This window comes from Burkholderia sp. 567 (genome assembly GCF_040545115.1).
Lineage (GTDB): Bacteria > Pseudomonadota > Gammaproteobacteria > Burkholderiales > Burkholderiaceae > Burkholderia > Burkholderia ambifaria.
On sequence record NZ_JBEPLG010000010.1, the window covers coordinates 1 to 57,173 of the forward strand.

Sequence of the window (57,173 nt, forward strand, 5' to 3'; positions counted from 1 at the left end):
TTCTGCATCCCGCCGGGCCGTCCCAAGGGAGGCTGCAGCCCCCTCGGGGGGCAGCGAACGCAGTGAGCGTGGGGGCTGTTCTGCATCCCGCCGGGCCGTCCCAAGGGAGGCTGCAGCCCCCTCGGGGGGCAGCGAACGCAGTGAGCGTGGGGGCTGTTCTGCATCCCGCCGGGTCTGCCCCTCGCTGGCTTCGATCAAGGCCGCTTCGAGCCGTGCGAGATCGTCGAACGAATGCGCTGCCGACAGCGATACGCGCAGCCGCGACGTGCCGACGGGCACCGTCGGCGGCCGGATCGCGGGCACCCACAGGCCGTGCGCGTCGAGCGCGCGCATCGCCGCGAGCGTCGCGTCGTTGCTGCCGATCACGAGCGGCTGCACGGCCGTGTGCGAATCGACCGGCTGCCAGCGCGTCATGCGCAGCAGCGCGCGCGTGCGCTCGATCAGCGCGGCGAGGTGCGCGCGTCGCGCGTCGCCTTCGTCGCCGGCGATCACCTTCAGGCTCGCCGATACCGCATGCGCGACGGCCGGCGGCGCGGCCGTCGTGAAGATGTAGCTGCGCGCGCGCTGGATCATCCATTCGATCACGGTCTCGTGCGCGATCACGAACGCGCCCGCGACGCCGGCGGCCTTGCCGAGCGTGCCGACGTAGATCAGGTTCGGCGAGCGCAGCGCGGCGGCCGCGAGCGCGCCGCGGCCCTGGGGCCCCAGCACGCCGAAGCCGTGCGCGTCGTCGACGACGAGCCACGCGCCGTGGCGTTCGGCCAGCGCGACGAGTTCGGCGAGCGGCGCGATGTCGCCATCCATGCTGAACACGGTGTCGCTGACGATCAGTTTCGTGTCGGCGTCGGACGCGTCGAGCAGCGCGGCGAGCGCGGCCGTGTCCGCATGCGGATAGACCTGCACGTTCGCGCGCGACAGCCGGATCCCGTCGATCAGCGACGCGTGGTTCAGCGCATCGGAGAAGATCGTCGCGTGCTTGCCGGTGAGCGCCGTCATCGCGGCGAGATTCGCCATGTAGCCGGTGCTGAAGTACAGCGCGCGCGGCGCGTCGGAGAAGCCGCCCGCGAAGCCGGCGAGGTCGTCCTCGAGCGTGGCGTGCGCACGCGAATGGCCGCCGAGCAGATGCGAGCCGCCGCTGCCGGAGCCGTAGCGCTGCGCGCCTTCGGCGAACGCGGCGACGAGCGCCGGATGCGCGGCGAGGCCGAGATAGTCGTTACTCGCGAAGCCGACGATGTCGCGGCCGTCGACGCGCATGTGCGCATCGCACGCGGTGTCGGCGGTGCGGCGCACGCGGCGCAACCCTTGCGCGTCGAGCTCGGCGAGGCCGCGTTGCAGCGTATCGAGCAGGTTCGTTGCTGCCGCCCCCTCGGGGGGCAGCGAGAGAAGTGAGCGGGTGGCCGTGTGTGTCATTGCATGATCTCCGCGAGCGTCGCACCCAGCGTGTCGCGCGTGCGTTGCGCGAGCCACGCGATATCGTCGTCGCTCATCACGTACGGCGGCATCAGGTACACGGTCGTGCCGATCGGACGCAGCAGCAGTTCGCGTTCGAGCGCGCGCTCGAAGAAGCGCCGCGAGAAGCCGCGTGCCGCGTCGCCGTCGAGCGCGACGTCGAATGCGAACAGCGTGCCGCGCTCGCGCAGGTGACGCACCTGCGGGTGCGCGTCGAGCGGCGCGAGCGCGGCGCGCATCGCGGCCGACTTGCGCGTGTTGGCGGCGAGCACGTCGTCGCGCGCGAACAGGTCGAGCGTCGCGACCGCCGCGCGGCACGCGAGCGGGTTGCCGGTGTACGAATGCGAATGCAGGAAGCCGCGCGTCGTGTCGTCGTCGTAGAAGGCCGCGAACACGTCGTCGCGCGTGAGCACGAGCGACAGCGGCAGGTAGCCGCCGCTGATGCCCTTCGACAGGCACAGGAAATCGGGCCAGACACCGGCCTGCTCGCACGCGAAGAAGGTGCCGGTGCGGCCGCAGCCGACCGCGATCTCGTCGGCGATCAGGTGCACGCCGAACTCGTCGCACAGCGCGCGCAGCCCGCGCACGTACGACGGATCGTGCATCGCCATGCCGGCCGCGCATTGCACGAGCGGCTCGACGATCAGCGCGGCGATCCGGTCCGCGCGTTCGGCGAACAGGCGCCGCACGTCGTCGAGCGCGCGGCCCGCGACGTCGGCGGCCGTTTCGCCCGGCTGCGCGCCGCGTGCGTCGGGCGACGCGACCACGTGCGCGTTGCGGATCAGCGGATCGTACGCATCCTTGAACAGCGCCACGTCGGTCACGCCGAGCGCGCCGATGGTCTCGCCGTGATAGCTGTTCGCGACGCACACAAATTCGCGCTTGTCCGCGCGGCCGCGGTTGCGCCACGCGTGGAAGCTCATCTTCAGCGCGATCTCGACCGCCGACGCGCCGTCCGACGCGAAGAACGCATGGCCGAGCGTGCGCGCGGTGAGCGCATGCAGCCGTTCGGCGAGCTCGATCGCCGGCTCGTGCGTGCAGCCGGCGAGCATCGCATGCTCGAGCGTGTCGAGCTGGTCCTTCAGCGCCGCGTTGATGTCCGGGTTCGCATGGCCGAACAGGTTCACCCACCACGAGCTGATCGCATCGAAGTAGCGGCGGCCGTCGCGGTCGTACAGCCACACGCCCGCGCCGCGCGCGACGGGAATGAGCGGCAGGCGCTCGTGGTGCTTCATCTGGGTGCAGGGATGCCAGACCGCGCGCAGGCTGCGCGCGACCCAGTCGTCGGTGGCTGGCGTACTCAAGGCAACTCCGGGGGTAAAACGGCGGCGGGCATCGAACGGATGCCGCGCGGCGACAGACGGAAAACGCGCTGAGATTAGCGTGTTCCGCCGCGCGTTGCACTACCGGTTACAAACGCCGCAAAGCCTTGTCGGGCGGGAGTTTGGCGCAGATCCGGGGTGCTCGGAACGGTACGCGCCAGATATCCCGAAATGAGCGCAGATGACGACGTTCGAGTGAGACCCCCCTGACAGAAAAAATCGTGGGGCGGAGGGGCGGGTGAAGCCGAAAAATCGGGGCGGGAAGGGGAAAGGGGCGCGAGGGGCGACGCAAGATATGCGGCGGCCGAAGGGGGCCGGGGATGGGAAAAGGCGCTGCGAAACGGCTTCACGGAGATCGTGGGGCGGCGCGCTTCGGCGGCTCGCATGATCTGGCGACCGGGGTGCGAACGCCGCGGCGCGCCGCGCGAGCGTTCAGTACAGGGAGGAGCGCGAAGGGGACGATGCCGAAAGCCCCGGATGCCGGGCGTCGCGATATGCAAACGCCGCTGCGCGCCGCGCGAGCGCTCAGTTACCGGGAGCAGGGACAGAAGCGAAGAAGACGATGCCGAAACCGCCCGATCCCGGGCATCGCCATCCGCGATCAGCGATCAGCGCGAAGCCAGCGCGTGCGTATCGGCGTCGCCGTTGTCGGCCGTCTGCGTCGCGCCGTTCCACACGACGCGGTCGTTGACCGCATACAGCCGGCATGCGCCCGCACCCTGCTTCGTGCAGTTGTCGAGCGCGAGTGCCATCGGGTCGTCGCCGCCCTCTGCCCACGACCACGCGCCTTCGGCGGACACCGCGAACGCGCGGCTCGGATGCTGGCTCAGGAAGCGGCGATAGCCTTCGCGGCCAGCCGCGTCGAGGAACGGCACCGCATCGACCGCATCGATCGACGCGTAGCCGGTCGCATTCGGTTCGTGCGGGTTCGCGACCGCATAGCGCACCGAGGTCGGCAGGCTCAGGTCCGCGAGGAACGCATGCACGGCCGGCCACCACACGGGCACGCCGTCGCGGTCGACGATCAGCCGGTGCGCGTCGTCCTTGTAGCGGCCGAAATCGATGAATTGCGCCTGCGTGCCGTGCGACACGTACGCGTCGTGCATCTGCGCGACGAGCGCGGGCGTCCACACCGAATCGTTGTCGCCGTACAGCCACAGCGAGCGCACGGCCGTATGCGCGCCGTACTGGTCGAACGCTTCGACGAGATTGCGCTGCCAGCCGTCGCAGAGATCCTGGCGCAGCCCGCCGGAGAAGTTGATGATGCCGCGCACGCCCGGCGCCGCTTCCGTGCCGTACGCGACCGAAGCGAGGCCGCCATGCGACGTGCCGGCGACGACGATGCGCGACGCATCGACGTACGACTGACGCGACATGTAGCGGACCGTCGCGGCGACGTCGGCGGCCTGCGCGAGGCCGTTCTTGCGGACGTTGCAGCCTTCCTGCTGGTACGTGCCGCCCGACCCGGCGAAGCCTTGGCGGTTCGGCGCGACCACCGCATAGCCGCGGCGCACGAATTCACGGGCGAACGCGAGCGGCCGGCTGCGCGGCTGCAGATGGAGATCGCCGGTGTTCTTGCCGTGGTTGAAGACGACGAGCGGGAAGGGGCCGGGGCCGTCCGGCTTGAACAGCGTGGCCTCGAGCATCACGGTGCCCGACGCATCGGCCGGAATGCTGATGACTTGTTCGTTGAGGTTCGCGGCGACTTGCGGGAGGCGCGAATCGCCGTAATCGAAGCGCTCGGCATGGGCGAGCGAGCCGGCGGCCGCGGCCGCGCCGGTATTTGCGTTCGGCAGCGCACCGGCCTGAGCGGCCGACAGCGCACAGGCCGCCATCCATCCCACCAATACTTTGCTGAACGCCATTCGTAAGCCCTGCCATGCAACATGACCGATCCGAGGGGCCATCGTAGCCCGACAAATTCAGGTTGTGCAATGCGGGAATTACCCGGCGTCTGACACGGCAACTATTTTTCAGCGTTCACTTACTTCGCCGTCGACATAGCGCCAGAAACCGTGCTCGTCGCGGGTGAAGCGACTGGTCTCGTGGATCCGGTACGCGCGCCCGCCGACCTTGTAGCGGGCCACGAACTCGACCTCCGCGTGCCGTTCGTCCAGCAGCGCGTGGCGTTTGACCGCCAAGCCGAGCCAGCGCGGCGCGTCGGGCGCATTCGGGTCGGCATCGAGATCGGCCGGGCAGGTGCGCGCGTCCCAGGTCGCGCGCAGATAGTCGGTCGCGCCGAGCACGTACGCGCTGTACCGCGAGCGCATCAACTCGAGCGCGGTGGGCGCGGCTTCGCCGCCGTCGATGAAGCGCCCGCAGCACGCCGCATAGCGCGGCGCCGGGGCTTTGGCGGCGGGAGTGGGGGACGCGCCGCCGCACGGGCACGCGTCAGGTCGGTTCAAAATCATGCGAATCGTGAATTAACGACGCCGGGTTGTCATGCCGGCTCACCAGCTGAGCTCGACGCCGTCGTACTGGAAGAAACGGCCGTTGGCCCGGGACACGTCCGCGCCGGCTTCGGCGATCACGCGGCGCATGCCGGTCACGCTGGTTTCCGGATCGATCGCGGCCTGCGCGCCGCCCATGTCGGTGCGCACCCAGCCGGGATGGAGCGAGATGCACGCGGCGTGGCGCGTCTGCAGCGACGCGATGCGCAGCACGTCGTTCAGCGCGGCCTTGCTCGCGCGGTACAGCCAGCCGGTCGTGCCGGTCGCTTCCGCGATGCTGCCCATCCGGCTCGACACGACGGCCAGCACGCCGCGCGCGTCCTCGACGAGCGGCAGCAGGATCGGCAGGAGTTGCATCGGCCCGCGCACGTTCGTATGCATCACCGCGTCGAAATCCTCGGCGCCGATCGTCTCGACGCCTTCGGTGCGCGGCCCGTACACGCCCGACACGAGCACGGCCGCATCCAGCCGTTCGCCGTCGAGCTTCCAGCCGAGCGCCGCGATCTGTTCGGGTTGCGCGATGTCGAGCGCATAGGCTTGCGCGCCGAGTTCGCGCAGCGCGGCGAGCGATGCGTCGTCGCGGGCGGTCGCGATCACGTTCCAGCCGTCGCGGCGATATTGCCGGACGAATTCGCGCCCCAAGCCGCGCGATGCGCCGACGATCAGTACGGTTTTCATGTTCGCCGCTCCTTTGCATTGCACCGCCGTCGCGGCAGTGTCGGTGTCAGATCAGTTCGCTACCCGTCGCGGCCAGGCTCGTGCGCATCTTCAGCCGGAGGACGCGCGGCGCGTGCACGCCGCGCCGGCGCCGGTTACTTCGCGTCGCCGCACGACGGCTTGAGCGTATCGGCGACCGCCTGCGCGACGTCGTCGAGCTGCGCGGCGTCCGCCGCGACCATGTCGTTGTCCGGCGCGTGCTGGCCGCGCGCGGTGAGCGCCGCGACGCAGCGCTTGTAGGTTGCGTCGAGCGCGTCGAAGTTCGACACGGCCATCCCGAGGTTGCGCATTCGCCCGTCGTGCACGCCGTACACGAGCCCGTGCACGGTGAGCGACTGGCCGCGCGCCCACGCGTCGTTGACGATCGTCGTGCGGCACACGTTGACGACCTGCTCGATCGAGTTCAGCTCGATCAGGCGGCGATAGCGCGCCTCGCCGACCGGCCATTCGTCGAGCAGCGCCGCGTGGCGTTCGCGCACGTCCTGCACGTGGTGCAGCCAGTTGTCGGCGAGGCCGACGCGGCGGTTGTGCAGGGCCGCGTTCACGCCCGAGCAGCCGTAGTGGCCGACGACCATGATGTGCTTCACGCGCAGGATGTCGACCGCGAACTGGATCACCGACAAGCAGTTCAGGTCGCTGTGCACCACGACGTTCGCGATGTTGCGGTGCACGAACACTTCGCCCGGCGGCAGGCCGATGATCTGGTTCGCGGGCACGCGCGAATCCGAGCAGCCGATCCACAGATATTCCGGCGCCTGCTGGTCGGCGAGACGCGCGAAGAAATCGGGATCGTCGGCGAGCTGGCGCTTGACCCAGGCGTCGTTGTTGTCGAACAGGTGTGAAAGCGGATTGTCTTGAGTATTCATCGGGTGTGGATTCCGTTGGCGGAAAGCGGGTCGATAACGGTTCGATTCGATTGGATCCGGGCGTGCGATTCGGCCTGCGTCACGCAGCGCGCTGCGCATCGCCCGCGCTGTCGCCGTCGCCGACGTCAGGCGTCGCGTCGAAGCGATCGGGGTAGCGCACGCTGAAACGCAGCGACACGTCGTACGGGTAAAAATCGGGCAGCTCGCCCTGCAGCAGCTTGTCCTTGCTGGCCTGCCACAGCGAGGCTTCGAAAAAGTCCGCGTGATGCTTCATGAAGACGGCCCGCACGCGCGGGTCGCCGAGCAGGAACGGTCCGTAGGTTTCCGGAAAGATGTCGTGCGGGCCCACGGTATACCACGGTTCGCCGGACAGTTCGTCTTCCTCGTTGCGCGGCGGCGGCACGCGCCGCACGTTGCAGTCGGTCAGGTATTCGATCTCGTCGTAGTCGTAGAACACGACGCGGCCGTGGCGCGTGACGCCGAAATTCTTGTACAGCATGTCGCCGGGGAAGATATTGGCCTTCATCAACTCCTTCACCGCGTTGCCGTACTCCTTCACGCCGTGCTCGATCTCGGCGTCGGTGCCGTTCTGCAGGTACAGGTTGAGCGGGATCATCCGGCGCTCGATGTACAGGTGCTTGATCACGAGATTGCCGTCCTCGTATTCGAGCAGCGACGGCACCTCCTTCTCCAGCTCGCGCACGAGCGCATGGTCGAGCCGCGAGATCGGCAGCGCGACGCTCGAATACTCGAGCGTGTCGGCCATCCGTCCGAGACGGTCGTGACGCTTCACGAGCTGGTACTTCTCCATGATCTGCTCGCGCGTCGTTTCCTTCGGCGGCGGGAAGTGATCCTTGATGATCTTGAATACGTACGGGAACGACGGCAGCGTGAACACGAGCATCACGAGGCCCTTGATCCCGGGCGCGATGATGAAGCGGTCGCTCGAATGCGACAGATGGTGCAGCAGGTCGCGGTAGAACAGGTTCTTGCCCTGCTTCTGCAGGCCGACCGACGTGTAGATCTCGGCCTTCGGCTTGCCCGGCATGATCGTGCAGAGAAAATCCACGTACGCGGACGGCACGCCCATGTCGACGAGGAAATACGAGTGCGAGAAGCTGAAGATGATCTGCAGCAGGTCGCGGCGCAGCAGCACGGTGTCGAGCGCGAGCAGGCCCGGGCGCACGTGGCGGATCGGCACCGCGAACGGCAGCACGCGATCGGCGTTGATGATGCGGCCGACGATGTACGCGCTCTTGTTGCGGAAGAACAGCGACGACAGCACGTGGATCTGGAAATTCGGCGCGGCGTCGAACTCGCCGAATTCGTCGGTGATCGCCTGCATCACGCAGCCGATGTCGCGCGTGAGATCCTCGAACGGCGGCTCGAGCTGGAAGTTCGTGACGATGCGCTCGAGCGTGGCCGCGAGCCCGTCGGTGCCCGGGTAGTACGCGCGATAGGTCGGCTTCGCGGCCGGCTCGTCGTTCTCGAGGTATTCGGTCGAGATCGCGGGCCGCACGAAGATGAAATCGTTGTTGAAATACGAGCGGTGCAGGATCTTGCAGCACACCGAATTGAAGAACGTTTCCGCGCACTCGGGCTGGCGGTGCGACGTGAGCAGGCCGATGTAGTGCAGCTTGATCTGCTGCCACACCTCGTCGTCGATGTTCTCCGCGTCGTATTCGTCCTGCAGCACCTCGACGCATTCCTGCACGCGATCGTCGTACGACGTGATCCGCTCGCGCGCCAGCCGCTGCAGCCCGTGCCAGTCGGCGCGCTCGTATAGCGTCTTCGCGTCGACCGCGGCTTCCCGGAAGATCCGGTAGTGACGGTCGAAGTTTTCGAGCATCGTCTGCGCGACGTCGAAACCGATCTGCGACGACAGCAGCTTGGGGAAGTGATTCATTGCGTGCAGGCTCGTTCGAGAGGGACTGTAAGCACCCGCCATTTTAGCGCCCAAGTCGGCATTTCAACGGGTTTCGGGGTCCGGCGCCAAGTGCCGTCAATGCGCGGGTTGGGCGCGGTTGCGTGCCGTTCGGTGCATCTTCGCGCAAAGATACGGGTACGGAACGGATTCTGACACGAACTTTTTTGCGCGGCCGACGCCCACCGGGCACGCGTTTCACGCGACGGCGATAGAATCGACGCGATGCCCGCCCCGGCCTGCCGCCCGCGCGCTCATGCAATCGCATTGCCCCCGCATACGTACCCGCATTTGCAGCTGCATCTGCAACGACAACGACGAGACACCCGACCGATGAACGCACTGGAACACCAACTCGACTATCCCTTCGCCGACACGCTGCCCGCCGCGGGCGACACGTTCGAGGTCGCACCCGGCGTGCGCTGGCTGCGCATGCCGCTGCCGTTTTCGCTCGATCACATCAATCTCTGGCTGCTGCGCGACGAGATCGACGGGCAGGCCGGCTGGACGATCGTCGACTGCGGGATCTCGTCGGATGCGATCCGTACGCACTGGGAACAGATCTTCGATCGGCATCTCGACGGGCTGCCGGTGCTGCGCGTGCTCGTTACGCACTGCCATCCCGATCACTTCGGCCTCGCGAACTGGCTGTGCGAAGGCGGTGACCAAGGCCGCTGGAACGTGCGGCTGTGGATGACGCTCGGCGAGTACATGTTCGGCTGCCTGATGGCGGCCGGCAACGGCTCGAACGCCGGCGGCGCGGCCGCGGCCGATCACTTCGCGCGCCACGGGCTGACCGATCCGGCCGCGCTCGACAAGCTGCGCAACCGCCGCAGCTACTACTCGGATCTCGTGCCGGCCGTGCCGCCGCGCTACCGGCGCCTGCGCGAAGGCGACGCGGTGAAGATCGGCGCGCGCACGTGGCGCGTCGTCACCGGCTACGGCCATTCGCCTGAACATTGCGCGCTGCACAGTGAAGCGGACGGCGTGCTGATCTCCGGCGACATGGTGCTGCCGCGCATCTCGACCAACGTGTCCGTGTTCGATCTCGAACCGGAAGCGAACCCGCTCGCGCTGTATCTGGAATCGCTCGGCCGCTACGAAACGATGGCGCCCGACACGCTCGTGCTGCCGTCGCACGGCAAGCCGTTCCGCGGCGTGCGCACGCGCATCGCGCAACTGCGCGCGCACCACGACGCGCGGCTCGACGAAGTGCGCACGGCTTGCGCGGAGCAGCCGATGAGCGCCGCCGACATCGTGCCGATCATGTTCCGCCGCCGCGAGCTCGACATCCACCAGATGACGTTCGCGCTCGGCGAGGCGCTCGCCCACCTGAACCTGCTGTGGCTTGCGGGCGAGCTCGTGCGCGAGCAGGGCGACGACGGCGTGATTCGCTACGCGCGGGCCTGACCGCCCCGGCCGCTGGATGGGCGACGCTACGTCGCCGTCCGTTGCGTTTCAAGCGCCATGCGCCCCGGCTGGCGTTCGCGAATCGAAGCGGCTTGTCAGGGAGCGGCGCGCCGATTCCGGCCGCTTAATGCGCGACGCAACGTCGCCGTCGTTTTCGCTTCATGCGCCATGCGCCCCGCCTGGCGTGCGCGAATCGAAGCGGCTTTTCACGCAGCGGCGCGTCGCTTCCAATCCGGACGTCACGCGCAAAGGCGAGCGATCGTGATCGCTAATCACGCGACGGGTTCGTAACGCCACCCGTCGCGCTGCCATTGCATCGTGTGCGTCGGTTCGAGCGCCGCAAGAAACGCGGCGTCGTGCGACGCGACCACGATCGCGCCGGGGAAGCCGGCCAGCGCGGCTTCGATCGCGCGCACCGATTCGAGATCGAGGTGATTGGTCGGCTCGTCGAGCAGCAGCAACTGCGCCGGCGTGCCGCGCCACAACGCGCACGCGAGCGCGGCCTTCAGCCGTTCGCCGCCGCTCAGGCGGTGCACCGGCTGCGTCGCGCGTGCGGCATCGAGCTGCAGCAGCGCGAGCCGGCTGCGCAGGTCGCCTTCGGCGAGCGGCGTATCGAGCAGTCCCAACTGCTCGACGATCGAGCGCTCGGGGTCGAGCAGCGCGAGCCGCTGGTCGAGATACGCGGCGCTCACGTGCGTCGTGCACGCACCGGAGCGCGGCGCGAGTTCGCCGGCGAGCATGCGCAGCAGCGTCGATTTTCCGCAGCCGTTCGGGCCCGTCAGCGCGATGCGCACCGGCCCGTTGGCCGACCACGTGATCGCGTCCGTGCGCCCGGCGGCATCCCACGGCAATTGCGCACGCTCGAGCGTGAACAGCTGGCGGCGCGCGCTGACCTCGGTGCCCGGCAACGACACGAGCACCGGCGCGTCGGCTTCGACGCGTGCGGCCGCCTCCTGCACGCGCTCGTCGAGCGTCGCCTTGAAATCGTTCTGATGACGCCGGACCTGCCCCATGATGTTGCGCGCCGCGCCCTTGCGACGCTGGCGCGCCATCGACGACAGGTTGGCCGCCTTCGCGTCGCGCAGCGCGCCGGCCGCGTGGCGCTGGATCGTGTCGTGTTCCTGTTCGAGCCGGCGTCTCACGCGCCCGCGCTCCGCGTGCGCATGCTCGAGCGCGGCCTGCGCGGCATCCTGTTCCGCGTCGCGCTGGGCGCGGTACAGCGCGTAGTTGCCGCCATACGCGCGCACGCCGTGCGGCGTCAGTTCGACGATGCGCTGCACGTGCGCGAGCAATGCGCGGTCATGGCTGACGATGACGACGCCGCCGCGCCAGCCGTCGAGCGCCGCGCGCAGCCACGCGCGGCCCGCCGCATCGAGATGGTTGGTCGGTTCGTCGAGCACCAGCAGCCCGGCCTCCGAAAGCAATGCGCCGATCAGCGCGACGCGCGCCAGCTGGCCGCCGCTCAGCGCGTGCGCCGGCGTGTCGGCGCGCACGTCGTGCAGGCCGGCCGCGTCGAGCGCCGCGCGCAGCCGCTCGGCCAGATCCCAGCGATCGCCGATCAGGTCGAAATCGTGCGCGTGCGCGCGGCCGTCCGCGAGGCGCGCAAGGGCCGCGAGCGGCGCATCGAGCGCGGCGATTTCGGCGACGGTGCGCGTGCCGGCCGGCGCGTCGTCGTGCTGCTGCGCGACGTACACGACGGGCGTGTGCCGGTCGATCGTGCCCGCGCTGGGCGTGCGCCGGCCCGCGATCAGTTGCGCGAGCAGGCTCTTGCCGACGCCGTTGCGGCCGACGATGCCCGTCGGCGTGCGATCGATGGAAAGGTCGAGCGAATCGAACAGCGTGACGCCGTCGTCGAAGCGGAAGGAAACGTGATGAAGCGCGACGAGCGCGCCGATGGGCGTGGCAGCAGCCATAAGCACCTCCGAAAATGCGTGAAACCCTTCGCGCGGCGTGCGTGGCACGGCGGCGAAAACATTTTTGGGAAGGCTTAGTTGTTCACTTTGGCTGGCGTCCGGTATGAGGAATGAGCGCGCAGTGTAGCAAGCGTGCCGCGCGGGCCGCAAGCGACGGGCCGGGATGCCGTCGCTTGCGCGCCACGCGCGGTTACTGCACGGAGACGGTCGTGAAGTTCTGGCGGCCGAACGGACTGACGTGATAGCCGCTCACGTTCGGGCGCGTGAGCGCGGCCGCGGTCGGGTAGCCGAGCGGAATCCACAGTGCCTGATCGTGGATCACCTTCTGCGCCGATTCGTACAGCTTCGCGCGCTTGGACTGGTCGGCGGTCGCCTTGCCGTCGGCGATCAGCTTGTCGAGCTGCGCGTCGCAGAAGCGCGCGAAGTTGATGCCCGACTTCACCGCGTTGCAACTGAACAGCGGCGACAGGTAATTGTCCGGATCGCCGTTGTCGCCGGCCCAGCCCATGAACAGCATGTCATGCTGGCCGAGCTTCGCCTGCTTGATCAGCTCGCCCCATTCGATCACCTTCACCTCGGCCTTCACGCCGATCTTCGCGAGGTCGGCCTGCAGCAGTTCCGCGCCGGCCTTCGGGTTCGGGTTCAGCACGCTGCCGGTCGGGCGGGTCCAGATCGTCGTCGAGAAGCCGTTCGGGAAACCGGCCGACGCGAGCAGCTGCTTCGCCTTCGCGGGATCGTACGCATACGGCGCGATGTCCTTCGCGTAGCTCCACGTGTTCGGCGGATACGGGTTGTTCGCGGCCGTCGCCGTGTTGTCGAACACGACCTTCAGGTAGGTCGCGCGGTCGAACGCGAGGTTCAGCGCCTCGCGCACCTTCTCGTTGTCGAGCGGCTTCTTCTGCGTGTTCAGCGCGACGAACGCGGTCATGAACGCGGGCGTCTGCACGACCTTCAGCGCGTTTTCGCCCTTCGCGGCGAGCACGTCCTGCGGCTTCGGCGACAGCGCGATCTGGCATTCGCCGGCCTTCACCTTCTGCATGCGCACGGACGCGTCGGGCGTGATCGCGTAGATCAGCCGATCGACCTTCGGCTTCACGCCCCAGTAGGTCGGGTTCACGTCGTAGCGGATCAGCGCGTCCTTCGTGTAGCTCTTGAGCACGAACGGGCCGGTGCCGACCGGCTTCGCGTTCAGGTCGGCCTGCTTGCCGGCCTTCAGCAGCTGGTCCGCGTATTCGGCCGAGTAGATCGACGCGAAGCCCATCGTCAGGATCGACACGAACGTCGCGTTCGGCTCGTTCAGCACGAACTTCACCGTGTTGTCGTCGACCTTCGTGACCGACTTCACGAGCTTCACGAGGCCCATCGACTGCGCGTGCGGAAAGCCGCTCGCGCCGGCCACCTTGTGCCACGGGTTCGCATCGTCGAGCATCCGCGAGAACGTGAACACGACGTCGTCCGCGTTCAGCGGGCGGCCCGGCTTGAAGTAGTCGGTGGTCTGGAACGCGACGTTCGGGCGCAGGTGGAACGTGTACGTGAGGCCATCGGCGCTGGCTTCCCATTTGTCGGCGAGCGCCGGCACGACCTTCTTCGCGGCTTCGTCGTACGACACGAGCGTGTTGAAGATCACGTCGGCCGATGCGTTGGTGGTGACGAGCGAGTTGTACTGCACGACGTCGAAGCCGTCCGGGCTCGATTCCGTGCAGACGGTGAGCGGCTTGGCGACGGCGAGGCCGGGAGCGGCGAGGGCGGCGGCGAGCGCAGCCGCGGTGAACAGCTTGGCGTGCATAGGTTCTCCCACGTGACTTGTGATTTTTGCCGGATGTCGGAATGCATGCGGAATGCAGGCGCGGCCCGGTGGTGGACGGGGCGGCGCGGCTGGCGAATAGCATACCGGCAAAGCGCGCGGCGCGTGAAAAAAGGCGTCGGAACGCGGCGAATTGAGCGAACAACGGCTGCGTTCGCGACGGAATGCGCGTTGGGGCGGCGGTGAGGGAGGGGAAGGCGCAGCACCGGTCCGGCACGCACGGCGTGCCGGAGGCGCGATGCACTCAGTGCGCGCCGGCCTTCGGCTTGCGCGGCGCCTTCTCGAACAGGCGGTCGTAGAGCCAGCGCGGCAACACGTGCAGCACCTTCGCGACGACGCCCATCTGCCACGGAATCACGCGGAACGCGTGCTGCCGCGCGATCGCCTGCGCGGCGCGGGCCGCGAAGCGATCGGCGTCCATCAGGAACGGCATCCGGTACGGGTTGTGCGCGGTCATCGGCGTGCGGATATAGCCGGGCGCGATCGTCACGACGCCGACGCCGGCCGGGCGCAGCTCGACGCGCAGCGCCTCGAGATACTTGATCGCGGCCGACTTCGACGCGCTATACGCGCCGGAGCCCGGCAGGCCGCGCACGCCGGCGACGCTCGCGACGCCGACCAGCGTGCCGTGGCGCGCGGCCGTCATCGGGCCGACGAACGGCTCGAACGTCGCGACCATCCCGTAGTAGTTGATGTCCATCACGTCGCGGAACGTGGCGAGGTCGCCCTGGCCCGTGACGGCGCCCTGGCTGATGCCCGCGTTCGCGATCACGACGTCGGGGCAGCCGTGCGCGGCGATGAACGACGAGGCGGCCGTCGCGAGCGCATCGGCGTCGCGCACGTCGGCGCTATAGACGGAGACGGACAGCTTGGGGAAGCGCCGCGCGAACGCATCGAGGGCATCGGTGCGGCGCGCGACGAGGGCGAGCGTGGCGCCCTGGCGGGCGTATTCCTCGGCCATCGCGAGGCCGAGGCCGCTCGACGCGCCGGTAATGAAGACCTTCAGCGGAGTAGTCATGCCGGCGCGCGGGCGGGGATCAGAGCTTCTTGTCCTGAACCTGCTTCACGAGGTAGTCGAGCGTTTGAGCGGTGCCCGGGATGCTGTTCGTGTAAGCCGGGCCCGTCTTGTACTTGCCCTGGACGACGACCGTCGGCACGCCGTCGATCGCGTAGCTCTTCAGCAGCTCGGCCGACTGCTTCACCTGGCCCTGCACGCTGAACGAGTTGTACGCGTCCATGAACTGCTTCTTGTCGACGCCCTGCGTCGCCAGGAAGTCGGCCTGCGCCTGCGGCGTCAGCAGGTAGTTCTTCTGCTTGTGGATCGCGTTGAAGATCGCCGGCGTGACCTTCTCCGAGATGCCGAGCGCGGACACCGCGTAGAACAGCTTCGAGTGCGGGATGAAATCGTCGCGGAACGCGACCGGCACGCGCTTGAAGTCGATGTTGTTGCCCTGCTTCTTCACCCAGGCCTCGATCGTCGGCTCGAATTCGTAGCAGTGCGGGCAGCCGTACCAGAAGAATTCGATGACCTCGACCTTGCCGGCCGGCGCGGACACCGGCTGCGGCGACTTCATCACCTCGAAGTCCTTGCCGGACACAGGCGCGGCGGGCGACGCGTGGGCGAAGCCGGCGACGGCCAGGCCCAGGGACAGAAGGAGCGTGCTAAGTAGTTTTTTCATGTTGTAAGCGTCGAATCAGTTGCTCGGATGACGAAACGTAACGGGTTCTGCGTGGGCGCGGCTGGTTGCTTATTGCTTCGTGAAGCGGATCACCGCCGTGTCGACACCTGCATCGGACAGCCGCTGACGGGCCGAGTTCATATCCTCGAATTTCGAGAACGGGCCGACGCGCACGCGGAAATAGGTCACGCCGCTGACATCGCGCTTCGACACCTTCGACTCGAAGCCCTGGAAGCCGAGGCGCGCGCGCTGCTGCTCGGCGTCGCCTTCCGTCTTGTACGCGCCGACCTGCAGGAAGTAGCCGGTGTTCGCGTCGTTCGCGGTCGGCGGCTTCGCCGCCGCGGCGGACGTAGCCGACGTTGCGGACGGCGCCGGCTTCGGCGCGTTCGCGGCCAGCTGCTGTTGCTGCTGTTTCTGCGCGGCCGCCTGCTGCGCCTGCTTCTGCGCGGCGAAGCGCGCGAGATCGTCCTCGCCGCCTTGCTGCTGTTGCTGCGCTTGTTGCGTCTTTTTCGGCGGCGGCGTGTTGTCGGCCGGCTTCGGCGCGACGGCGACGCCGTTGCCCGACGTCGCATTGTTCGAGGCCGTGGTGTTGGAGCCGTTCGCGTTACCCGAGGGCGGCACCTCGACGATCTGCGGTTCGGGCAGCAGGCCGCCCTGGGTCTGGTTCGCGGCCTGGCCGGGCGCGGTGTTGGGCGGCGCGGGCTGCGCGGCCTGCGGCACCGGCTGGCCGGGCGTCTTGCCCTGCAGCGCGCGGTTCGGGTCGAACTGCTGCGGCTGGCTCGCGCCGGTGTCGGTCGGCGGCGGTGCGACCTTCGACACGAACGGCGACGGCGAACGCGTGATGTAGAGCGCCACCACCACCGCGATCGCGAGGCCGACGATCAGGCCCAGCACGATTCCAAGAAATGTCCCTCCGGCTTGTTTCGATTGCTTCGAAGTTCGGCGTGGTTGTGCCATTGCTTGAGTCACCTGCAAAAAGAATCGTGAAAAGGCCGGGGCAGGCGCTCCTGCCGCGGCCATTCGCTGCCCCGTTCGGGCCGCTTACATCTTGGCGGGCGCGGACACGCCGAGCACCGCCAGACCATTCTCGAGCACCTGCCGGGTCGCGGCGAGGAGCGCGGCGCGCGCGTTGCGCGGCGCTTCGTCGTCGACCAGCACGCGCTCCGCATTGTAGAACGAGTGGAATTCACCAGCGAGATCGCGCAGGTAGAACGCGACCGCGTGCGGCGCCAGTTCCTTCGCCGCGTGCGTGAGCATGTCCGGATACTCGGCGAGCTTCTGCATCAGCGACACGGCCTGCGCGCTCGTGAGCTGCGCCAGGTCGGCGCCCGGCAGCTGCGCCACGTCGACGTTGTAGCGCGACTTCAGTTCGTTGAGCACCGAGCAGATGCGCGCATGCGCGTACTGCACGTAATAGACCGGATTCTCGTCGTTCTGTTTCAGCGCGAGGTCGATGTCGAACACGAATTCGGTGTCGGCCTTGCGGGAGATCAGGAAGAAACGGACCGCGTCGCGGCCGCGCGTGATGGTCGCCTCGTCGATCAGGTCGGGTGCCGCTTCCTGGCCCGGCGCCGCGCCGCCCGACCATTCGATCAGGTCGCGCACCGTCACGTAGCTGCCCGCGCGCTTCGACAGCTTCACTTCCTGGCCATCGCGCATCACGGTGACCATCTTGTGCAGCACATAGTCGGGATAGCCCTTCGGGATGCCGATGTGCAGACCCTGCAGGCCCGCGCGCACGCGCGCGATCGTGCCGTGGTGGTCCGAGCCCTGGATGTTGATCACCTGCGTGAAGCCGCGCTCCCATTTCGTCACGTGGTACGCGACGTCCGGCACGAAGTACGTGTACGTGCCGTCCGACTTGCGCATCACGCGATCCTTGTCGTCGCCTTCGTCGGTCGTGCGCAGCCACAGCGCGCCGTCCTGCTCGTAGGTCATGCCGGCCTTGACCAGCGCGTCGACCGTCTTCTCGACCCGGCCTTCGCTGTACAGCGACGACTCGAGGTAGTACTGGTCGAACTTCACGCCGAACGCCTGCAGATCCATGTCCTGCTCGTGCCGCAGATACGCGACCGCGAACTTGCGGATCGCGTCGAGATCGTCGATGTCGCCCGCGCCCGTGACCGGCTCGCCATCCTTCGCGGCGACCGTCTCGCGGTTCAGGTAGTCGCGTGCGATGTCGGCGATGTATTCGCCGTTGTACGCGGCTTCCGGCCAGCCCGCGTCGCCCGGCTTCAGGCCGCGCGCGCGCGCCTGCGTCGAGATCGCCAGGTTGCCGATCTGCACGCCCGCATCGTTGTAGTAGAACTCGCGGTGCACCGCGTAGCCCTGGCTCGCGATCACGTTCGCGAGCACGTCGCCGAGTGCCGCCTGGCGGCCGTGGCCGACGTGCAGCGGGCCGGTCGGGTTGGCCGACACGAATTCGAGCAGCACCTGCTTGCCCTTTTCGCGGTCCGACGTGCCGAACGCGTGCCCCTGCTCGAACACGGCGGCGATCACCGCCTGTTTCGCGGCGGCCGTCAGGCGCAGGTTGATGAAGCCGGGGCCGGCGATTTCGGCCGCATCGACGAGCCCTTGCGCGGCCGGCTGGGCCGTGAGGGCGGCGACGATCTTCTCGGCGAGCTGGCGCGGGTTCGTGCCGAGCGGCTTGGCGAGCTGCATCGCGACGTTGCACGCGACGTCGCCGTGCGCGGCGACCTTCGGGCGCTCCAGCGTGATGGCCGGGGTGACGAACGCTGCGTCGGCGCCTTTCAGCGCGTGTGCGACCTGCGTGACGCTATCCGCGAGCAGGGCTTCGAGGGTCTGTTTGTGTGCTGGCAGCATGCTGGTAGAAGGCTTCGTTGGTGGCTGCCGGAAACACCGGCCGGCCGGCGCGCTTTTTAAGCGCGCGTTTCAGGGATCGCAGAATTTTAACAGGTGCTAATATGCCGCTCAGGCGCCCCGGCTTCGTGAGGCCGCACGCCGGTCTGCCGGCGTCCCCCCAACCGCGCCGGGCAGGCACAACAAGATGAAAAGGGAATTGTCATGATTACGTTCAAGAGCAAGGCGGCACAGGATCTCGACGTGCTGAAGGATTTCGCCGTGTATGTGCTGGGTCTCGTCGGCAAGCAGCTGGGCGAGCGCGGTGTGATTACGCACGACGAACTGGACCACGCAATCGCCAAGCTGGAAGGCGCGGTCGCGCAGGCGAAGCAGGAGCGCGCCGAGCACGCGGGCCACTTCCACGAGGACGACGACGACCACGCGCACCACGAAGTGCCGCCGAGCCTCGCGCAGCGCGTCGCACCCTTCCTCACGATGCTGCGCGAAGCGAAGGCCGGCCAGGCCGACGTGCACTGGGGCTTCTGAGCTTCCTTGCCCGCCCGATCGAAAGATCGTCGGCAAGCAAAAAAAGCCCGCTTTCGAGCGGGCTTTTCATTTCCTCTGATGAAATGGCGGGCTGGCCGCCCGCCGGCATCGGTCAGAGCTGCGGCGCGAGCGCGCGCCGGGCGTCGGCGAGCGACAGCGACATCCGCCGCGCGTAGTCGTCGAGCTGATCCTGCCCGATTTTCCCGACCGAGAAGTAGCGGCTGTCCGGGTGCGCGAGATAGAAGCCCGACACGCTCGCGGCCGGCAGCATCGCCAGCGATTCGGTCACGCTCATCCCGATTTCCTCCGCCTGCAGCGCGGCGAACATGTCGCGCTTCACGAGGTGGTCGGGGCAGGCCGGGTAGCCGGGCGCCGGGCGGATGCCCGCGTACTTTTCGGCGATCAGCGCATCGTTGTCGAGCGTCTCGCCGCTCGCATAGCCCCACAGCTCGCGGCGCACGCGCGCGTGCATCGCCTCGGCGAATGCTTCCGCGAAGCGGTCGGCGAGTGCCTTCAGCATGATCGCGCTGTAGTCGTCGTGGTCGGCCTCGAACTGCTTTTCCTTCACGTCGACGCCGAGGCCGGCCGTGACCGCGAACATCCCGATGTAGTCGGCGACGCCCGATTCCTTCGGCGCGATGAAGTCGGCGAGCGAGCGGTTCGGGCGCATCACGCCGTCGACCACCGGACGCACGCTCTGCTGGCGCAGGTTGCGCCACGTGAGCAGCACTTCGGAGCGCGAATCGTCGGTGTAGATCTCGATGTCGTCGTCGTTGACCGTGTTCGCCGGCAGCAGCGAGATCACGCCGTTCGCGGTGAGCCAGCGGCCCTGGATGAGGCGCGCGAGCATCGACTTCGCATCGGAGAACACGCGCCGCGCCGATTCGCCGACGATCTCGTCGTTCAGGATCGCCGGGTACGGGCCCGCGAGATCCCAGGTCTGGAAGAACGGGCCCCAGTCGATGTAGTTCGCGAGCTCGTTCAGGTCGTAGTTCTTGAACACGCGGCGGCCGATGAACTTCGGCTTCACGGGCCGGTAGCCCGCCCAGTCGAGCTTCGCCTTGTTCGCGCGCGCCTCGGCGAGCGTGACCATCGGCTGGGCCTTGCGGTTCGCGTGCTGTTCGCGGATCCGTTCGTAATCCGACTTCAATTCGTCGAGGTACTTCGTCGCGCCTTCGTCCGACAGCAGGCTCGATGCGACCGACACCGAGCGCGATGCGTCGGGCACGTAGACGACCGGGCCTTCGTAATGCGGCGCGATCTTCACGGCCGTGTGCACGCGCGAGGTCGTCGCGCCGCCGATCAGGAGCGGGATCTTCTTCACGCGGAAGTAATCGTCGCGCTGCATTTCGGACGCGACGTACGCCATTTCCTCGAGGCTCGGCGTGATGAGGCCCGACAGCCCGATGATGTCCGCGCCCTCGACCTTCGCCTTCGCGAGAATCTCGTTGCACGGGACCATCACGCCCATGTTGACCACTTCGAAGTTGTTGCACTGGAGCACGACCGACACGATGTTCTTGCCGATGTCGTGCACGTCGCCCTTCACGGTCGCGATGACGATCTTGCCTTTCGCGCGCACGTCGCCGCCCGCTTCCGCGAGCAGCCGTTTTTCTTCCTCGATGAACGGGATCAGGTGCGCGACGGCCTGCTTCATCACGCGCGCCGACTTCACGACCTGCGGCAGGAACATCTTGCCCTGGCCGAACAGGTCGCCGACGATGTTCATCCCGTCCATCAGCGGGCCTTCGATCACGTTGATCGGGCGGCCGCCGGCCGCGGCGATCTTCGCGCGCACCTCTTCCGTATCCTCGACGATGAAGTTCGTGATCCCGTGCACGAGCGCATGCGAAAGCCGCTTCTCGACCGGCTGATTGCGCCACTCGAGGTTCTCTTCCTTCTTCGCGCCGCCCGCCTTGAACTTGTCGGCGATCTCGAGCAGGCGGTCGGTGGAATCGTCGCGGCGGTTCAGGATCACGTCCTCGACCCGCTCGCGCAGTTCCGCGTCGAGATCGGCATACACGCCGAGCTGGCCCGCGTTCACGATGCCCATGTCCATCCCCGCCTGGATCGCGTGGTACAGGAACACGGTGTGGATCGCCTCGCGCACCGGGTCGTTGCCGCGGAACGAGAACGACACGTTCGACACGCCGCCGCTCACCTTCGCGTACGGCAGGTTCTGCTTGATCCAGCGGGTCGCCTCGATGAAGTCGACCGCGTAGTTGTTGTGCTCCTCGATGCCGGTCGCGACCGCGAAGATGTTCGGGTCGAAGATGATGTCTTCCGGCGGGAAGCCGACTTCGTTCACGAGGAAGTCGTACGAGCGCTTGCAGATTTCGGTCTTGCGCGCGTAGGTATCGGCCTGGCCCGTCTCGTCGAACGCCATCACGACCGCGGCCGCGCCGTAGCGGCGGATCAGGTTCGCGTGATGGCGGAACGCTTCCTCGCCTTCCTTCAGCGAGATCGAGTTCACGATCGCCTTGCCCTGCACGCACTTGAGGCCGGCCTCGATCACTTCCCACTTCGACGAGTCGATCATGATCGGCACGCGCGCGATGTCCGGCTCGGATGCGATCAGGTTCAGGAAGCGCACCATCGCCGCCTTCGAATCGAGCATCGCCTCGTCCATGTTGATGTCGATCACCTGCGCGCCGTTCTCGACCTGCTGGCGCGCGACGGCGAGCGCCTCGTCGAACTGGCCGTTCAGGATCATCCGCGCGAACGCCTTCGAGCCGGTGACGTTGGTGCGTTCGCCGACGTTGATGAAGAGCGTCCCGGACGTGACGTTGAACGGCTCGAGGCCGGCAAGGCGCATCATGTGATCGGTCATGGCGGTGCGAATTCGTGTGAGGTAGGGCGGGCGTTGGGGCGGTCGGTCAGGCGGCGTCGCTGTAGTGGCTCGGCCAGCGGCGCGGTTTCACGTCGGCGAGCGCCTTCGCGATCTCGGCGATGTGCTCGGGCGTCGTGCCGCAGCAGCCGCCCGCGAGGTTCACGAGCCCGGCTTGCGCGAATTCCTTCAGCAGGCCCGACGTGACGTCCGGCGTCTCGTCGAAACCGGTGTCGCTCATCGGGTTCGGCAGGCCCGCGTTCGGGTAGCACGACACGTAGGTGTCGCACAGCTTCGCGAGCTCGGCGATGTACGGGCGCATCAGCGCCGCGCCGAGCGCGCAGTTCAGGCCGAACGTGAGCGGCTTCGCGTGGCGCAGCGAATTCCAGAACGCCTCGACTGTCTGGCCCGACAGGATGCGGCCCGACGCGTCGGTCACGGTGCCCGAGATCATGATCGGCAGGCGCTCGCCGGTGTCCTCGAACAATTCGTCGAGCGCGAACAGCGCGGCCTTCGCGTTCAGCGTGTCGAAGATCGTCTCGACGAGGAACAGGTCGACGCCGCCGTCGAGCAGCGCCTTCGCCTGCTGGTAATACGCGCTGCGCAGTTCGTCGAACGTGACGTTGCGCGCGCCCGGGTCGTTGACGTCCGGCGAGATGCTCGCCGTCTTCGGCGTCGGCCCGATCGCGCCCGCGACGAAGCGCGGTTTGTCGGGCGTCGCGTAGCGCACGGCCGATTCGCGCGCGAGCCGCGCCGATTCGACGTTCATCTCGACGACGAGGTCTTCCATCCCGTAGTCGGCCTGCGCGACCGTCGTCGCACCGAACGTGTTGGTTTCGACGATGTCCGCGCCGGCCGCGAAGTACTGGTCGTGGATCTCGCGGATGATCTGCGGCTGCGTGAGCGACAGCAGCTCGTTGTTGCCCTTGATGTCGCGCGGGAAATCCTTGAAGCGCTCGCCGCGATAGGCGGCCTCGTCGAGCTTGTAGCGCTGGATCATCGTGCCCATCGCGCCGTCGAGGATCAGGATGCGCGATTTCAGCAGCGCGGGCAGTTCGGCGCCGCGCGTGTAGCGCGCGTCGAGCGGGACGGAAGCAGCGAGAGGGGTCGCAGACATGGCGGAAGACCGGCGAAGACGGGAAAACCGTCATTGTAGCCGGTGCGCCGGGGCGCCGCCCGGGCTCGCGCGGCGCGGGCAGCGGGGCCGGCGCGAAGCATGCGGGCGAGCGTTGTTCGCGCAACGAAGGCGCGCCCGGCCGCGCACGGGCCCCATCAAACGAAAACCCCCGCCGGCGAACCGGACGGGGGCGTGGATCAGAGTGCTCGCGGCGCCGCGCAGTGCGCGGCGATGGGCCCGGCGATGCGCCGGACCGGGTGTCGTCAGTGCAGGACGACGGGCATCATCATCAGGCTGTCGAACTGTCCGAGGAATTCGTCCACTTCGTCGAGCGACGGCTCGTCCTCGATCAGCTGCTTCACGTGTGCGCGGAAACGCTCGGCAAGTTCGCCGTCGATGAAAATCTCGCGCTGCGCGTTCTTGTCGACGATTTCGTATCCGCCGGCATTCATCAGATGGTGACCGGCCTGCGGCGCAAATTCGACGACGCAGTAATTGGGGCTGTTGTAGATCATTTGCATGGCGGCACTCCTCTTCGCAGTGGCATCTGGCCTTGTTGCTCCGTAGGTGGGGCAGGCCGTGCCGGTTTCAAGGGGCTTGCGCTGCACACCCCGTTCTCCCGTTTGCGTGGGGTGTATTGGTTAGAAGCCGATGTCTATCAAACGTTTCTTATTGTGATCCGGTGCACTGAAATAGTTGTTAAAGAGTGTCATCGGCCATTTCGGCCAACAACTTTAATCGGTCGAAATTGCCGATCTGTCGGTCATCACGGCGCGGGCGGCGTCGACGCGGGTGGTGAACCCGTGGGCGCCGATGGTTGCACGTCAGCCGGCGGCGCGGGTTGTGGCGGTTGTGCCGGCTCCGCGGCGGGTGCCACGGTGGCCGGGGTACTGGCGGGCGCGTTGTCGGGCGCATTTGTTGCGCGTGGCGTCACCCCGTCGGCCGGTGCGTCTGGCGGCGCGAGCCGGCCATGCCAAAGCAATTCGATCTGCGCGCCGTTCGGTTCCGATTGTACGAGCCTTGCGGGCAACCAGTCGAGCGACGGCGCGAGCCACATGTCGATGCGGCGCGTGTCGCCGGCGCGGCGCGGCAACCGCATGAAGTGCCGCGCGCGCACGATGCCTGTTTGCGTCTGCACGTCCTCGTCGCCGATCACCGTGATCGGCCAGGTCTCGCCGCTGTTGTTGTCGATCACGAAGAACTGCTGCGTGACGCCCGGCTTGTACGCGGACGGATTGCCGCGCACGAGCCCCGACAACTGCATCAGCATGCTGAAACGATCCTGCACGCCGTCGGGCAGCGGCGCGTTGTTTGGCGTGCGCGTGAACACGACCTGACGGATCTCGCGGTTGAAGATCGCGATGTCCTCGGGGCGCTTGCCGCGTTTCTCGACATATCGATCGGGGGCCACACCGAACGCGTCGATGCGGCCTTCGCTGCGGTACGTGAACGGACCGACGAACGGCACAGGCATCGACACCGACAGGTCGTAGGTGTGTCCGTCGGTGCGCCAGTGGATCGTGCCGATCATGTTCTGCATCCCGTTGTAGAACGTATCGTATTGCAGATCGCCGGATGATGGCGCCACGAACTTCACGCCGCTCGTCGCGGGGCCCGGCGTCGCGGCACTGCTGGCGCTGCTGGCGGCGCCGGCCGGTGCCGCATTCGCATCCGATGCGCCTGCCGTGCCGCTCGCGGCGGAGGCGGCGGCCGGCGGCGGCTCGCCGTGCTCGGCTGTCTGCGTCGACGTCAGCACGGGCTCGGGCGATGGCGCAGGCTTCGGTGCGGCGGGAGCCGGTTTCGCCGGCGCAGGCTCGGCATGATGTTCGGCTGGAGGTTCGACCGGCTTCGGCGCGGGCTGGCGCTCGATCGGCCGCGGCTTCAGCAATTCGATCTGCACCGGGATCTCGGCGGGCGCGGGCGGCGTGAACGATTCGCGATTGCGCGTCAGCCACAACGCGGCGAGCGCATGCAGCACCAGCACGACGACGATCGCGATGCCCGCGCGCAGCCAGTGGCGGGGCAGGACGTGACGAGGACGGGGGGCGGCAGGCGGCATCGGCGAAAACGGAGCAAGGTTGGGACAGTCGTGGCGGATCGTGCATGACGTACATCGCTGCGGCACGTCACGACCGCACGTCACAACGGCACGTCACACCCATCGGACCGCCGGCCGCGCCGCGCGTTCGCGCAGCATCGCGCGCATTCGCCCGGGTGTCGCACGCGTCGCGTGTCAGGCGTCGCGCGCGTCCGGACTATAGCCGAGTTCGTAAGACAGTTTCTGCGCGCACGCGCGCAGCGCGGTGTCGATCTCGCCGCCCCACGCGATGTCGAACGTGCCTTCCTGACCGAGCGCGACGATCGCGAGCGCCAGTTCGCCGACCGCATCGAACACCGGCATGCAGAACGCGTGGATCGTCGGCAGCAGCATCCCTTCGACGCGTGCGGCCTGATGCGCGCGCACGTCGGCGAGCACCGCGTCGACTTCCTCGAGCGTGCGTGGGCCGCCGTGATGCGGCGAGCGGCGCGTGTCGGCGAGCTCGCGCTCGAGCATCGCCGCGGTCTTGCTGCGCGGCAGGTACGCGGCGAACAGCAGGCCCGTCGCGGAGCCGAGCAACGGCATCACGTCGCCGAGCTTCAGCGACGCCTTCGCGGGGTGGCTCGATTCCATCCAGTGCACGATCGTCGGGCCCTGATTGCCCCACACCGCGATGCCGACCGTCTGATCGACGCGGTCGCGCAACTCGGTCAGCGCGATGCGCGCGAGCTTCACGCCGTCCACGCGCGCGAGCCGCGCGAGGCCCATCTGCAGCGCGAAGCCGCCGAGTTCGTAGCGGCCCGACACGGGATCCTGCGACACGACGCCGAGCCGCGAGAAGCTCACCAGGTAGCGGTGCGCCTTCGCAGGGCTCATGCCCGCGCGCTGCGCGAGGTCGCGCAGCATCATCGCGCGCGGCTCGCTCGTCAGCACCTCGAGCAGGCGAAAGCCGACCTCGATCGACTGGATGCCGGAGCGGACCTTCTCGCCGCCTTCGCCATGCTCGCCGGAGCCGGTGTCATCGGTGTCGGAATCAGCGAGTTCGTCGTCGGGAAGCGGGTTGGCGGGCATGGGCAACGGGGGCGCGGAAAGGCGGCAAGGGTCGGGACGAAAGCGGCACGCACGATCGTGGCGCGCCGCGTGGATTCACCATCGTAAAATAGATTCCCTCCATCGTCACTACAACGGCAGACACCCCATGAAACTTGCATCGCTGAAGGACGGCACGCGCGACGGCCAGCTGATCGTCGTGTCGCGCGACCTGCACACCGCGGCGATCGCCGATGCGATCGCGCCGACGCTGCAGCGCGTCCTCGACGACTGGGCGTTCTACGCGCCGCAACTGCGCGACCTGTCCGACGCGCTGAACCACGGCCGCGCACGCAACGCGTTCGCGCTCGATCCGGCGAACTGCATGGCGCCGCTGCCGCGCGCGTTCCAGTGGGCGGACGGCTCCGCGTACGTGAATCACGTCGAGCTCGTGCGCCGCGCGCGCGGCGCCGAGATGCCGCCGGAGTTCTGGACCGATCCGCTGATGTACCAGGGCGGCAGCGACGACTTCCTCGGCGCGCGCGACGACATCGTGTGCGCGTCCGAGGAGTGGGGCATCGATTTCGAGGCCGAAGTCGCGGTGATCACCGGCGACGTGCCGATGAGCGCATCGCCCGACGACGCGCTGAAGGCCGTGCGGCTCGTCACGCTCGTGAACGACGTGTCGTTGCGCAACCTGATTCCGGCCGAACTCGCGAAGGGCTTCGGCTTCTTCCAGAGCAAGCCGGCCACCGCGTTCGCACCGGTCGCGGTGACGCTCGACGAGCTCGGCGACGAATGGCGCGAAGGCCGCGTACACCGGCCGATGATCGTCCACTGGAACGGCAAGAAGGTCGGCCAGCCCGACGCGGGCACCGACATGGTGTTCCACTTCGGCCAGTTGATCGCGCATGCGGCGAAGACGCGCAACCTGCGTGCCGGCTCGATCGTCGGCTCGGGCACCGTGTCGAACAAGGACGCGAAGCGCGGCTATTGCTGCATCGCCGAGAAGCGCTGCCTCGAGACGATCGAGCACGGCGCGCCGCAGACCGAATTCATGCGCTATGGCGACACCGTGCGCATCGAGATGTTCGACGCGGCCGGCAAGTCGATCTTCGGCGCGATCGAGCAGTCGGTCGCACCGCCCGACGGCGCGGCCTGACGCACGCGCGAAGCCCGGCTCCCGGCCCGCGCGCCGGGTTTCGCCCGATGTTTGCCCGCGCGGGCTTGGCTACACTCGATTCAGGCGTTTCAAACGCCTCAAGCACCGGGAGCTGCGCATGGCCGATCTTGCCGCATACGGCGGTTACGAAGCATTGAAGGTGACGCGCCGCGAGCATGGCGTGCTCGATATCGTGATGAGCGGCGAGGGCGCGAACCGCAGCGGCCTCGCGACCGCGAACGAACGCATGCATCGCGAACTCGCCGACATCTGGCGCGACGTCGACCGCGATCCCGATACGCGCGTCGCGGTGATCCGCGGCGAGGGCAAGGGCTTTTCGGCGGGCGGCGATCTCGCGCTCGTCGAGGCGATGGCGAACGACTTCGACGTGCGCGCCCGCGTGTGGCGCGAGGCGCGCGACCTCGTCTACAACGTGATCAACTGCAGCAAGCCGATCGTCTCCGCGATGCACGGCCCGGCCGTCGGCGCGGGGCTCGTCGCCGGCCTGCTCGCCGACATCTCGATCGCCGCGAAGGATGCGCGCATCATCGACGGTCATACGCGGCTCGGCGTCGCGGCCGGCGATCATGCGGCGATCGTGTGGCCGCTGCTGTGCGGGATGGCGAAGGCGAAGTACTACCTGCTGCTGTGCGAGCCGGTGAGCGGCGAGGAGGCCGAGCGGATCGGCCTCGTGTCGCTCGCGGTCGAGCCGGCCGACCTGCTGCCGAAGGCGTACGAAGTCGCGGAGCGGCTCGCGCACGGGTCGCAGTCGGCGATCCGCTGGACCAAGTACGCGCTGAACAACTGGCTGCGCAGCGCCGGGCCGACGTTCGATACGTCGCTCGCGCTCGAATTCATGGGCTTCTCCGGGCCCGACGTGCAGGAAGGCATCCGCTCGCTGCGCGAGCGGCGCCCGCCGGATTTCCCCGGCGACGCACCGTTCTGACGCGCGCTATCATCGAACCAGGGCGGCCGCGCGACCCGTGCCGGCCGCTTCGCTCACCCAGTCAACCAGGATGCCCGTAATGACGAACGAAGCCTCCGGCTCCAATCCTTTCGCCGGCTTTGCCGGTTTCAAGCCTGCCGACATGCTCGACCGGATGTGGGACATGATGCGGATGTCGCCGTTCGGCGGGATGGCGTCGTTTCCGGGCGCCGCCTCGGGGTTGCCGCCGTCGCTGTCGAGCATGTCCGACATGATGGCGCCGCTCACGAGCGTCGAGGAGCTCGACAAGCGGATCACCGATCTGCGCGCGGTCGAGCAATGGCTCAAGCTCAATCTCGGGATGCTGCAGTCCGCGATCCAGGCGCTCGAGGTACAGCGCGCGACGCTCGCGACGCTGCGCGCGTTCGGCGCATTCGCGCAGAGCTCGATGTCGGCGGCCGAGGAAGCCGCGGTCGCGGCCGCGCAAGCGGCGTCCGCGCCGCGCGCCGATGCGCAGCAAGCGCCGGGTGCTGGCGCTGCCGAAGCGCCGCCGGCCGGCGACGCCGCGCAGCAGGCGTTCGACCCGGCCGGCTGGTGGAACCTGCTGCAGGCGCAGTTCAACCAGCTCGCGAGTCTCGCGATGACGCAGCCGGGCGTGCAGCCCGATCAGCCGGACGATGCACCGCCCGCGCAGGCCGCGCCGACAGCGCAGGCGGAACCGCCCGCACCGGCCGCGGCTGCTGCCGCTGCCGCCGCGCCGCGCAAGCCGGCCGCGAAGCGCGCGAAGCCGTCCGGTTCGGCCGCGGCGCGCGCGGCAGCCGCTTCGTCGCCCGAAACGCGTCCGCCGAAGCGCTCGACCTGACGCGAACCGGATGGCAGGTCGATCATGCGGCTCGCGCTCGTTCTGATGGGGGGCGGCGCCCGCGCCGCCTACCAGGTCGGCGTGCTGAAGGCGCTGGCCGAGATCGCGCGCGAGGCCGATCCGCAGCGGCATACGGTGCCGTTTTCGGTCGTATGCGGCTCGTCGGCCGGCGCGATCAATGCAACGTCGATCGCGAGCCACGCGGACGATTTTTCGCACGGCGTGCGGCGCCTGCTCGAATTCTGGGAGCCGCTGCGCGCGGACTACGTGTATCGCACCGACTGGCTCGGCATCGCGGCGGCGGGTGCACGCTGGCTCGCGGCGATGAGCTTCGGCTGGGCGGCACGCCGTTCGCCACGCGGGCTGCTCGACAACGCGCCGCTCGCGCACCTGCTGCAGCGCGAGCTGAGTTTCCACCGGATCGAGCAGATGCTCGAGAGCCGGCTGCTGCATGCGCTGTCGATCACGGCGCTCAGCTATTCGAGCGGGCGGCACCTGACCTTCTACCAGGCCGCCGAGCCGATCCAGGCATGGCGGCGCGCGCAGCGCACCGCGCGGCTCGTCGACCTGTCGGCGTCGCACCTGCTCGCGTCGTCGGCCATTCCGTTCGTGTTCCCGGCCGTGCCGCTCGTGCTCGACGGACAGGTCGAATACTTCGGCGACGGGTCGATCCGGCAGGTCGCGCCGCTGTCGCCGGCGATCCACTTCGGCGCGAACCGGATCGTCGTGATCGGCGCGGCCGATCCGCGGCCCGAGATTCCCGCCGCGAACGGTTCGGGGCGGGTGCGCGGCTATCCGACGCTCGCGCAGATCGGCCAGCAAGTGCTTGCGAGCGTGTTTCTCGACTCGATCGGCGCGGACATCGAGCGCATCGAGCACATCAACCGGATGATCGAGCACCTGCCGCAGCAGGTCGAAGTGGACAGCGGCTGGCGGCACGTCGACGTGCTCGCGATCGCGCCGTCCGAGCGCATCGAGCTGATCGCCGCGAAACACCTGAAGCAGATGCCGGCCACGATGCGCGGGCTGCTCGGCGCGATCGGCGGCAGCCAGCCGGCCGGCGCGTCGTTCGCGAGCTACCTGCTGTTCGAGGAGGCGTTCACGCGCGAGCTGATCGAGCTCGGCTACCGCGACGGGCGCGCGCAGCGCGACACGCTGGCGAGCTGGATCGCGGGCGCCGACGGCTGCAGCGCACCGCCCACCGGCATGCCGCCGGATGGCGGTATCGCGACGGGTGAAATACGGGTCTGATGCGAATCTGGCTGCCGGAAACGGCGCGGAAGCAAATGCGCCTTACAGATCGGTTGCGTTTTCGCGACGCCCGCCCGCGACCGATCGCCGCACCGCCGTGGGCGGCGCGCGACCGGGCGGGCGTCTCGGAACCGTCATGGGTGCGTGCTATCATGGCCGCCGCCGTATACACCATATCGAGCAGCCTGCCGTCCGGCAGCCGTACGGGAATCCGTCCGGAAGCCGTGTGACGCCGGGGCCGGCTCGTCAACGAGCCGGCTTGCGCCGGCCCCCACATGAGGCACGCGCGGCCGGTTCCGTTCGAGCGGAGCGGAGCGGGGCTGCGGCGTGCGTCGAGGCGGCGGCGCGGCCGCCTGGCAGCCGGATGCGGAATCTGCGTCCGGCGGCTGGATTCCCGCGTAAAATTAGAGTCTTGGCTGCGAAAAGCGCGCTCGCGCGCGTACGCGGCAACAGTCACGTTTAGAGAAGTCGCATTGCGCAGAACAGGGGTGGGACCATCATGAACACCATGCTTTATCCGGAACTTTACAGGTCGCTCGAAGCTGTCCGCTGGGACATGGAGAAGGACATTCCGTGGGACAAGTTCGACGCTTCGCTGCTCACCGACGAGCAGGCGAAGACGATCAAGATGAACGCGATCACCGAATGGTCGGCGCTGCCCGCAACGGAAATGTTCCTGCGCGACAACCAGCACGACAGCGACTTTTCCGCGTTCATGAGCGTGTGGTTCTTCGAGGAGCAGAAGCATTCGCTCGTGCTGATGGAATACCTGCGCCGGTTCCGGCCGGAAATGGTGCCGACCGAGGAAGAGCTGCACGCGGTGCGCTTCCAGTTCGATCCGGCGCCGCCGCTCGAGACGCTGATGCTGCACTTCTGCGGCGAGATCCGCCTGAACCACTGGTATCGCTGCGCGGCCGACTGGCACACCGAGCCGGTCATCAAGCACATCTACGAAACGATCTCGCGCGATGAAGCGCGCCATGGCGGCGCTTACCTGCGCTACATGAAGAAGGCGCTGAACAACTGCGGCGACGTCGCGCGCGCGGCGTTCGCGAAGATCGGCGTGCTGATGGCATCGGCGCGCCGCACCGAGAAGCCGCTGCACCCGACCAACCTGCACGTGAACCAGGCGCTGTTCCCGCGCGACACCGTGCAGTCGCGCCTGCCCGATCCGGAATGGCTCGAGCGCTGGCTCGACGAGCAGATCCGCTTCGACGGCGAGTGGGAAAAGAAGGTCGTCGACCGGATCCTGCACAACCTGTCGATCCTGTTCGAGCGCACGTTCGCGACCGCGCAGGAGCTGAATCGCTATCGCAAGGAAGTCACCGGCCGCCTGCAGTCGGAAAGCGGCCCGTCGTCGGCCGCACAACCGGCCTGAGGCCGCGCGGCGGCGCAGCCGCCGTGACGCTCCGCCGGTTGCGATCGTCGCAGTGAATTCCTGCATGAAGCCCGCCCGGCCCGCCGGCGGGCTTTTCATTATCTGGCGCCGCCGCGTCCTGTCGCGACGCGCATTGCGCGCCGCTCACGCCATCCGAACTCCATCATGTCCGCTACCTTCGAACGCAAGCTGATCACCCGCGACGCCCTGGTTGCCCTGCGCGCTTCGCTGCCTTCGCCCGTCGTGTTCACGAACGGCGTGTTCGACATCCTGCACCGTGGCCACGTCACGTATCTCGCGGACGCCAAGGCGCTCGGCGCGTGCCTGATCGTCGGCGTGAACAGCGATGCGTCGGTGCGCATGCTCGGCAAGGGCGACGACCGTCCGATCAACCGCGAGGATGACCGGATGGCGCTGCTCGCGGCGCTGGAGAGCGTCGACTGGGTCGTGAAGTTCGAGGAAAAGACGCCGGTGTCGCTGATCGAGGCCGTCCGTCCGGACATTCTCGTGAAGGGCGGCGACTACGACATGGACGCGCTGCCGGAATCGGCCATCGTGCGCGGCTGGGGCGGCCGTGCGCTCGCGATTCCGTTCGCGCATGACCGCTCGACCACCGCGCTGCTGAAGAAGGTGCGCGCGCAGCAGTCCTGATGCGTACGCCGCGCCGTCAGGGCGCGGATGCCGCGAGCGGCGCCTCCGTGAGGGCCGGCGCGGCGATCGGAGCGCCGATCACGGGCTGATCGGTCGCCTGCGCGAGCGGCATCGCATGCACTGCATCGGGCCGCACCTGCCGGGACAGCACGCCCGGTTCGCGCGCGCCGGCCGCCGGCGGCGGCCCGAACACGCCGCGCACGGCCACGAACGCGAGCAGGTTCGCGAGAAAGACAACAGCGATCAGCCAGCGCAGCATCGTCGACACTCCTCGTCGTGGTTCAGTCGTTCAACCGTTCAGTCGGGCCCGCTGCATGGCAAAGGTTGCCGTTGCAGCCGGCGATCGTTCGCGACGGCCGGGCCGCGTTGGCGGCCGGCGGCCTGCATGGGCGCACACACCGCGCCCGTTCTTCCATCCTTCCCGTGACGAAGCAACGCAGCCGGGCATCCGTCGATGCGGTCGACGCGACGCCGGCCGGTTTTCGTCAATCCTGCGCCGCGGCTTCCGCGGCGATCAACGCGAGCCCCGACAGGATCAGCGCGTCGTGCCGCGTATGCGGCAGCGTCAGCGCGCGCGCGACGTCGTCCGCCGCACCGCCTGCCAGCACCAGCCGCACGGGCGCCTGCCACGCATCGGCGAGATCGCGCCATGCGCGCTCGATCAGCCCGGCCTGCGCGTACAGACAGCCCGCCGACAGCGAGCGCGGCGTATCGACCTGGAACGGCTCGGCCTGCGCGCCGGCGAGCAGCCCGCTCGCGATGTCGGTGGTCAGCGTCGGCAACTGCGCGGTGTGCGTGCCGAGCGCGCGCATCATCAGCGCCCAGCCCGGCGCGATCAGCCCGCCGGTGAAGCGCCCGTCCGCGCGCAGCGCTTCGAGCGTCGTCGCCGTGCCGAACGTCGCGATCAGCAGATGCTCGCCCGGAAACGCCGCACGTGCGCCGATCAAGCCGGCCCAGCGATCGCTGCCGAGCTGGTCGGGCGTCGTGTAGCCGTTCGTCACGCCGCATTGCGCGGGCCGCGAGCGGATCGTCGTGCGCGGCAGGCCCGGCCAGCAGGCGTCGAGCAGCGCGTCGAGCCGTGCGGCCACGTCGGCGCCCGCGACGTTCGAGATCCATGCGCCATGGGGACGCGGCAGGGCCGACCAGTCGGGATCGGCGCCGCCGTCGCGCGTATGGCCGAACGCGCCCGTGTCGACGAGCGTGCGCCGCGCATCGGCGAGCGCCCACTTGATCCGGCTGTTGCCGGCGTCGATCAGCAGATGCGGCTCGTTCATTGCGCTTCGCGCAGCGATACGTCGCCGGCCGCGATCGCCTGCACGCCGTCGGGCGTGTCGAGCAGCAGCTGGCCGGTCGCGTCGATGCCCGTCGCGATGCCGCGCGCGCGTTCGACGCCCTGTTCGAGCAGCACGACTTCGCGCCCGGCGTATGCGTGCAGCGCGTGCCAGCGCGGCAGGAACGGCGCGAGCCCGCCGGTGCCGAACTGCGCGAGTGCGGGCGTGAGCGCATTCAGTGCGGCGGCGAGCGTATCGGTGAGGTTGGCCGATGCGCACGCGGCCGACAGCGCGGCCGGCGGCAGCCCGCTCGCGAGCGTCGCTTCGCGCGCGCGCAGCGCTTCGACCTGCGCGGCGACGGCTTCCGCGCCGCGCACGTTGATGCCGAAGCCGATCACGACGGCGGTCGCGTCGGCGGTGCTCCACACAGTTTCGATCAGGATGCCGGCGAGCTTGCCGACGATGTGCGACGTACCGTCGTCGGTGGCCGTCAGCAGCAGGTCGTTCGGCCATTTGAGGGCGACACGCGAGCGGGCGTCGAGCGGCAGCGCGGCGAGCCCTTCCGCGAGCGCGACGCCGATCGCGATGCTGAGGCCGGCGAGCGCGTCGACGGGGCGCGGCACGATGCAGCCGACCGAGCACAGCAGCGCGTTGCCGGGTTGCGCGAACCACGGGCGGCCTTGCCGGCCGCGGCCGGCCGTCTGCTCGAACGCGACGCGTACGAGCGGCGCGGGCAGCGCGCTCGCGGTGCGCGGCAGCGCCTTCAGGCGCGTCGCGACGTCGGCGTTGGTCGAGCCGGTGGCGGCGACGATGTCGAGCGGCCACGCGCGCGGCGCGGCATCCAGGTGCGCCTCGAGCCGGTTGCGCGCGATGCGCGCGTCACCGGTATCGGGCGTGTCGGAGGAGGTGGGGGCGTTCATGGCGCATATTGTAGCGACAGGGTGTAGAGATCGCGCTCCGAAAAGGCGGGGCGCGTGCCTGAGCATCAAAATTGAGAAATCGTTGAGAAACGTGGGGCGGGATGGCCCACGTTTCTAGAATACGAGGGCCTGATCATCCTGTGGCCCGGGTTCCTGCTGGCTCGTGAAAGCGTGCCGCCGGTGCTGTTTTCCGTCGCTCACTCGGTGCGGGCGATGATTCGGCAAGCTCGTCGCAGCCGCTTCGAGCAGGCGTCGTCCCGGCGGCCGGCGTTCACGATTCGTCGTCGACGTGGACAGCACGTTGCGATCGACGCGGCCGCTTCATTCAAAGAAAACACCAGGTTGAAATGCCAAGAAAAAAAATTGTGGCGGCGCTCGTTTGCACGACGCTGTTTACTGCCGCTTACGCAAAATCGCCGTGCGACGGCGACCGAAAAGCCGGTCTCGAGGATACGGTCGCATGCTACCGACAGATGGTCGAGAGCCAGCCGCTGCAATACACGCTGACGAGCGTCGAGAACCTGCCCGGCATCGAGCGGCGCACGTACCGGTTCACGTCGCAGTCGTGGTCGCCGGAACAGCTGGTGCAGCCAAGCACGTGGGAGCACGAGGCGACGCTGTACATCCCGGAACGCGCGTTGACGCGCCGTGCGCTCGTGATCGCCAACAACGGCACGCGTTATCCGCAGGGCGGTGGCGCCCCGATCGCACCGAACGACTTCAGTCCCGAAACGCTCGCGTCGCTCGCGAAGAACACCCGCACGGTGATCATGTCCGTCAGCGACATACCGAGCCAGTTCCTGACGTATACGGACGACGGCAAGCCGCGCGCCGAAGACGACAGCGTCGCACACAGCTGGTCGCTGTTCATGCAGGCGCCGCAGCGGCGGGCGACCATGCCGTTGCACGTGCCGATGGCGGCCGCGGTGTGGCGCGCGATGACGTTGGCCGAGCGCGAACTCGGCGCGTTGCAGATCGACCGGTTCATCGTGTCGGGTATTTCGAAGCGGGCATGGATCAGCTGGCTGGCCGTGATCGGCGATTCGCGCATCGATGCGATCGCACCGTTCGCGATCGACCTGCTGTCGACGCGCGACGCGCTAAAGAACATGTATCGCAGCTATGGCGGCAACTGGCCGCTCGCGTTCTATCCGTACTATGCGGAGGGCATCGACAAGGCGATCGACACGGAGGCGTTCGGCGCGCTGATGCAGATCGAAGACCCGCTCGCGTATCACGGCACCCGCCACGGCAAGCGGCTGAAGATTCCGAAATACGTCGTCAATGCGAGCGGCGACGATTTTTTCGTCCCTGACAATGCGAGCCTGTATTTCGACCGGCTACCGGGCGACAAGGCGCTGCGGATGGTGCCCAACTCGTCGCATGTCGATATCCGGCGCGCGACGCTCGATTCGCTGACCGCGTTCGTCAATCGCATCCAGCGCGGCGCGGCGTTGCCGGAACTCGATGCGAAGCTCCAGCAGACCGGGCATGGCACCACGATCAAGCTGAAACTGCGCGAACAGCCGAGGCGTCTGCTGCTGTGGCAGGCGGAGAACCCGAACGCGCGGGATTTTCGCTACGCGTGCGGGATTCGCTACACGTCGACGCCCGTCGGTTCCGCCGATGCGCCGCCGCTGCGCATTCCGGTCGAGAAGCCGGCGTCGGGCTGGCGCGCGTACTTCGTGGAAGCGACGTTCGACGACGGGTTTGTCGCGACGAGCCCGACCTACATCCTCGGCGACGGCTATCCGACGGTCGCGCCGCCGGCCGGCGGCAGCGCGTGCCAGACCTTGCCGGGCCGCGGTTTCACGCCGTGACGCCCCGCTTCCGGTCCGACGCGTCGTCGCGCCGTGCGTCACGGCGCGACGACCGGATGCTTCAACGCATGCGCGGTCTCGATCCACTGCGCGTGGAACTCATCCGCATCGGGCTTGAGCCCAAGCTCGCCGTTGCGATACGCCATCGCGAGCGTCTGCACGGCTTCCGGCAGCTCGTGTTCCGCCGCACGCCGATACAGCGCAAGCGCGCGCGCTTCGTCGCGCGGCACGCCGCTGCCGTCGCGGTACGCGTTTGCGAGCATGAAATCCGCGGCCGGGATGTCCGCGCGCGACGCGAACTCGAACCAGTGCGCGGCCTGCACGGGGTCGGCCGCGGTGCCGTACCCGCTGCGATAAATCAGCCCGAGGTAGTACGCGGCGGCCGGATCGCCCTGGCTGGCCGCTTCGCCGAGCAACGCACGGGCGCGCGCGTAGTCCTTCGGGATGTCGCCGCTGCCGAGCAGCAGCGCCTTGCCGAGTGCGAGCTGCGCGCGTCGCGCGGCGGGCGAGTCGGTCTTGCCGTCCGCGGCGGCGGTTTCCAGCCAGCCGCGCCCCTCGTCACGCAGCCCCGGCTCGCGCGCATCGACGAGCGCGATGCCGAGCGCCGCCTGCGCATCGCCCGAACCACGCCGTGCGAGGGTGCGCAACTGCGCGAGCGCATGCGGCTCGACGGCCTGCGCGACCATCGCCTGCCATTCGTCGAGCTGCGCGGCGCTCGGCGCGGGGCCAGCGGCCCGCCAGCCGGTCGTCGCGACGACGGCCGCGACGGTCACGGCCGCCGCCGCGAGCAACGCGGCCGGCGGGAGTTTCGCGCGCAGCAGGCGCCGCGCGGCGGCGGTGAAGCCGGCCTCGGCCGGCCGCATCGTCCGGATCGGTTGCATCGCAGGTCTCATGGTCATTGCGTGAGGTCGATCTCGTAGATGGCGAGGTTCTTGCCCGAGCCGTCGTCGGCCGCGACCTGCGTGAGGCCGCTCAGGCCGGCTGCCGCCGCGTCGCCGAGCCGATTCGGCGCCGACGTGAACCGCACGTGCGCGACCGAGCTCGCGAGCTTCGTGAAGCGCCAGCTGCGCTGCGCGCCGTCCGCCGCGCGCGTGATCGCGCCGCGCTTCTTGATGAACGAGATCAGCACGTCGCGGTTCGCGTCGGGCGACGCGAAGATCGTCTTGCTGCCGTCGAGGCCCGGGAAGTTGCCGCCGCCGCTCGCGCGGTAGTTGTTGGTCGCGACGATGAACTGCGCGTTCGGGTCGATCGGCGCGCCCTGGTACGTCAGATTCCTGATCCGGCTGCCGACCGGCTGCGTGACGTCGATCTCGTACGCGAGATCGGCGGACGTGAACATGTCGAAGTTGTAGCCGGGGAAGCTGCTGACGAGCGGCTGCACGGTCGCCTTGGTCGGGTCGATCGTGTTGAAGCGCTTCGCGGCCGTCTCGAGCCAGTTCTTCACGTCGCTGCCGCTCACCTTCACCGCGTACACGGTGTTCGGATACAGGTACAGGTCGGCCGCGTTGTTGATCGCGAGCGCGCCCGGCGCGACGTCGGTGTAGTCGCTGCCGCCGCCGAAGCCGCTCTTGAACGGCGCGCTGACCGACAGCACCGGCAGCGACGCGTATTGCGGCAGGTTCGCCTGCACGTAGGTCCGCACGTAGTCGGCCTGCGCCTCGTTGACGATCTGGATCGCGCCCGGATCGCCGACGTCCGCGAAGTACGAGTTCATCCGGTAGTCGGTCGAGCCGATCGGCGTCTTCACGTAGTCGATCGTTGCCTGGTGCTCGGCGGCGATCGCGGTGGAGACGGACGGGTCGGCGGCGACGTAGCTCTTGTCCGCGTTCTGGATCGGCCGCGCCTCGACGGTCGTCAGCGACTTGTCGACGCTCCACGCGTGGCCGTCGAACTTCAGGCCGAGCTTGATCACACCAAGATGCTTGCCCCAGAAGTTGGCCATCACGGTCGGCACGCCGTTGACGGTGCCCTTCGCCTTGTCGACGCCCGGCAGGTTGAACTGCGGCACGGTGCTGTTCGCGTCCGGGAACACCTGGTGCGAGTGGCCGATCAGCATCGCGTCGATGCCGGGCACCTTCGACAGCCACCAGCTGCCGTTTTCCATCGTCGGCGAATAGGCCGAGTTGTCGAGGCCGCCGTGCGAGATCGCGACGACGAGATCGGCGCCCTTCGCGCGCATCTCCGGAATGTACTTCTCCGCCGCTTCCTTTAGACCGGTCGTATAGACCTTGCCGTCGAGCCAGCGCTTGTCCCAGTTCATGATCGCGGGCGGCGTGAAGCCGATGATGCCGACCTTCACCGGCGCGCTGACCGTCTTGCCGTCGGGCGTGACGGCCGTCACCGTGCGGGTCAGGATCGTGTACGGCGTGAACAGCGGCGCGTTGGTCTTCGCGCTGATCACGTTCGAGAGCACCTGCGGGAAGTTCGGGCCCGCGCACTTCTTCTGCTGCGCGGGGGCCGGCAGCCCGTCGACGTCGAACGTGTTGCCGGTCACCTGCGACAGGTACGGCAGCCCGTAGTTGAACTCGTGGTTGCCGATCCCGCCGCCGTCGAACTTCGCGGCGTTCATCACCTTGTAGATCGCGAGCGTCTGGTCGCAGCCGATCGGCTTGACGAGCGCCTGGTAGTCCGACAGCGCGGTGCCCTGGATCGTGTCGCCGTTGTCGAGCAGCAGCGTGTTCGGGTACTGCGCGCGCGCCTGCGCGATCAGCGTCGACACGCGCTCGAAGCCGAGCGAGTTGTCGGCGGCGAGCTTGAAATAGTCATATGACAGCACGTTGGTGTGCAGGTCGGTCGTTTCGAGCAGCGCGAGCGTGGCGGTCGTGCCGGCCGGCGCCTGGGCCTGCGACGGCGGAGCGGTGACGTCGTCGCCGCCGCAGCCGGCGAGGGCGAAGGCGAGGCTGGCGAGCGTGGCGGCGAAGCCCGCGCGGCGGCGGGAAAGCGGGGGGAGACGCATCGGTTGTCCTGTTCGGTGTTCTGTTCTATGAGTCGCGACGATGACGCGCGAAGTGCGCAACGAAATGGCGGCGCGGGCGCCGACGGCCTGATGTGCGCGCGTGAGAGTATCGAAAGGAAACATGACGGAAGAATGAAAGGCGCGCGCGGGGCAAGCCGATCCGTGCCGCGCACGTGCAGGCAGGCGCCGCGGGCCGGCGCGCCGGCGGGGCGCCGCGACGGCAATCCTCACGTCGCTGCGACGGGCGGTTCGCTACAATGGCCGCTGTCATCCTTTTGCAAACAATCCGCCCTTGGACTTCGAGACTCCTCCCGGCCTGTCGGTCGACGCCGGCGGCCAGGGCCAGACGGTGCGCCTGTACGGCCAATGGACCGCGCTCGCGCTCGCGCGCAACCGTGGCGCGGTCGCGCGCCGCGTCGCGGGCATCGCGTCCGGGCGCGTGAGCGAATGGGATCTGTCCGGCATCGAACGGCTCGACCACGTCGGCGGCCAGGCGCTGTGGCGCGTGTGGGGCCGCAAGCTGCCGGACGGCGTCGCGCTGAGCCCCACGCAGCGCACGATCTTCGAGCGCATCGAGCGGCTCGACAGCCAGCGCGAGGCGCCCGAGCGCGTCGTGCACTTCGGCCCGATCACGCGCCTGGGCTTCATGCTGTTCGCGTTCGCCGAGCACCTGCAGGGCGGCATCGCGATGTTCGGCCTCGTGATCCTCGACGCGCTGTCGGTGCTGCGCCGTCCGAAGACGATGCCGTGGAAGGAAACCTCGGCGAACATCTACAGCGCCGGCGCGCAGGCGCTGCCGATCACCGCGCTGGTCGCGTTCCTGATCGGCATCGTGCTCAGCTACCTGTCCGCGCAGCAGCTGCAAACGTTCGGCGCGAACCGCTACATCGTGAACATCCTCGGGCTGTCGGTGATCCGCGAGCTCGGCCCGGTGCTGTCGGCGATCCTCGTCGCGGGCCGCTCGGGTTCGGCGATCACCGCGCAGATCGGCGTGATGCGCGTGACCGAGGAGCTCGACGCGATGCGCGTGATGGGCATCCCGCACGGGCTGCGGCTGATCCTGCCGCGCGTGCTCGCGCTCGGCGTCGCGATGCCGCTGCTCGTGATGTGGACCAACATCATCGCGCTGACCGGCGGCGCGCTCGCCGCGAAATTCGTGCTCGGCATCGACATCAACTATTTCGTGCGCTCGCTGCCGGGCGTCGTGCCGATCGCGAACCTGTACATCGGCGTCGGCAAGGGCGTCGTGTTCGGCATGCTGATCGCGCTGGTCGCATGCCATTTCGGTTTCCGGATCAAGGCGAACTCGCAAAGCCTCGGTGAAGGCACGACCACGTCGGTCGTCTCGTCGATCACGGTCGTGATCCTCGCCGACGCGGTGTTCGCGATCATGTTCCAGAACGTGGGGCTCGGATGAATGCGTCGAACGACCCGGCGGCCGGTGCCGCCAGCGCCCATACGGCGGCAGCCGGAACACCGCCGGCCGCCGCGCCCGGTGACGACTTCGTGATCGAGGTGCGCAACCTGACGAAGCGCTACGGGCGCAACATCATTCACCAGAAGCTCGATTTCGACGTGCGGCGCGGCGAGATCGTGGCGATCGTCGGTGGCTCGGGGTCGGGCAAGACGACGCTCGTGCGGCAGATCCTCGGCCTCGAGCGGCCGACGTCCGGCACGATCAAGGTGTTCGGCGAGGACACCTCGAAGATCGACGACGCGAGCGCACGGATGATGCGCACGCGCTCGGGGATGCTGTTCCAACAGGGCGCGCTGTTCTCGTCGATGACGGTGTTCGACAACGTCGCGCAGCCGCTGCGCGAGCTCGGCCGCGTGCCGCCCGATCTGCTGCACGACATCGTGATGCTGAAGCTCGAGATGGTCGGGCTGCCGTGCAAGCACGCGTCGAAGATGCCGGCCGCGCTGTCGGGCGGGATGGTGAAGCGGGTCGGCATCGCGCGCGCGATCGCGCTGGAGCCCGAACTGCTGTTCCTCGACGAGCCGACCGCCGGCCTCGACCCGCAGGCATCCGACGAATTCGTCGAGCTGATCGCGACGCTGCACCGCACGCTCGGGCTGACGGTCGTGATGGTGACGCACGACCTCGACACGATGGTCGCGCTGTCGACGCGCGTCGCGGTGCTGGCCGACCGCAAGGTGCTGGTGGCCGCGCCGGTCGAGGAGGCCGCGAACGTCGACCATCCGTTCATCCACGAATATTTTCTGGGGCTGCGCGGGCGCCGCGCACTGCAGGCGCTGCCGCCCGAGCGGCGCGCGAAGCTGCCGAAGGCCGCCCTCGAACCGGCGCTCTCGAGCGTCGAGCTGTAACGGCAAGGACAAGGAATCTCCTGATGGAAAACAAATCACATGCGTTCTGGGCCGGCCTGTTCACGATCGCGCTGACGCTGGCGATCGCGGGCACCGTGTTCTGGTTCAACGTCGACCGCACCGTGCGCGTGCCGTACGACCTGCTCGCGCGCACCAACGTGACGGGCCTGTTCCCCGATGCGGCCGTGCGCTTTCGCGGGCTCGACGTCGGCAAGGTGCAGTCGATCGGCTTCGACCGCACCCATCCGGGCCAGATCCGGATCCGGATTCTCGTCGACCGCGACGCGCCGATCACGCAGTCGACCTACGGCAGCCTCGGCTTCCAGGGCGTGACGGGCATCGCGTTCGTGCAGCTCGAGGACACGGGCCGCGACCTGGCGCCGCTGCCGTCGTCACCGAAGTCGATCGCGCAGATTCCGATGCGGCCGAGCCTGTTCGACCAGATCCAGGAGCGCGGCGACGTGCTGTTGCGGCAGCTCGAGCAGGCGGCGGAAAGCGCGAACGCGCTGATGTCGCCGGAGATGCGCGAGCAGCTGCGCGCGACGGCCGAAAGCCTGCAGCACGCGGCGGACGGCGCGGCGACGCTGTCGAAGCAGCTCGCGCCGGCGGTGGCCGCGCTGCCGCAGACGATGCACCAGGTCGATCGCGCGATGGCATCCGCGAACACGCTGCTGCAGCCGAACGGGCCGCTCGTGTCGAACCTGAACAAGGCCGGCTCGGCCGCGGAGCAGGTCGGCGTCGCGCTGAACGACCTGAACGCGCGGGTCCAGTACGACACGCTGCCGCGTTTCAACACGCTGGCGGACAGCGTTGGCGATGCGTCGCGGCAATTGAAGGACGTCGCCGGTGAACTCGGCCGCAACCCGAGCAGTCTGTTGTTCGGTTCGCCCGGCGCCGCGCCCGGGCCCGGCGAAGCAGGTTTCGTCTGGCCGGGCAAGGGTGCGGCGGCCGGCAAATGACGCGCGGCGCCAGCCCATCGACCGCCCGGCCCGGCGCGACGCCGGGCACTGACGCCATCGAAACCGGAAACATCATGCAGGAACATGCCATGCCACGAATTCTTGATCGCGCGCTGCGTCCGGCCGCGACCACCCTCGCGATGCTGATGCTCGCGTTCGCCGCCGGCTGCGCCGGCAATGGCGCGGCGCTGTCGAACGTCCGCTACGACCTCGGGCCGGCCGCGTCGGTCGTGACGGCCGGTACGGGCCCCGCGCTGAAGGTGCTCGACGTCGCCGCGCCCGACGCGCTCGACACCGACAAGTTCGTCTACCGCCTGACCTATGCGGATGCGCAGCGCACGGCCGTCTATCGCGACAGCCGCTGGACCGCACCGCCCGCGCAACTGCTCACGCAGCGGCTGCGCGGCGCGCTGTCGTCGCGCGGCGCGGTGCTCGAAGGCTCCGACGGCGTGCGCGCGCCGACGCTGAAGGTCGACCTGAACGAATTCGAGCAAGTGTTCGACGGGGAGTCGCAGAGTCACGGCGCGGTCACCGCGCGTGCGACGCTGATGCAGGACGGCAAGGTGCTCGGCCAGCGCACGTTCGTCGCGCGCGCGCCGTCGAGCACGCCCGATGCGGCCGGCGGCGCGCGTGCGCTCGCGGCCGCGAGCGACGAGCTCGTGTCGCAGATCGCCACCTGGGTCGGCGTGCAGGCGTACGCGGGCAACCCGTGACGCGCAGCGTGCAGCCGCGATGAGCGCGCCGGTCACGCCGCGCGCGTCGTCGCTCGCGCGACAGGCGTTCGCCGCGTACGCGGCGCTCATCGTCTATGCGTCGCTGTATCCGTTCGACGGCTGGCTGTCGCTCGGCATCGGGCCGTTCGACTACCTGTTCGCGCCGATGCAGCGTTATGTGACCGCGTTCGACGTGGTGACCAACGTGCTCGGCTATTTGCCGTTCGGCGCACTCGGCGTGCTCGCGCTGCATCCGCGCTGGCGCGGCGTGGCCGCGACGCTGATCGTGGGTGGCCTCGGCGTGCTGCTGTCGGGGGCGATGGAGGCGCTGCAGACCTACCTGCCGATGCGCGTCGCGTCGAATCTCGACCTCGCGGCCAACGCGCTCGGCGCGCTGTTCGGCGCCGCGCTCGCGGCCCCGGCCACCGGCGCGCTGCTCGACCGCGGCGCGCTGCGCCGGTTGCGCTTCGCATGGTTCGAGAACGACGGCGCGACGCCGCTGCTGCTCGCCGCGCTGTGGCCATTCGCGATCCTGTTTCCGTCGCCGTTCCTGTTCGGCATCGGCGACTGGCCGGCCGCGTTGTGGGAGCGCGCCGACGGCTCGATGCAGGACGCGCTGCTCGCGTGGCTGCCGGCCGCGTGGCGCGTGAGCGAGTGGCCCGAGCGTGTCGACGGCTGGCTGTCCGACTCCGCGTGGGAAGCCGTGCTCGGCGGGTTGATGCTGTTCGCCGCGTTGGCGATCGCATCGCTCGCGATGCGCGCGGGCGCGCCGCGCGTGCGACTCCTGATCGCGTTCGTCGCGGCGTCGCTCGCGCTGAAGGCGGGCGCCACCTTCATGCAGTCGAGCACCGGCCTCGTCGTCGTGTGGGCGACGCCGGGCGCGCGGCTCGGCATCGAGCTCGGCTTCGCGGCGGCGCTGGTCGCGTTGCGCGTGCCGGCCACGTGGCGCGCGCTGCTCGCGGCGGCCGCGCTGCTGGCCGGCGTGGCGCTCGTCAACCTGCTGCCCGTCAACCCGTTCTTCGACTTCACGCTGTCGGGCTGGCGGCAGGGCCGCTACGTGCACTTCAACAGCATCGCGCGCTGGCTCGCGTGGATCTGGCCCTACGCGGCGCTGATCTGGCTCGGCCAGCGGGTCGAGCACGCGTGGCTGCCGGGCGCGCTGCGGCGCTGATGCGCTGAGTCGGCACGCGGGGCAGGGCGGCCACGGCCCGGTCGCCGGCAGCGGCGCGCGCCGCTCGTTATAATCGTCCGCACATCCGTTGCCGCGCGCGACGGCAATCGCCCCTCTTTCCGCCCGGCATCGCGCCGGGCCGCTCGTCACCATCATGGATTCCTACTACCAGCACCACGTCTTTTTCTGCCTGAATCAGCGCGACCCGGGCGCCGAGCGTCCGAGCTGCGCGCAATGCAATGCGCAGGCCATGCAGGAATACGCGAAAAAGCGCGTGAAGGAACTCGGCCTCGCGGGGCCGGGCAAGGTCCGCATCAACAAGGCCGGCTGCCTCGACCGCTGCGAGGAAGGGCCCGTGATGGTCGTGTATCCGGAAGGCACGTGGTACACGTACGTCGACCAGGCCGACATCGACGAGATCGTCGAATCGCACCTGCGCGACGGCAAGGTCGTCGACCGCCTGAAGATCTGAGCGGGCCGGCCGAATGAACGTTCATACGCAGAAGTCGTTGATCGCCGGCCCGGCCGGGCAGATCGAAATCGCGGTCGACCTGCCGGACGCCGTGCGCGACGGCAGCGCCGCGCCGCGCGGGATCGCGCTCGTCGCGCATCCGCATCCGCTGTTCGGCGGCACGATGGACAACAAGGTCGCGCAAACGCTCGCGCGCACGCTGGTCCAGCTCAACTACGTGGTGTACCGGTCCAACTTCCGCGGCGTCGGCGCGACCAAAGGCGTGCACGACAACGGCATCGGCGAGGCCGACGACCTGCTCGCGGTGCTCGCGCACATGCGCGCGCAGCCGGCGCAGGCGGAGCTGCCGCTCGTGCTCGCGGGCTTCTCGTTCGGCACCTTCGTGCTGTCGCATGTCGCGAAGCGGCTGCGCGACGCGGGCGAGACGATCGAGCGGATCGTGTTCGTCGGCACGGCCGCGAGCCGCTGGCAGGTCGCCGACGTGCCCGAGAACACGCTCGTGATCCACGGCGAAACCGACGACACGGTGCCGATCGGATCGGTCTACGACTGGGCGCGGCCGCAGGAGCTGCCGGTCGTCGTGATCCCCGGCGCCGAGCATTTCTTCCATCGCAAGCTGCACGTGCTGAAGCGCATCATCGTCGACGCATGGCGTTGATACGTTGAAGCATCGATGCGTGTAGCGCGGCGCGCATCGGCGTTGCCGCGCCACCACGATGCCGCCGCTCGCGCGGCATCGCGTCGCACCGTGTCGCATCTCGTCGCACCGTGTCGAACCCGGTCGCACATGCCTGCCGCCGCCGCGCGGCGCCCCCTTCCCGCACCGCGCCCGCGCACGCGTTTCGCGCGGCTTCGAGCGCGATTGTCCGCAGCGAAGCCGCGCGATCCTCCCGAATCCCGCGTGCGGCCACCTGCACGGTTCGCGAAAACGTCGTTCGCGGCCACGTATAATGGCCGCATTTCGCGTCGCCCGCGGCCCGGCCGGGCCCATGCGGCGCTCGTTTCGCCGCCTGTCAGCCCGCTCGCGACGGCCGCGAACCGAACGCGTCCGCACGAGTCCAACCGGCGCGTTTCGCGCCGTCCGACGCAGTCGGACGAATGCCCGGAACGCCCGCCGCCTTGCCGTTCAACCCTGCGCGTTTCGCGCCGCACTTTCTGCCACCAGCCTGAATCGATCATGCGTCTGTCTCCCCAAGGCCTCAAGTCCCTCGCTTCTTCCATCGCCTTCGGCACCGCCGCGCGCAACGTCGCGCTGGGCGTGATGCTGCCCGTCGCGCTCGCATCGACGATCGTCGTCGCCGAGGCGAAGCCGGCCGCCAAGGCCAAGGCCGCGCACGCGGCGCCGGCCGCCGAGCAGTTCACCGGCGCGCCCGCGACCTTCATGCCGGGCGCGGTGCCGCCGCCGGGCGTGAATGCGCGCTCGTGGGTGCTCGTCGATGCGACGAGCAACACGGTGCTCGCATCGGGCAACGCCGACGAACGCGTCGAGCCCGCATCGCTCACGAAGCTGATGACGGCCTACCTGGTGTTCGAGGCGCTCGACAAGAAGAAGATCTCGATGGAGCAGATCATCACGCCGAGTGAGGCAGTGCGCCGCGTCGGCCTCGACGAGTCGCGCATGTTCATCGAGGCGAACAAGCCGGTGTCGGTGCACGACCTCGTGTACGGGATGATCATCCAGTCGGGCAACGACGCCGCGATCGCGCTGGCCGAACTGGTCGGCGGCAGCGAAGGGCAGTTCGTCACGCTGATGAACGCCGAGGCGCAGCGTCTCGGCATGAAGGGCACGCACTTCGCCGACGTGAACGGCATGCCCGATCCGAACCACTACACGACGGCCGGCGACCTCGCGAAGCTGTCCGCGCACCTGATCCGCGATTTTCCGCAGTACTACGGCATCTTCTCGGAGAAGGAATTCAAGTACAACAACATCCGCCAGGGCAACCGCAACCGGCTGCTGTGGCTGGATCCGACGGTCGACGGCCTGAAGACGGGCCACACGCAAGCGGCCGGCTACTGCCTGATCGCATCGGCCAAGCGCGCGATCCCGGGTGTCGACGGCCAGCGCCGTCTCGTGTCGGTGATGATGGGCGAGCCGAAGGAAGGCGAGCGCACGCAGGACAGCATGAAGATGCTGAACTACGGCTATAGCGCGTTCGACGCGGTGCGCCTGTTCAAGGGTGGCCAGGCGATGTCGACGCCGCGCGTCTACAAGGGCAAGGAGAACACCGTGCAGGTCGGCGTGAAGAGCGACCAGTGGGTGACCGTGCCGCGCGGCCTGGGCGACAAGGTGAAGCCGGAAGTCGACGTCAACGCGCCGCTGATCGCGCCGCTCGCGGAAGGCCAGCAGGTCGGTACCGTGAAGCTCGTCGCCGACGGCAAGACGCTGTCGGAGTTCCCGGTCGTCGCGCTGCAGCCGGTGCCGGAAGCGGGTATCTTCGGGCGTATCTGGGACTCGATCCTGCTGATGTTCAGCAAGAAGAAGTAAGCGCGACGGGCCTTTGTTTTCACGACTTCATCCCCATCTGGTATAGCTATGAGCCAAGCCGAATTCGAACCGATCGTCTACCTCAGCGTGTCGTCGCAGGAGGAACTGGTGCCGCTGTCGCAAGCCCGTGTGCCGGTGCTCGACCGCGGGTTCATCTTCGGCGATGGCGTGTATGAAGTTGTCCCCGTTTATGCGCACGACGGCGCGCACGTGCCGTTCCGGATCGACCAGCATCTGGACCGGCTCGCGCGCAGCCTGAAGAAGATCGGCATCGACAACCCGCACGACGCGGCCGGCTGGCGCGCGCTGATCGAGCGCCTGGTCGCCGCGAACGCGGAAGGCCTCGGCGACGGCAACGCGCTCGTCTACCTGCAGGTGACGCGCGGCGTCGCGAAGCGCGGCCACGCGTTCCCGGCCGATGCGGTGCCGACGGTGTTCGCGATGACGAGCCCGCTGCGCCTGCCGTCGGACGAGGAGCGCGCGCGTGGCGTGCGCTGCGTGACGGCCGAGGATCGCCGCTGGCTGCATTGCGACATCAAGTCGATTTCGTTGCTCGGCAACGTGCTGATGGCGCAGCATGCGGCCGAACGCGATGCGTTCGAGACGATCCAGCTGCGTGACGACAAGGTGACCGAAGGGTCGTCGTCGAACGTGTGGATCGTGAAGAACGGCGAGTTGATGGCGCCGCCGCGCAGCAACAAGATCCTCGAGGGGATCCGCTACGCGCTCGTCGAGGAGCTGGCCAATCAATGCGGGATTCCGTTCGTCGCGCGCGAACTCAGCGAGGTCGAGCTGCGCTCGGCGGACGAGATCATGATCACGTCGGCCACGAAGGAAATCCTGCCTGTCACGTCGCTCGACGAGCTGCCCGTGCAGGGCGGCAAGCCGGGCCCCGTGTTCGCGGCGTTGTACGACGCGTACCAGCGTGCGAAAGCGCGCGAGTTTGAACAGTTTGACCTAACCCGGAGGAAATGATGAGCGAACCGACCAAAACCATCGAGGTCACCGGCGCGATCGATACCCGGAAGGAGTCGCTGCTGGAGTTTCCGTGCGATTTCCCGATCAAGATCATGGGCAAGGCGCACCCGGAATTCAAGGACACGATCTTCAAGGTCGTGGCCGTTCACGACAACGAGATCGACGTCGAGAAGATCGAGGAGCGTGTGTCGAGCGGCGGTAACTACACCGGCCTCACGATCACCGTTCGGGCGACGAGCCAGGAACAGCTCGACAACATCTACCGCGCACTGACCGGCCATCCGATGGTCAAGGTCGTACTGTAGGCCCGCTATTAGCGGGAACAGGCCCTAGCCCTTCCATCCGCCTTCCTGCGCGCACTCGGCGGGGGTCTTCCCCGCCGCGCGCCGCGCATCCAGCTCGTCGCACAGCAGCTTGAATTGCGCGACTTCCTCGAGCATCCACGCCCTGAATGCCTGCACGCGCGGCGCGTTCAGCAGCGGCGGCGGACACACGAAAAAATAGTGCCACGGGCTCGCCCCGTCGATGTCGAACAGGCGCACGAGGCGCCCGTCGAGCAGGTCGTGCACCGCCAGCGAGCGCCGCACCAGCGCGATGCCCTGGCCTTCGATCGCGGCCAGCAGCAGGTTCGACGAGTCCTGGTACAGAATCCCGCGTTTCGGCTCGGTCAGCGTGTCGAGCCCCGCCGCGTCGAACCACGGCCGCCACAGCTCGTCGTCCGAGCGCAGCAGGTTGTAGTGCACGAGATCGGCGGGCGTCTGCGGCAGCTTGCCGCCGTTCAACGTCGGCGCGCACGCCGGAAAGAACACTTCGTCGAACAGCGGCTCGACGTGCAGCCCCGGATAGTTGCCGAAGCCGAAGCGGATCGCGAGGTCGACGTCGTCGCGCGCGAAATCGGTCAGATTGTTGGTCGACTGCAGTTCGACGTCGATTTCCGGATGCCGCTCGATGAACGTGCCGATGCGCGGCGTGACGAAGCGCGCGGCGAACGACGACAGCATCGACACCACCAGCCGCCGGTCGCGGTCGCTTGCCCGCACCTCGCGCGTCGCGTCGGCCAGCATCATCAGCGCGGTGCGCACCTGCTGCGCGTAGCGCATGCCGGCGCCGGTCAGGCACAGCCGCTTGCCGTTGCGCGCGAACAATTGCACGCCCAGCTCCTCCTCGAGCGCGCGCACCTGATGGCTGACCGCGCCGTGCGTGACGAAGAGTTCGTCGGCGGCGCGCGAGAAATTCTCGTGACGTGCGGCGGCTTCGAACGCCCGAATGGCGTTCAGCGCAGGGAGCTGGCGGAGGTCCATTTGCTAATTTTCCTCACATCGACGTGAAAATTGGTCGTTTGGTCGGGCGCCTTTAAGTGACTACGATTGTAGCCATCGAAGCACTTATTGGCGGAGTCGATCATGCAAGAAATTTCTTCAAGCATCACATTCGAAATCCCGGCGGGCGAAACCGTGCCGATGAAGGTGCAACGCAGCACGCGTCTGACCGTGCAATGCGGGCCGGTCTGGGCGACGCGCAGCAACGACGTCGAAGACTACTTCCTGGTCGACGGCGAGACGCTCCGGCTGCGCCGCGGCGAGCGGCTGTGGCTCAGCGCGGAAAGCGGGCAGGGCGCCCATGTGGCGTTCTCGGTGTCGCGGCCGGCCGCGGAAGTCGCGCGCGGCGTGCTGGCCCGGGTGCGCAACCGCGTGAATGCGCTGGTGCACGACGGCTGGCGCACCGTCTGACGGACCTTTCCTCCGACGGATCCCCGCGATCCGTCCCTTTCCCCGGCCGGCGAGACCCATGGGTTTTCGGTAAACTACCGCCCATGTCCGTCTCGCCGGTTCCCATCGTGTCCACGCCCGTCGCCGTTTCCGAATCGCCCGCCGGGTCTCCGGTTCAGCCCGCCGTGCCGGTCACCGTGCGCTGGCGGGGCAGCGAGGCGTACGAGACGAGCTTCGACGCGATGCGCGCGTTCACCGACACGCGCACGGCCGACACCGGCGACGAAATCTGGGTCGTCGAGCATCCGCCCGTCTATACGCTCGGCCAGGCCGGCGACCCGGCCCACCTGCTGGTGGCCGACAGCGGCGTGCCGCTCGTCAAGGTCGACCGCGGCGGACAAATCACCTACCACGGCCCCGGCCAGATCGTCGTCTACCTGCTGCTCGACCTGCGCCGGCGCAAGCTGATGGTGCGCACGCTCGTGACGAAGATCGAGGAGGCCGTGATCGAAACCCTCGCGGCGTATAATCTCGCTTCGGTCCGCAAGGCGGGCGCGCCGGGCATCTACGTGGCATCCGGCGTGCACGAAGGCGCGAAGATCGCGGCCCTTGGGCTGAAGATCCGCAACGGCTGCAGCTATCACGGGCTGAGCCTGAACGTGAAGATGGATCTGCGCCCGTTCCTTGCGATCAACCCGTGCGGCTATGCGGGACTGGAAACCGTCGACATGGCGAGCCTCGAGGTTGCCGCCGACTGGAACGACGTCGCCCACACGCTGGTGGGGCGTCTGATTGCCAACCTCGATGGCGAATCCGCGGCCGCCGACAAGCCGCAGGCACTGGAACATTCGAATGACTGACGTTACCGCTTCCCCCGCACCGGCCGATTCGGCCGCGACCGCAGCCTACGATCCGACCGCCAAGCAGAAGGCGCAGGCGAAGACGGCGCGCATTCCGATCAAGGTCATTCCGATCGAGAAGCTGAAGAAGCCGGAGTGGATCCGCGTGAAGGCGGCCACCGGCAGTTCGCGATTCAACGAGATCAAGACGATCCTGCGCGAGCACAACCTGCATACGGTGTGCGAGGAAGCGAGCTGCCCGAACATCGGCGAATGCTTCGGCAAGGGCACCGCGACGTTCATGATCATGGGTGACAAGTGCACGCGCCGCTGCCCGTTCTGCGACGTCGGCCACGGCCGCCCCGATCCGCTCGACGCGGACGAACCGAAGAACCTCGCCCGCACGATCGCCGCGCTGAAGCTCAAGTACGTGGTGATCACGAGCGTCGACCGCGACGACCTGCGCGACGGCGGCGCGGCCCACTTCGTCGAGTGCATCCGCGAAGTGCGCGAGCAGTCGCCGGAAACGCGCATCGAGATCCTGACGCCGGACTTCCGCGGTCGTCTCGACCGCGCGATCTCGATCCTGAACGCGGCGCCGCCCGACGTGATGAACCACAACCTCGAAACGGTGCCGCGCCTGTACAAGGAAGCGCGCCCGGGTTCGGACTACGCGCACTCGCTGAAGCTCCTGAAGGACTTCAAGGCGCTGCATCCGGACGTCGCGACGAAGTCGGGCCTGATGGTGGGCCTCGGCGAGACGGAAGAGGAAATCCTGCAGGTGATGCGCGACCTGCGCGCGCACGACGTCGACATGCTGACGATCGGCCAGTATCTGCAGCCGTCGGAGCACCACCTGCCGGTGCGCGCGTACGTGCATCCGGATACGTTCAAGATGTACGAGGAAGAGGCGTACAAGATGGGCTTCACGCACGCGGCGGTTGGCGCGATGGTGCGTTCGAGCTATCACGCCGATCTGCAGGCGCATGGAGCCGGGGTGGTCTGAGCGCCGCATCCGCCTCTCTGCAGCAGTCACGCAGTCGAACAAAAGCCCGCAGCGATGCGGGCTTTTTCGTTGGCGCGGCTGCTGCTCTGCTCGCGCATGCGCACGACAATCGTCATCTGACCGGATGCGCGATCCGGTTCAGCGAAAGGCATTGCGGTGGAAGCGGGAAGGGTTGCCAGTCTAATACCGCATGCGCGGGCCGCACCGCTTCCGCAGTCTCAATCCCCCATCGCGACTCCTTCGCGCCGCGGATCCGCGCCGCCGAACCATACCGTCTGCCCCTGCACGTTCAGCCGCTGGATCCCCTGCAGTCCCGAGTTCATCTCGACGACCTGCACGTCGTGCCCGCGTCCCTTCAGCCCGTCGGCGAGCGCGTCGGACACGCGGCCGCGCTCGAGCTGCGTCGGCCCGTTCGTCGACCCGAGGTTCGGCAGCGCGATCGCCTGCTGCATCGTCATTCCCCAGTCGAGCACGCCGATCAGCGTTTTCGCGACGTGGTTGATGATCGCGGGGCCGCCGGCCGAGCCGACGATCATCGTCACCTGCTTCGTCTTCTGGTCGAACACGAGCTCCGGCGACATCGCCGAGCGCGGCCGCTTGCCGGGTTGCACGCGGTTCGCGACCGGCCGGCCGTTCTCGCTCGACACGAACGAGAAATCGGTGAGCTGGTTGTTCAGCATGAAGCCGCGCACCATCAGCCGCGAACCGAACGCGTCCTCGACGCTGGACGTCATCGACAGCGCCTGACCGTAGCGGTCGACGATCGCGATGTCGGAAGTCGACGGCAATTCGGGGCTGCGGTCGTCGGCCAGCGCGAGCGCCGCGCCCTGCGGCGTGCCGGCCTGCGCGACGCCCATGCTGTTGTCGCCGATCAGGCGCGCACGCTGCGCGAGATAGGTCTTGTCGGTGAGGCTCGCCCAGCTGCCGCCCGGCAGCGGCGCGAAATCGGGATCGGCGACGTAGCGCGCGCGGTCCGCGAACGCGAGGCGGCCGGCCTCGCTGAACAGATGCGCGGCGAACGGCGTCGGCTCGTAGCCGACCTCGTTGCGCACCGGCTTCTGCGCGCCGATCTGCTGCCAGTCGGGCATCGCCTCCAGGATGCCGAGCATCTGCGCGATCGCGAGGCCGCCCGACGACGGCGGCGGCATCCCGCACACCACCGAGCGCCGGTAGTCGGTACACAGCGGCGCACGTACCTTCGCCTTGTAGCGCACGAGATCCTGCAGCGACAGCAGACCCGGATTGGTCGGGTGCTTGCGCACCTTCGCGACGATGTCGCGCGCGATCGCGCCGGTGTAGAACGCGTTCGCGCCGCGGTCGGCGACCTGGCGCAGCACGGTCGCGAGCGCGGGGTTCTTCAGCACGGTGCCGGCCGCCTTCGGCGTGCCGTCGTCGTTGTAGAAGTACGCGCGCGCGGCCGGGTCGTTCATCAGGTACTTGTCGTTCGCGATCAGCATCGCCAGCCGCGGGCTGATCGTGAAGCCGTGCTCGGCAAGCCGGATCGCGGGCTGGAACAGCCGGCGCCACGGCAGCTTGCCGTGCGCGCGATGCGCGGCGTCGAGCATCCGCAGCACGCCCGGCGTGCCGACCGAGCGCCCGCCGACGACACCTTCGTAGAAGCGCATCGGCTGGCCGGTCGGCCCGTAGAACAGGCGGTCGGTGGCGGCGGCCGGCGCGGTCTCGCGGCCGTCGTACGCCTGCGTCGCGTGGCCGTCGAAGTACAGCATGAACGCGCCGCCGCCGATGCCCGACGATTGCGGCTCGACGAGCGCGAGCACCATCTGCGTCGCGATCGCCGCGTCGATCGCGGTGCCGCCGGCCTTCAGCATGTCGTAGCCGGCCTGCGTCGCGAGCGGGTTCGCGGCCGCGATCATCGCGTGCTGCGAGGTCCAGCCCGGCTTGTCGGTCCAGCCCGACGACAGTTCGGGCGCGTGAACGCCGGGCAGCGGCACCGCGGCGCCCGATGCGGCGGCGACCGGGACGACGGCGCCCGACGGCGCGGACGGCGACGTGCAGCCGGCACCGAAGGCGACGAGTGCGAATGCGACTGCGGCGGCGAGCGTCCAGGGACGCGAATGCGGACGAATCCGATCGAACATTGAACCCTCGGCAACGGTGAATTCGAAGGCGGCGGCGTGTGCGCGGCACGCGCCCCGCACGGGCGGCGCGCTATTGTCGCCGTGCGGGCGGCGGATTGTCATCCGACAGGAAACCCTGACGCATCGCGCCCGGCCCGCCCCGGCCGGTCTTTCCGGCCTGTTCGAGGATGAACTCTATGAACGTTGCGGTCGCACGCGTGTGGTGCCGGTTGGGCATGTACAGCATGTACATGTGCGTGCCGAAGATGCTGAGCCGGTACGCGTCGAGCGACGTGACGACCGTGCCGCGCCGCATGTCGTCCTGCACCACGTAGTCGGGCACGATGCCGACGCCGATCCCGGCGAGGATCGCCTGGCGCAGGAACAGGAAGTTCTCCGAAATCAGCGTCGGCTCGAGCAGCACCTCGTGGCGCTCGTCGCCGAGATACGCGGCGATCCGCAACTGCCGCCCCATCACGGTCGCGGTGACGACCGGCGCGGCGGCCAGCGCGCCGAGGCTCGCCGGCATCCCGTGCGCGGCCGCGAACGCGGCCGACGCGCACGCGACGTAGCGCACCGCCCCCATGTCGCGCGCGACGAGGTTCTGCGGCGGCTCCGGCATCACGCGCACCGCGATGTCGATCTCGTCGCGCATCAGGTCTTCCACGCGATTCTCGAACACCACGTCGAGCACGATGCCCGGATGCAGCCGCTTGAACGCGAGCAGCCAGTCGGACATCACCATCTGCCCGTAGCCGCTCGGCACCGACAGCCGCACGCGGCCCTGCAGGTCCTGGCCGAGCGTCGTCACCGACTCCTGCGCGGCGAGCAGTTCGTTGCGGATGCGCCGGCCGTGCTCGTACAGCTTCAGCCCGATCTCGGTCGGCTCGATGCGGCGCGTCGTGCGGCGCACGAGCTGCTGGCCGATCGAGCGTTCGAGCTGGTTCAGCCGGTAGCTGACGTTCGCGCGGCTCACCTTGAGCCGCTGCGCGGCCTTGCTCAGATTGCCCGCGTCGAGGATCTCGACGAGCAGCGTCAGCGCGTTCAGGTCCATGTCCGGTGTCTCCTGATCCGTCCCGTTTAACAGTTCGAAAGCATTCAATGTCAAGTCAGACTTGACAGCTTGTAAAGGCGTGCGGGAATTGTCAATGAATCTCGATCAATCGAGAATCGAGTCATCCCCGGCAACCACGCCGAATCGTTTCCCGCCGCGCGGGAGCGCGGAACCGGCGCCGCCGGCCCGTCCCGCGGCTGCCGCCCGGCGTACCGCACTGGAGACACGATGAATTCAACCGCTTCCCCCGAACCCTCCCGCGCCGGCACCGTCACGCGCGAACGCCGCGACAAGGTGCTCGTCGTCACGATCGACCATCCGCCCGTCAATGCGTTGTCCGCCGACGTGCGGCGCGGTCTTTCCGAAGCGCTCGACGCCGCGCAGACCGACGACGCGATCCGCGCGGTGCTGATCGTCGGCGCCGGCCGCAACTTCATCGCGGGCGCCGACATCCGCGAATTCGGCAAGCCGCCGGTGCCGCCGTCGCTGCCCGACGTATGCGAGCGAATCGAGTCGAGCGCGAAGCCGGTCGTGGTCGCGCTCCACGGCGCGACGCTCGGCGGTGGCCTCGAGGTCGCGCTCGCCGCGCATTACCGGCTCGCGGTGCCCGGCGCGAAGCTGGGGCTGCCCGAAGTCACGCTCGGCCTGCTGCCGGGCGCCGGTGGCACGCAGCGCGCGCCGCGCCTGATCGGCGCGAAGGCCGCGCTCGGCCTGATGCTGACGGGGCGTCACGCGAGCGCCGACGAAGCGCTCGCGCTCGGCCTCGTCGACCGCCTCGCGCACAGCGACGACACGCTCGCCGAAGGCCTGGCCTATGCGCAGGAACTCGTGTCGCTCGGCGCGCCGGCACGGCGCACGCGCGAGGCGCGGGGGCTCGCCGATCGCGCGAGCGCGCAGGCCGCGATCGACGCGGCGCGCGCCGACCTGCCGAAGAAGTCGCGCGGCCTGTTCTCGCCGGCGAAGATCGTCGACGCGGTCGAGGCCGCGCTCACGCAGTCGTTCGACGCGGGGATGAAGCTCGAGCGCAGCCTGTTCCTGCAGTGCATCGACAGCCCGCAGCGCGCGGGCCTCGTGCACGCGTTCTTCGCGGAGCGCGAGGCGGCGAAGGCGCCCGAGGCGCGCCGCGCGAGCGCGCGTCCGGTCGAGCGGATCGGCGTGGTCGGCGGCGGCACGATGGGCGCGGGGATCGCGGTCGCGGCGCTCGATGCCGGGCTGCCCGTGACGATGATCGAGCGCGACGAAGCGTCGCTCGCACGCGGGCGCGCGCACGTCGAGAAGGTCTACGACGGTCTCGTCGCGAAGGGCCGGATGACGCCGGCCGCGCATGCGGCGCGGCTCGCGCGCTTCAAGGGCAGCACGTCGTACGACGCGCTCGCGCAGGCCGACGTCGTGATCGAGGCCGTGTTCGAGGACATGGCCGTGAAGAAGGCGGTGTTCGCCGAACTCGCGCGCGTGTGCAAGCCGGGCGCGGTGCTCGCCACCAACACGTCGTATCTCGACATCGACGAGCTGGCGGCCGGCATCGACCGGCCGGCCGACGTGATCGGCCTGCATTTCTTCTCGCCGGCCAACGTGATGAAGCTGCTCGAGATCGTCGTGCCGGAGCGCGTGAGCGCGGAGGTCGTCGCGACGGCGTTCGCGCTCGCGAAGCAGCTGAAGAAGACGCCGGTGCGCGCGGGCGTATGCGACGGCTTCATCGGCAACCGGATCCTCGCGGTCTACCGCACCGCGGCCGACTACCTGATGGAGGACGGCGCGTCGCCGTATCAGATCGATCGCGCGGTGCGCGACTTCGGCTTCCCGATGGGACCGTTCCAGGTCGTCGACCTCGCGGGCGGCGACATCGGCTGGGCGACCCGCAAGCGCCGCGCGGCGACGCGCGACCCGCGTGCGCGCTACGTGGAAATTTCCGACCGGCTGTGCGAGCGCGGCTGGTTCGGGCAGAAGACCGCGCGCGGCTATTACGTGTATCCGGACGGCGCGCGCGTCGGCACGCCGGACCCGGAAGTCGAGGCCATCGTCGCCGACGAGCGCGCGAAGAAGGGCATCACGCCGCGCGCGTTCAGCGACGACGAGATCCTGCGCCGCTACCTCGCCGCGATGATCAACGAAGGCGCGAACGTCGTACACGAGAAGATCGCGCTGCGCCCGCTCGACGTCGACGCGGTGTTCCTGCACGGCTACGGCTTCCCGCGCTATCGCGGCGGCCCGATGCACTACGCGGACACGGTCGGCCTCGCGAACGTGCTCGCCGACATTCGCGCGTTCGCGAACGAGGATCCGCTGTTCTGG

General features: G+C 68.6%; 49 protein-coding genes (1 of these 49 running past the window's edge). 23 read left to right on the forward strand and 26 right to left on the reverse strand.

Going from position 1 to position 57,173, the window contains the following annotated elements:
* From bioF to aceK, 7 genes are all read right to left on the reverse strand, one after another.
* On the reverse strand, nt 1–1,410 hold a 1,410-nt coding region (gene bioF / locus ABIC50_RS25950; protein ID WP_354167838.1), incomplete at its 3' end, for an 8-amino-7-oxononanoate synthase.
* Nucleotides 1,407–2,753 (reverse strand): adenosylmethionine--8-amino-7-oxononanoate transaminase, encoded by a 1,347-nt coding sequence (gene bioA, locus ABIC50_RS25955; RefSeq protein ID WP_354167841.1) that lies wholly within the window; start codon nt 2,751–2,753, stop codon nt 1,407–1,409. The genes bioA and bioF, both read right to left, overlap by 4 nt.
* Before the next feature lie 626 nt (nt 2,754–3,379).
* Entirely contained in the window at nt 3,380–4,636 is a 1,257-nt protein-coding gene (locus ABIC50_RS25960; RefSeq protein WP_354167844.1) for a dienelactone hydrolase family protein, read from the reverse strand.
* Nucleotides 4,637–4,744: 108 nt separating this feature from the next.
* Nucleotides 4,745–5,182 (reverse strand): YchJ family protein, encoded by a 438-nt coding sequence (locus tag ABIC50_RS25965; RefSeq protein ID WP_354167847.1) that lies wholly within the window; start codon nt 5,180–5,182, stop codon nt 4,745–4,747.
* 39 nt (nt 5,183–5,221) lie between these two features.
* Nucleotides 5,222–5,899 (reverse strand): SDR family oxidoreductase, encoded by a 678-nt coding sequence (locus tag ABIC50_RS25970; RefSeq protein ID WP_011658064.1) that lies wholly within the window; start codon nt 5,897–5,899, stop codon nt 5,222–5,224.
* 134 nt (nt 5,900–6,033) lie between these two features.
* A complete protein-coding gene (can, locus tag ABIC50_RS25975; protein ID WP_126228610.1) occupies nt 6,034–6,804 on the reverse strand; it encodes a carbonate dehydratase in 771 nt (256 codons plus the stop codon).
* A gap of 79 nt (nt 6,805–6,883) precedes the next feature.
* Nucleotides 6,884–8,710: a bifunctional isocitrate dehydrogenase kinase/phosphatase gene (gene aceK, locus ABIC50_RS25980; protein ID WP_354167849.1), complete on the reverse strand. Its 1,827-nt coding sequence runs from the start codon at nt 8,708–8,710 to the stop codon at nt 6,884–6,886.
* Nucleotides 8,711–9,061: 351 nt separating this feature from the next.
* Between aceK and ABIC50_RS25985 the strand changes: the two genes are divergently transcribed.
* Nucleotides 9,062–10,138, forward strand: a complete 1,077-nt coding sequence (locus tag ABIC50_RS25985; protein WP_354167851.1) for an MBL fold metallo-hydrolase — start codon at nt 9,062–9,064, stop codon at nt 10,136–10,138.
* A gap of 272 nt (nt 10,139–10,410) precedes the next feature.
* Here the strand turns inward: ABIC50_RS25985 and ABIC50_RS25990 are convergent, their stop codons facing one another.
* From ABIC50_RS25990 to argS, 6 genes are all read right to left on the reverse strand, one after another.
* Entirely contained in the window at nt 10,411–12,051 is a 1,641-nt protein-coding gene (locus tag ABIC50_RS25990) for an ABC-F family ATP-binding cassette domain-containing protein (protein ID WP_354167854.1), read from the reverse strand.
* A 190-nt stretch (nt 12,052–12,241) separates the two neighbouring features.
* Entirely contained in the window at nt 12,242–13,837 is a 1,596-nt protein-coding gene (locus ABIC50_RS25995) for an ABC transporter substrate-binding protein (protein ID WP_354167857.1), read from the reverse strand.
* Between the two features lie 262 nt (nt 13,838–14,099).
* Nucleotides 14,100–14,873 carry an SDR family oxidoreductase gene (locus ABIC50_RS26000; protein ID WP_354167859.1) on the reverse strand — a complete coding sequence of 258 codons (774 nt, stop codon included), beginning with the start codon at nt 14,871–14,873 and terminating at the stop codon, nt 14,100–14,102.
* A gap of 19 nt (nt 14,874–14,892) precedes the next feature.
* Entirely contained in the window at nt 14,893–15,534 is a 642-nt protein-coding gene (locus tag ABIC50_RS26005) for a thiol:disulfide interchange protein DsbA/DsbL (RefSeq protein WP_165752103.1), read from the reverse strand.
* A gap of 69 nt (nt 15,535–15,603) precedes the next feature.
* Complete coding sequence (locus ABIC50_RS26010) at nt 15,604–16,491, reverse strand: SPOR domain-containing protein (RefSeq protein WP_354167862.1); 888 nt, start codon at nt 16,489–16,491, stop codon at nt 15,604–15,606.
* A gap of 84 nt (nt 16,492–16,575) precedes the next feature.
* On the reverse strand, nt 16,576–18,357 hold the full coding sequence (gene argS, locus ABIC50_RS26015; protein WP_354167865.1) for an arginine--tRNA ligase: 1,782 nt from the start codon (nt 18,355–18,357) through the stop codon (nt 16,576–16,578).
* Between the two features lie 201 nt (nt 18,358–18,558).
* On the opposite strand from argS, the gene ABIC50_RS26020 reads away from it, so the two are divergent.
* Complete coding sequence (locus ABIC50_RS26020; protein WP_012364816.1) at nt 18,559–18,882, forward strand: DUF1840 domain-containing protein; 324 nt, start codon at nt 18,559–18,561, stop codon at nt 18,880–18,882.
* 112 nt (nt 18,883–18,994) lie between these two features.
* Here the strand turns inward: ABIC50_RS26020 and metH are convergent, their stop codons facing one another.
* The 5 genes from metH to ABIC50_RS26045 all read right to left on the reverse strand — a co-directional run bounded on the left by metH (nt 18,995) and on the right by ABIC50_RS26045 (nt 25,935).
* The gene (gene metH, locus ABIC50_RS26025; RefSeq protein WP_354167866.1) at nt 18,995–21,712 is read right to left on the reverse strand and encodes a methionine synthase; all 2,718 of its coding nucleotides are present in this window, start codon (nt 21,710–21,712) and stop codon (nt 18,995–18,997) included.
* Nucleotides 21,713–21,758: 46 nt separating this feature from the next.
* Entirely contained in the window at nt 21,759–22,826 is a 1,068-nt protein-coding gene (locus tag ABIC50_RS26030) for a homocysteine S-methyltransferase family protein (RefSeq protein WP_011658053.1), read from the reverse strand.
* Between the two features lie 263 nt (nt 22,827–23,089).
* Nucleotides 23,090–23,347: a BTH_I0359 family protein gene (locus tag ABIC50_RS26035; RefSeq protein WP_006477667.1), complete on the reverse strand. Its 258-nt coding sequence runs from the start codon at nt 23,345–23,347 to the stop codon at nt 23,090–23,092.
* 245 nt (nt 23,348–23,592) lie between these two features.
* Nucleotides 23,593–24,885 (reverse strand): DUF3108 domain-containing protein, encoded by a 1,293-nt coding sequence (locus tag ABIC50_RS26040; RefSeq protein WP_354167869.1) that lies wholly within the window; start codon nt 24,883–24,885, stop codon nt 23,593–23,595.
* A 174-nt stretch (nt 24,886–25,059) separates the two neighbouring features.
* A complete protein-coding gene (locus ABIC50_RS26045) occupies nt 25,060–25,935 on the reverse strand; it encodes an IclR family transcriptional regulator (protein ID WP_175662525.1) in 876 nt (291 codons plus the stop codon).
* Nucleotides 25,936–26,062: 127 nt separating this feature from the next.
* Here ABIC50_RS26045 and ABIC50_RS26050 point away from each other — a divergent pair, with 127 nt between their 5' ends.
* From ABIC50_RS26050 to rfaE2, 6 genes are all read left to right on the forward strand, one after another.
* The gene (locus ABIC50_RS26050) at nt 26,063–27,055 is read left to right on the forward strand and encodes a fumarylacetoacetate hydrolase family protein (protein ID WP_354167871.1); all 993 of its coding nucleotides are present in this window, start codon (nt 26,063–26,065) and stop codon (nt 27,053–27,055) included.
* A gap of 118 nt (nt 27,056–27,173) precedes the next feature.
* Nucleotides 27,174–28,001, forward strand: coding sequence for an enoyl-CoA hydratase/isomerase family protein (locus ABIC50_RS26055; RefSeq protein WP_006755702.1), 828 nt, complete (start codon nt 27,174–27,176; stop codon nt 27,999–28,001).
* Between the two features lie 79 nt (nt 28,002–28,080).
* Entirely contained in the window at nt 28,081–28,842 is a 762-nt protein-coding gene (locus tag ABIC50_RS26060; RefSeq protein WP_354167874.1) for a PhaM family polyhydroxyalkanoate granule multifunctional regulatory protein, read from the forward strand.
* Between the two features lie 24 nt (nt 28,843–28,866).
* Nucleotides 28,867–30,093, forward strand: coding sequence for a patatin-like phospholipase family protein (locus ABIC50_RS26065; RefSeq protein WP_105832867.1), 1,227 nt, complete (start codon nt 28,867–28,869; stop codon nt 30,091–30,093).
* Nucleotides 30,094–30,592: 499 nt separating this feature from the next.
* Nucleotides 30,593–31,471 carry a ferritin family protein gene (locus ABIC50_RS26070; RefSeq protein ID WP_006755359.1) on the forward strand — a complete coding sequence of 293 codons (879 nt, stop codon included), beginning with the start codon at nt 30,593–30,595 and terminating at the stop codon, nt 31,469–31,471.
* Nucleotides 31,472–31,636: 165 nt separating this feature from the next.
* Nucleotides 31,637–32,122, forward strand: coding sequence for a D-glycero-beta-D-manno-heptose 1-phosphate adenylyltransferase (rfaE2, locus tag ABIC50_RS26075; RefSeq protein ID WP_105787132.1), 486 nt, complete (start codon nt 31,637–31,639; stop codon nt 32,120–32,122).
* A gap of 16 nt (nt 32,123–32,138) precedes the next feature.
* On the opposite strand, the gene ABIC50_RS26080 is transcribed toward rfaE2, so the two are convergent.
* The 3 genes from ABIC50_RS26080 to ABIC50_RS26090 form a co-directional block, all read right to left on the reverse strand.
* On the reverse strand, nt 32,139–32,381 hold the full coding sequence (locus ABIC50_RS26080; RefSeq protein ID WP_354167876.1) for a hypothetical protein: 243 nt from the start codon (nt 32,379–32,381) through the stop codon (nt 32,139–32,141).
* Between the two features lie 226 nt (nt 32,382–32,607).
* On the reverse strand, nt 32,608–33,396 hold the full coding sequence (locus tag ABIC50_RS26085; protein WP_354167879.1) for a type III pantothenate kinase: 789 nt from the start codon (nt 33,394–33,396) through the stop codon (nt 32,608–32,610).
* Nucleotides 33,393–34,313 carry a biotin--[acetyl-CoA-carboxylase] ligase gene (locus tag ABIC50_RS26090; RefSeq protein WP_354167882.1) on the reverse strand — a complete coding sequence of 307 codons (921 nt, stop codon included), beginning with the start codon at nt 34,311–34,313 and terminating at the stop codon, nt 33,393–33,395. Before ABIC50_RS26090 ends, ABIC50_RS26085 begins: the two co-directional genes overlap by 4 nt.
* Nucleotides 34,314–34,660: 347 nt before the next feature.
* Here ABIC50_RS26090 and ABIC50_RS26095 point away from each other — a divergent pair, with 347 nt between their 5' ends.
* Complete coding sequence (locus ABIC50_RS26095) at nt 34,661–36,133, forward strand: PhoPQ-activated pathogenicity-related family protein (RefSeq protein WP_354167885.1); 1,473 nt, start codon at nt 34,661–34,663, stop codon at nt 36,131–36,133.
* 38 nt (nt 36,134–36,171) lie between these two features.
* Here ABIC50_RS26095 and ABIC50_RS26100 read toward each other — a convergent pair whose 3' ends face one another.
* Nucleotides 36,172–37,014, reverse strand: a complete 843-nt coding sequence (locus ABIC50_RS26100) for a tetratricopeptide repeat protein (protein WP_354167888.1) — start codon at nt 37,012–37,014, stop codon at nt 36,172–36,174.
* A 14-nt stretch (nt 37,015–37,028) separates the two neighbouring features.
* Entirely contained in the window at nt 37,029–39,089 is a 2,061-nt protein-coding gene (locus ABIC50_RS26105) for a bifunctional 2',3'-cyclic-nucleotide 2'-phosphodiesterase/3'-nucleotidase (protein ID WP_354167890.1), read from the reverse strand.
* Nucleotides 39,090–39,381: 292 nt separating this feature from the next.
* Between ABIC50_RS26105 and ABIC50_RS26110 the strand changes: the two genes are divergently transcribed.
* The 10 genes from ABIC50_RS26110 (at nt 39,382) to ABIC50_RS26155 (ending at nt 48,500) form a co-directional block, all read left to right on the forward strand.
* Nucleotides 39,382–40,506: an MlaE family ABC transporter permease gene (locus tag ABIC50_RS26110; protein WP_011658040.1), complete on the forward strand. Its 1,125-nt coding sequence runs from the start codon at nt 39,382–39,384 to the stop codon at nt 40,504–40,506.
* Entirely contained in the window at nt 40,503–41,414 is a 912-nt protein-coding gene (locus ABIC50_RS26115; protein ID WP_011658039.1) for an ABC transporter ATP-binding protein, read from the forward strand. Before ABIC50_RS26110 ends, ABIC50_RS26115 begins: the two co-directional genes overlap by 4 nt.
* Nucleotides 41,415–41,437: 23 nt before the next feature.
* Complete coding sequence (locus ABIC50_RS26120; RefSeq protein WP_012364800.1) at nt 41,438–42,373, forward strand: MlaD family protein; 936 nt, start codon at nt 41,438–41,440, stop codon at nt 42,371–42,373.
* A gap of 74 nt (nt 42,374–42,447) precedes the next feature.
* Complete coding sequence (locus tag ABIC50_RS26125) at nt 42,448–43,086, forward strand: ABC-type transport auxiliary lipoprotein family protein (RefSeq protein ID WP_471686027.1); 639 nt, start codon at nt 42,448–42,450, stop codon at nt 43,084–43,086.
* A gap of 19 nt (nt 43,087–43,105) precedes the next feature.
* Nucleotides 43,106–44,257 (forward strand): VanZ family protein, encoded by a 1,152-nt coding sequence (locus tag ABIC50_RS26130; RefSeq protein WP_105832947.1) that lies wholly within the window; start codon nt 43,106–43,108, stop codon nt 44,255–44,257.
* 154 nt (nt 44,258–44,411) lie between these two features.
* Nucleotides 44,412–44,729: a (2Fe-2S) ferredoxin domain-containing protein gene (locus tag ABIC50_RS26135; protein ID WP_011658035.1), complete on the forward strand. Its 318-nt coding sequence runs from the start codon at nt 44,412–44,414 to the stop codon at nt 44,727–44,729.
* Nucleotides 44,730–44,742: 13 nt separating this feature from the next.
* Complete coding sequence (locus tag ABIC50_RS26140; protein WP_354167895.1) at nt 44,743–45,387, forward strand: alpha/beta hydrolase; 645 nt, start codon at nt 44,743–44,745, stop codon at nt 45,385–45,387.
* A 519-nt stretch (nt 45,388–45,906) separates the two neighbouring features.
* Nucleotides 45,907–47,217 (forward strand): D-alanyl-D-alanine carboxypeptidase family protein, encoded by a 1,311-nt coding sequence (locus ABIC50_RS26145; protein ID WP_105832949.1) that lies wholly within the window; start codon nt 45,907–45,909, stop codon nt 47,215–47,217.
* A 48-nt stretch (nt 47,218–47,265) separates the two neighbouring features.
* Complete coding sequence (locus tag ABIC50_RS26150) at nt 47,266–48,192, forward strand: D-amino acid aminotransferase (protein ID WP_354167898.1); 927 nt, start codon at nt 47,266–47,268, stop codon at nt 48,190–48,192.
* A complete protein-coding gene (locus ABIC50_RS26155; RefSeq protein ID WP_006760320.1) occupies nt 48,192–48,500 on the forward strand; it encodes an HP0495 family protein in 309 nt (102 codons plus the stop codon). Before ABIC50_RS26150 ends, ABIC50_RS26155 begins: the two co-directional genes overlap by 1 nt.
* Before the next feature lie 24 nt (nt 48,501–48,524).
* Here the strand turns inward: ABIC50_RS26155 and ABIC50_RS26160 are convergent, their stop codons facing one another.
* Nucleotides 48,525–49,496, reverse strand: coding sequence for a transcriptional regulator GcvA (locus tag ABIC50_RS26160; protein ID WP_175735216.1), 972 nt, complete (start codon nt 49,494–49,496; stop codon nt 48,525–48,527).
* Nucleotides 49,497–49,598: 102 nt separating this feature from the next.
* Between ABIC50_RS26160 and ABIC50_RS26165 the strand changes: the two genes are divergently transcribed.
* From ABIC50_RS26165 to lipA, 3 genes are all read left to right on the forward strand, one after another.
* Nucleotides 49,599–49,925, forward strand: coding sequence for a DUF2917 domain-containing protein (locus ABIC50_RS26165; RefSeq protein ID WP_175656233.1), 327 nt, complete (start codon nt 49,599–49,601; stop codon nt 49,923–49,925).
* An 83-nt stretch (nt 49,926–50,008) separates the two neighbouring features.
* Entirely contained in the window at nt 50,009–50,764 is a 756-nt protein-coding gene (gene lipB, locus ABIC50_RS26170; protein ID WP_012364793.1) for a lipoyl(octanoyl) transferase LipB, read from the forward strand.
* On the forward strand, nt 50,757–51,749 hold the full coding sequence (lipA, locus tag ABIC50_RS26175; protein WP_006760316.1) for a lipoyl synthase: 993 nt from the start codon (nt 50,757–50,759) through the stop codon (nt 51,747–51,749). Before lipB ends, lipA begins: the two co-directional genes overlap by 8 nt.
* A gap of 218 nt (nt 51,750–51,967) precedes the next feature.
* Here the strand turns inward: lipA and ggt are convergent, their stop codons facing one another.
* Nucleotides 51,968–53,848, reverse strand: coding sequence for a gamma-glutamyltransferase (gene ggt, locus ABIC50_RS26180; RefSeq protein WP_354167901.1), 1,881 nt, complete (start codon nt 53,846–53,848; stop codon nt 51,968–51,970).
* A 70-nt stretch (nt 53,849–53,918) separates the two neighbouring features.
* Complete coding sequence (locus ABIC50_RS26185; RefSeq protein ID WP_105832956.1) at nt 53,919–54,881, reverse strand: LysR family transcriptional regulator; 963 nt, start codon at nt 54,879–54,881, stop codon at nt 53,919–53,921.
* A gap of 228 nt (nt 54,882–55,109) precedes the next feature.
* On the opposite strand from ABIC50_RS26185, the gene ABIC50_RS26190 reads away from it, so the two are divergent.
* Nucleotides 55,110–57,173, forward strand: the 5' portion of a protein-coding gene (locus ABIC50_RS26190) for a 3-hydroxyacyl-CoA dehydrogenase NAD-binding domain-containing protein (protein WP_354167904.1). The gene runs 72 nt beyond the window's last position; only the first 2,064 of its 2,136 coding nucleotides appear in the window; the start codon lies at nt 55,110–55,112; the stop codon falls past the right edge of the window.

Coding starts and splice junctions, on each gene's coding strand:
- ABIC50_RS25960 (WP_354167844.1), bottom strand. CDS start 4,636: ATGGCGTTCAGCAAAGTATTGGTGGGATGGATGGCGGCCTGTGCGCTG.
- ABIC50_RS25965 (WP_354167847.1), bottom strand. CDS start 5,182: ATGATTTTGAACCGACCTGACGCGTGCCCGTGCGGCGGCGCGTCCCCC.
- ABIC50_RS25970 (WP_011658064.1), bottom strand. CDS start 5,899: ATGAAAACCGTACTGATCGTCGGCGCATCGCGCGGCTTGGGGCGCGAA.
- can (WP_126228610.1), bottom strand. CDS start 6,804: ATGAATACTCAAGACAATCCGCTTTCACACCTGTTCGACAACAACGAC.
- aceK (WP_354167849.1), bottom strand. CDS start 8,710: ATGAATCACTTCCCCAAGCTGCTGTCGTCGCAGATCGGTTTCGACGTC.
- ABIC50_RS25985 (WP_354167851.1), top strand. CDS start 9,062: ATGAACGCACTGGAACACCAACTCGACTATCCCTTCGCCGACACGCTG.
- ABIC50_RS25990 (WP_354167854.1), bottom strand. CDS start 12,051: ATGGCTGCTGCCACGCCCATCGGCGCGCTCGTCGCGCTTCATCACGTT.
- ABIC50_RS25995 (WP_354167857.1), bottom strand. CDS start 13,837: ATGCACGCCAAGCTGTTCACCGCGGCTGCGCTCGCCGCCGCCCTCGCC.
- ABIC50_RS26000 (WP_354167859.1), bottom strand. CDS start 14,873: ATGACTACTCCGCTGAAGGTCTTCATTACCGGCGCGTCGAGCGGCCTC.
- ABIC50_RS26005 (WP_165752103.1), bottom strand. CDS start 15,534: ATGAAAAAACTACTTAGCACGCTCCTTCTGTCCCTGGGCCTGGCCGTC.
- ABIC50_RS26010 (WP_354167862.1), bottom strand. CDS start 16,491: ATGGCACAACCACGCCGAACTTCGAAGCAATCGAAACAAGCCGGAGGG.
- argS (WP_354167865.1), bottom strand. CDS start 18,357: ATGCTGCCAGCACACAAACAGACCCTCGAAGCCCTGCTCGCGGATAGC.
- ABIC50_RS26020 (WP_012364816.1), top strand. CDS start 18,559: ATGATTACGTTCAAGAGCAAGGCGGCACAGGATCTCGACGTGCTGAAG.
- metH (WP_354167866.1), bottom strand. CDS start 21,712: ATGACCGATCACATGATGCGCCTTGCCGGCCTCGAGCCGTTCAACGTC.
- ABIC50_RS26030 (WP_011658053.1), bottom strand. CDS start 22,826: ATGTCTGCGACCCCTCTCGCTGCTTCCGTCCCGCTCGACGCGCGCTAC.
- ABIC50_RS26035 (WP_006477667.1), bottom strand. CDS start 23,347: ATGCAAATGATCTACAACAGCCCCAATTACTGCGTCGTCGAATTTGCG.
- ABIC50_RS26040 (WP_354167869.1), bottom strand. CDS start 24,885: ATGCCGCCTGCCGCCCCCCGTCCTCGTCACGTCCTGCCCCGCCACTGG.
- ABIC50_RS26045 (WP_175662525.1), bottom strand. CDS start 25,935: ATGCCCGCCAACCCGCTTCCCGACGACGAACTCGCTGATTCCGACACC.
- ABIC50_RS26050 (WP_354167871.1), top strand. CDS start 26,063: ATGAAACTTGCATCGCTGAAGGACGGCACGCGCGACGGCCAGCTGATC.
- ABIC50_RS26055 (WP_006755702.1), top strand. CDS start 27,174: ATGGCCGATCTTGCCGCATACGGCGGTTACGAAGCATTGAAGGTGACG.
- ABIC50_RS26060 (WP_354167874.1), top strand. CDS start 28,081: ATGACGAACGAAGCCTCCGGCTCCAATCCTTTCGCCGGCTTTGCCGGT.
- ABIC50_RS26065 (WP_105832867.1), top strand. CDS start 28,867: ATGCGGCTCGCGCTCGTTCTGATGGGGGGCGGCGCCCGCGCCGCCTAC.
- ABIC50_RS26070 (WP_006755359.1), top strand. CDS start 30,593: ATGAACACCATGCTTTATCCGGAACTTTACAGGTCGCTCGAAGCTGTC.
- rfaE2 (WP_105787132.1), top strand. CDS start 31,637: ATGTCCGCTACCTTCGAACGCAAGCTGATCACCCGCGACGCCCTGGTT.
- ABIC50_RS26080 (WP_354167876.1), bottom strand. CDS start 32,381: ATGCTGCGCTGGCTGATCGCTGTTGTCTTTCTCGCGAACCTGCTCGCG.
- ABIC50_RS26085 (WP_354167879.1), bottom strand. CDS start 33,396: ATGAACGAGCCGCATCTGCTGATCGACGCCGGCAACAGCCGGATCAAG.
- ABIC50_RS26090 (WP_354167882.1), bottom strand. CDS start 34,313: ATGAACGCCCCCACCTCCTCCGACACGCCCGATACCGGTGACGCGCGC.
- ABIC50_RS26095 (WP_354167885.1), top strand. CDS start 34,661: ATGCCAAGAAAAAAAATTGTGGCGGCGCTCGTTTGCACGACGCTGTTT.
- ABIC50_RS26100 (WP_354167888.1), bottom strand. CDS start 37,014: ATGCAACCGATCCGGACGATGCGGCCGGCCGAGGCCGGCTTCACCGCC.
- ABIC50_RS26105 (WP_354167890.1), bottom strand. CDS start 39,089: ATGCGTCTCCCCCCGCTTTCCCGCCGCCGCGCGGGCTTCGCCGCCACG.
- ABIC50_RS26115 (WP_011658039.1), top strand. CDS start 40,503: ATGAATGCGTCGAACGACCCGGCGGCCGGTGCCGCCAGCGCCCATACG.
- ABIC50_RS26120 (WP_012364800.1), top strand. CDS start 41,438: ATGGAAAACAAATCACATGCGTTCTGGGCCGGCCTGTTCACGATCGCG.
- ABIC50_RS26125 (WP_471686027.1), top strand. CDS start 42,448: ATGCAGGAACATGCCATGCCACGAATTCTTGATCGCGCGCTGCGTCCG.
- ABIC50_RS26130 (WP_105832947.1), top strand. CDS start 43,106: ATGAGCGCGCCGGTCACGCCGCGCGCGTCGTCGCTCGCGCGACAGGCG.
- ABIC50_RS26135 (WP_011658035.1), top strand. CDS start 44,412: ATGGATTCCTACTACCAGCACCACGTCTTTTTCTGCCTGAATCAGCGC.
- ABIC50_RS26140 (WP_354167895.1), top strand. CDS start 44,743: ATGAACGTTCATACGCAGAAGTCGTTGATCGCCGGCCCGGCCGGGCAG.
- ABIC50_RS26145 (WP_105832949.1), top strand. CDS start 45,907: ATGCGTCTGTCTCCCCAAGGCCTCAAGTCCCTCGCTTCTTCCATCGCC.
- ABIC50_RS26150 (WP_354167898.1), top strand. CDS start 47,266: ATGAGCCAAGCCGAATTCGAACCGATCGTCTACCTCAGCGTGTCGTCG.
- ABIC50_RS26155 (WP_006760320.1), top strand. CDS start 48,192: ATGAGCGAACCGACCAAAACCATCGAGGTCACCGGCGCGATCGATACC.
- ABIC50_RS26160 (WP_175735216.1), bottom strand. CDS start 49,496: ATGGACCTCCGCCAGCTCCCTGCGCTGAACGCCATTCGGGCGTTCGAA.
- ABIC50_RS26165 (WP_175656233.1), top strand. CDS start 49,599: ATGCAAGAAATTTCTTCAAGCATCACATTCGAAATCCCGGCGGGCGAA.
- lipB (WP_012364793.1), top strand. CDS start 50,009: ATGTCCGTCTCGCCGGTTCCCATCGTGTCCACGCCCGTCGCCGTTTCC.
- lipA (WP_006760316.1), top strand. CDS start 50,757: ATGACTGACGTTACCGCTTCCCCCGCACCGGCCGATTCGGCCGCGACC.
- ggt (WP_354167901.1), bottom strand. CDS start 53,848: ATGTTCGATCGGATTCGTCCGCATTCGCGTCCCTGGACGCTCGCCGCC.
- ABIC50_RS26185 (WP_105832956.1), bottom strand. CDS start 54,881: ATGGACCTGAACGCGCTGACGCTGCTCGTCGAGATCCTCGACGCGGGC.